This is a genomic window from Pseudomonas sp. NFACC45 (assembly GCF_900113505.1).
GTDB classification, from domain to species: domain Bacteria; phylum Pseudomonadota; class Gammaproteobacteria; order Pseudomonadales; family Pseudomonadaceae; genus Aquipseudomonas; species Aquipseudomonas tehranensis.
On the sequence record NZ_FOPO01000015.1, the window covers coordinates 84980 to 142650 of the forward strand.

Below are 57671 nucleotides of genomic sequence, written 5' to 3' on the forward strand. Positions count from 1 at the left end.
ACCGCATTACTCCTGCAAGAACTCGGTCAACTGTGGGAGCGAGCCTGCTCGCGATAGCGGTGGGTCAGCTTGCAGTGATGTTGAATGTGCAGCCGCCTTCGCGAGCAAGCCCGCTCCCACAGTTGCTCCACAACCCTGGCTTTTGTGGCGAGGGAGCTTGCTCCCGCTGGACTGCGCAGCAGTCCCCCAAAAACAGGGCCGCTGCGCGCCCCAGCGGGAGCAAGCTCCCTCGCCACAACAGCGGTCAGCGGTCCGTGATTCAGCGGGCGATGGCGTGTTTGCGCAGCTTTCGGTAAAGGGTGTTGCGGCTGATGCCCAGTTGTTCGGCGGTGTGGGTCATGTGCCAGCGCTGGCGTTCCAGGACATCAAGCAACGCCAACCGCTCGGCATCGTCCAGCGGGCGCTCAGCCAGCGTTTCAACCGTCGCCTGTGGACTCTGGCGGATCATCGCTGGCAAGTCCTCAAGCCCGATCCGTCCACCGTCGCACAAGGCCGCGAGGGTGCGCAGCACATTGCGCAGTTGCCGCACGTTGCCCGGCCAGTCAAAACTCAGCAATGCCTGACGCGCCGGTTCGTCGATGGACACCGCTTCGGCGCCCGCCTCTTCGGCCAGCAGAAAATCCAGCAACTGGGACTTGTCGCTACGCTCACGCAATGCCGGCAGCGGGATTTCCAGCCCGTTGAGCCGATAGTACAAGTCTTCGCGAAAGCTGCCGTCGCGCACCCGATCAAGCAACTGACGGTGGGTGGCGCTGATGATGCGCACGTTGACCGCTTCAGGTTCGCCGCCGATGGGCACCACCTGGCGATCTTCCAGCACCCGCAACAAACGGGTCTGCAAGGCCAGGGGCATGTCACCGATTTCATCGAGAAACAGCGTGCCGCCGTCGGCCTGTTGCAGCTTGCCGCGCATGCCTTCCTTGCGGGCGCCGGTGAAGCTGCCGCCGCGATAACCGAACAGCTCGCTTTCGATCAGGCTTTCCGGGATGGCCGCACAGTTGAGCGCCACGAAGTTTTTCCCGGCGCGCTGGCTGGCATGATGCACGGCCTTGGCGAAGGCTTCCTTGCCGGAGCCGGTTTCGCCATGGATCAGCAGCGGCACATCGCGCTCGAACACCCGCAGCGCCTTGCGAAAATGCTCCTGCAACGCCGCATCCCCCAGGCAGAGGCCCGGCAACCGGGCGGGCTCGATGGCTTTAAACGCAGGGACGACCGGGACCGGCACGCTGCGCGGCTGTCCCCGCAGTACCGCAAACAAATGCCGCCCGTCACGGGTGCGCAACGGCCAACTGGCGCTGGCCTGGGCGCTGGCCCGGCCGAGCAGCTCATCCAGTGAACAATCGAAAAAGTCTTCCACCCGCTGACCGAGCAAACCACCGCGAATATGCCCCAACAGGTTCAGCGCACTCTGGTTCACGGCGCTGATCCGCCCTTCGCCGTCGAACGCCAGCAGCCCCTCGCTGAACAACCCCACGGACTCGGCCTGCAAATGAAAGCGCAGCAACCATTGATTGTCGAAGCAACGCAGGAAATAGCAGCTCTCGATCATCTTTGCCGAGAGGTTGACCAGCGCCATGGTGTGGAACTGGCTCTGGCGCGACACGTCTGGCCGGGCCGATGACACATCCAGCACCGCGAGCAGTTCACCCTGGGGGTCGAACACCGGGCTGGCCGAGCAGGTCAGGCCCGTGTGGCGGCCGCGAAAGTGTTCTTCCTGGTGAATGGTCAGGGCCTGGCGCTCCACCAGGCAAGTGCCGATGCCGTTGGTGCCCTCGCAGGCTTCGCTCCAGTCGGCGCCGAGCCAGAGGCCGGCGCGCTCGAAAATCTTGCGCTCGCTGGGAGCAGTGACGCAGTTGAGGATCACGCCGCGAGCGTCAGTCAGCAACACCGCGTGGCCGGCGCCGGAGAGTTGTTGATGCAAGCTGGTCATTTCCGTGCCGGCGATCTGCAACACCTGTTGCAGACGCTCGCGGCTTTCCAGCACCCGACCATGCTCGAGCACCGTTGGCGCCAGGTTCTGCGCCGGATCGAGGTGATAGTCCTCAAGACAGCGCAGCCAGGAGCGGGCAATCGACGGATCGCTGCCGGGCCCCTGCAGATGGGCCTTGCCCTGGGTAACCGTCAGGACTTGTTGGGCATGGCGACTCAAGTGGTTGCTGTGCATTTCTTATTATTTCTCCCCGAAGGTTGCGGCCTTACTGTAGGAGCTGCCGAAGGCTGCGATCTTTTGATCTTTTGATCTTTCGCTTGAGATTCAATTGGCAGGGGAAAAATCGCAGCCTCGTTTCACTCGACAGCTCCTACCCGGCCTGCCTGGCATCAACGCCCAGCATCCTCCAGCCCAACCCGCTTTGCAATGCTGGCGCGACCCACCAGTCACAGCTTGTGTCAGATACGGCACAAACTGTCACACCCGCTGTATCGCAATCGTCACGCAGCCCATCCGTTTGTCCGACGAACTCCTCCTAAAGTCTTGATTTCCGGGCCTCGCAAGGCAGTGGCCCGACCTTTGCTCTAGGCTTAATTACCAGCGCTCAATTTTGCGCGGCCTCCCGTATAAGCACAAAAGCCAAGGAGAACTCATCATGCGTTACGCTCACCCCGGTACTGAAGGCGCTATCGTTTCGTTCAAGAGCAAATACGGTAATTACATCGGCGGCGAGTTCGTCGCGCCTGTCAAAGGTCAGTACTTCACCAATACTTCCCCGGTCAATGGCCAGCCCATTGCCGAATTCCCGCGTTCCACGGCCGAAGACATCGAAAAAGCCCTGGACGCCGCCCACGCCGCTGCTGATGCCTGGGGCGCCACGTCCGCCCAGGCCCGTTCGCTGGTTCTGCTGAAAATCGCCGACCGCATCGAACAGAACCTCGAAGTGCTGGCAATCACCGAGTCCTGGGACAACGGCAAGGCTGTGCGTGAAACCCTCAACGCCGACATCCCCCTGGCCGCCGACCACTTCCGCTACTTCGCCGGTTGCCTGCGCGCCCAGGAAGGCAGCGCCGCCGAGATCGACGGCAACACCGTGGCCTATCACATCCATGAACCGCTGGGCGTGGTCGGGCAGATCATCCCGTGGAACTTCCCGCTGCTGATGGCCGCCTGGAAACTCGCGCCGGCCCTGGCCGCCGGCAACTGCGTGGTGCTCAAGCCCGCCGAGCAAACCCCGCTAGGCATTTGCGTGCTGATGGAGCTGATCGGCGACCTGCTGCCACCTGGCGTACTGAACGTGGTGCAAGGCTTCGGCAAGGAAGCCGGTGAAGCCCTGGCCACCAGCAAGCGCATCGCCAAGATTGCCTTCACCGGCTCGACCCCGGTCGGCTCGCACATCATGAAATGCGCGGCTGAGAACATCATCCCGTCCACCGTGGAGCTGGGCGGCAAGTCGCCGAACATCTTCTTCGAAGACATCATGCAGGCCGAGCCAAGCTTCATCGAAAAGGCTGCCGAAGGCCTGGTGCTGGCGTTCTTCAACCAGGGCGAAGTCTGCACCTGCCCTTCCCGCGCCCTGGTGCAGGAGTCGATCTACGACGAGTTCATGAAGGTTGTGATGAACAAAGTCCTGCAGATCAAACGCGGCGACCCGCTGGACACCGACACCATGGTCGGCGCCCAGGCGTCCGAGCAGCAATTCGACAAGATTCTTTCGTACCTGGAAATCGCCAAGGGCGAAGGTGCCGAACTGCTGACTGGCGGCAAGGTGGAAAAACTCGAGGGCAACCTGGCCACGGGTTACTACATCCAGCCAACCCTGCTCAAGGGCACCAACAAGATGCGCGTGTTCCAGGAAGAAATCTTCGGCCCAGTGGTGAGCATCACCACTTTCAAGGATGAAGCCGAAGCCCTGGCGATTGCCAACGACACCGAGTTCGGCCTCGGCGCCGGTCTGTGGACCCGCGACATCAACCGCGCCTACCGCATGGGCCGGGCGATCAAGGCCGGGCGCGTCTGGACCAACTGCTACCACCTCTACCCGGCTCATGCCGCGTTTGGTGGTTACAAGAAGTCCGGCGTGGGTCGTGAAACCCACAAGATGATGCTCGACCACTATCAGCAGACCAAGAACCTGCTGGTGAGCTACGACATCAATCCGTTGGGGTTCTTCTAAGCCATTGGGGCGAGGCAGGTGGTTCTGCTTCGCCCTTTAGATAGCTATCGCGAGCAGGCTCGCTCCCACACAGGATTTGTGGATGACGCTGCAGTTTCGGCTTGCCCACTTCCCCTGTGGGAGCGGGCTTGCTCGCGAAAGCGGTGTGTCAGTCACATAGTTGCTCAAGGTGCCGCCGCCTTCGCGAGCAAGCCCGCTCCCACAGGGTACTGCGCTAATCCGGCGATCAGGCTAGACAAAAAAAACAATAAAAACAGGTAACCCCTATGCCAAGCGAACACGTAAACCCGCAATCGGCACCCTCCTCGGTCGACTTCGAAAAAGTCGGCTCCGAATACTTCCAACAACGCGAACTTAAAAAAGGTGCGGCGGGCTGGGTCCTGCTGGTGGGCCTGGGGGTGGCGTATGTCATTTCCGGGGACTACGCCGGCTGGAACTTCGGCCTGGCCCAAGGCGGTTGGGGCGGGATGTTCCTCGCCACGCTGCTGATGGCCGCGATGTACCTGTGCATGTGCTTCTCCCTGGCCGAGCTGTCCTCGATGATTCCTACCGCCGGCGGCGGCTATGGCTTTGCCCGTAGCGCATTCGGTCCCTGGGGCGGGTTTCTCACGGGCACGGCGATCCTGATCGAGTACGCCATCGCCCCGGCGGCGATTGCGGTGTTCATCGGCGCGTATTGCCAGTCACTGTTCGGCATTGGCGGCTGGATGATCTACCTGGCGTTCTACATCATCTTCATCGCCATCCACATATTCGGCGTGGGTGAAGCGCTCAAGCTGATGTTCATCATCACCGCCGTCGCCGCCCTCGCACTGGGCGTGTTTCTGGTGGCGATGGTGCCGCACTTCGACGTCGCCAACCTGCTGGACATCCCGGTCACCGCGGCTACGGGCGCCAGCCCATTCCTGCCGTTCGGCTATGTCGGCGTGTGGGCAGCCATTCCGTATGCCATCTGGTTTTTCCTGGCCGTGGAAGGCGTACCGCTGGCGGCTGAAGAAACCAAGAACCCCAAGCGCGACCTGCCGCGCGGCCTGATTGGCGCCATGCTGGTGCTGGTGGCGTTTGCCTTGCTGATTCTGGTGATCGGCCCAGGCGGCGCGGGTTCCAATGCGTTGATGGCTTCGGGCAACCCGCTGGTGGAAGCGCTGGCCAAGGCCTACGGCGGCTCGACCTGGATGGGCAACTTCGTCAACCTCGTCGGCCTGGCCGGCCTGATCGCCAGCTTCTTCTCGATCATCTACGCCTACTCGCGGCAGATCTTCGCCTTGTCTCGAGCCGGTTACCTGCCACGCAAGCTCTCCGAAACCAACAAAAGCAAAGCACCGGTATTGGCGCTGATCATCCCCGGCATCATCGGCTTCGGCTTGTCCCTGACCGGCCAGGGCGATCTGCTGATTCTGGTGGCCGTGTTCGGCGCCACCATCTCCTACGTGCTGATGATGGCCGCGCACATCACCCTGCGCATCCGTCGCCCCAAAATGGACCGGCCATACCGCACACCGGGCGGCATCTTCACCTCGGGCGTGGCCCTGGTGCTGGCGTGCATCGCCGTGGTGGCGGGCTTTCTGGTGGATCCACGGGTGGTCATCGGCGCCGCGATCATCTATGGAGTGTTAATTGCTTACTTCGCGTTCTACAGTCGGCATCACTTGGTAGCAGGCACGCCTGAAGAGGAATTCGCGGCGATTCAAAAAGCCGAAGAAGCCTTGCACTGAGTTGTAAAACGCCGAAAACCACGGCGCCGCCCAGCGGCGCCGTCACGGAGAACCTGTATGGCCAGTTTTGCACACACGGTCGGCGCGCAGACCTACCGCTTCGACAGCCTCAAAGACCTGATGGCCAAGGCCAGCCCGGCGCGTTCCGGGGACTTCCTCGCCGAAATCGCCGCGCTCAACGACGGCGAGCGGGTAGCCGCGCAAATGGCCTTGGCCGACCTGCCCCTCAGCCATTTCCTGCAAGAAATGCTGATTCCTTACGAGGACGACGAAGTCACCCGGCTGATCGTCGACACTCACGATAAACAGGCCTTCGCCGCCGTCAGCCACCTCACGGTTGGCGGTTTTCGCGACTGGCTGCTCAGCGATGCGGCCGACGAACACAGCCTGCGAGCCCTGGCCCCGGGCCTGACCCCGGAAATGGTCGCCGCCGTGTCGAAGATCATGCGCGTGCAAGACCTGGTGCTGGTGGCGCAGAAAATCCGCGTGGTGACCAAGTTTCGCGGCACCCTCGGCCTGCGCGGGCGACTGTCCACCCGCCTGCAACCCAACCACCCCACCGACGAACCCGCCGGGATCGCCGCGAGCATCCTCGACGGCCTGCTCTTCGGTAACGGCGACGCCATGATCGGCATCAACCCGGCCACCGACAGCACGGCGTCGATCTGCGCCATGCTGGAAATGCTCGACGCCATCATCCAGCGCTACGACATCCCCACCCAAGGCTGCGTGCTGACCCACGTCACCACCTCCATCGAGGCGGCGAACCGTGGCGTGCCCCTGGACCTGGTGTTCCAGTCCATCGCCGGCACCGAAGCGGCCAACGCCAGTTTCGGCATCAACCTGAACGTATTGCAGGAAGGCTACGACGCCGGGCTAAGCCTGAAGCGCGGCACCTTGGGCAACAACCTGATGTATTTCGAGACCGGCCAGGGCAGCGCGCTGTCAGCCAACGCCCACCACGGCGTCGATCAACAGACCTGCGAAACCCGGGCCTACGCCGTGGCACGCCATTTCAACCCGTTTCTGGTGAATACCGTCGTAGGATTTATCGGCCCGGAATACCTGTACAACGGCAAACAGATCATCCGTGCCGGCCTGGAAGACCACTTCTGCGGCAAGCTGCTGGGCGTGCCGATGGGTTGCGACATTTGCTACACCAACCACGCCGAAGCCGACCAGGACGACATGGACACCCTGCTGACCCTGCTGGGCGTGGCCGGGATCAACTTCATCATGGGTATCCCCGGCTCTGACGACATCATGCTCAACTACCAGACCACCTCGTTCCACGACGCCCTTTACGCCCGCCAGACCCTGGGCCTCAAACCCGCGCCGGAGTTCGAAACGTGGCTGGCGAACATGGGCATCTTCACCCAGGCCGATGGCCGGGTGCGGTTTGGCGACAACCTGCCACCGGCGTTCCGTCACGCCCTCGCGCATTTGGGATGAGTGAACTGCCCATGGATAAAAAACCTGTCGATCCACAAAACCCTTGGCTGAATCTGCGCAACCTCACCCCGGCGCGCATCGCCCTGGGCCGCACCGGCACCAGCCTGCCGACCCAGGCGCAACTGGACTTCCAGTACGCCCACGCCCAGGCCCGCGATGCGGTGCACCTGGCGTTCGACCATGAAGGCATTCGCGCGCAACTGACTGAACGCGGCCGCAACAGCCTGCTGCTGCACAGCGCCGCCAGCGACCGCAACAGCTACCTGCAACGCCCGGACCTGGGCCGGCGGCTCGATGAAGCCTCCGTACAGATCCTGCAGGACCACGTCGCGGCCAATCCCGGCGGCGTCGACCTGGCCATCGTGGTGGCCGACGGTCTGTCGGCGCTGGCGGTGCATCGCCATACTTTGCCGTTCCTGGCGCGGCTGGAAGAACAGACCGCCGCTGAGGGTTGGTCAACCTCGCCAGTGATTCTGGTGGAACAGGGCCGGGTCGCGGTGGCCGATGAAGTGGCGCAGCGGCTCGGGGCCAAAATGTCGGTGATCCTGATCGGTGAACGCCCCGGCCTCAGCTCCCCCGACAGCCTGGGTTTGTATTTCACCTACAACCCCAAGGTCGGCCTGACCGATGCGTATCGCAACTGCATCTCCAACGTTCGCCTCGAAGGCTTGAGCTATGGCATGGCCGCCCATCGCCTGATCTACCTGATGCGCGAGGCCTGCCGCAGACAGCTCTCGGGGGTCAATCTGAAGGACGAAGCCCAGGTTCAAACTCTAGACTCGGAAAATGCCGCCGATATGAAAGGTAACTTCCTACTCATGCCGCCCCGAAGCTGATCCGTTTACACGATTGCGTTTTTGATCCGCTTTCAGGCAGCATCGAAGCACGGCAGAACGCCGTTGTTGTCCGAGTATCTGTCGACCTTTGCAGACGAGACCTACTATGCGGATTATCCAAGCGACCCTGGAACACCTGGACCTGCTGACCCCATTGTTCGTCAAATACCGGGAATTTTATGGCTCACTGCCCTACCCGGATTCGTCCCGAGCCTTCCTCGAAAAACGCCTGCGCCGCAAGGAATCGGTGATCTACCTGGCGTTGCCCGATGACGATGACAACCGGTTGCTGGGCTTCTGCCAGCTCTACCCCAGCTTCTCGTCACTGTCCCTCAAACGCGTGTGGATCCTCAACGACATCTACGTCGCCGAAGACGCCCGCCGCCAACTGGTGGCCGACAACCTGATCCGCACCGCGAAAAAAATGGCCAAGGAAACCAACGCCGTGCGCATGCGCGTCTCCACCAGCAGCAACAACGACGTGGCGCAGAAAACCTACGAGTCCATCGGCTTCAAGGAAGACACCGAGTTCAAGAACTACGTGTTGCCCATCAGCGAAGAGCTCTGAGCCGACAGCAATACCTCCGTGGTGAGGGAACCCTCACCACACCAATATCCCTGACACACCACACCCCCTTGTGGCGAGGGGATTTATCCCCGCTGGGCTGCGAAGCAGCCCCAAAACCTGAGCACGCGGTGTATCAGATTGACCGAGTCGGCTGTATTAGGGCCGCTGCGCGCCCCAGCGGGGATAAATCCCCTCGCCACAAAAGCGGTCCGAGCCGATGCCTCATCCAGCCAGTCGCTCAGAAATCCCCCGCTACAAACTCACCACGCACACCACCCCCGACCTCGTATAATGCCGCTCTTCCCGGCTTGTAAGAAAAAGCTACACACTCTGTAGCCTTACTCGAAGCCCGACCCACAGGCCCCACCCAGTCAGGCCGCGACCACAGGTGCTTTGCATGGATTTCAACCCCCTCGACCTCATTCTGCATCTCGATGTGTACCTCGACCTGCTGGTGACCAACTACGGGCCGTGGATCTACGCCATCCTGTTCCTGGTGATCTTCTGCGAAACCGGCCTGGTGGTGATGCCCTTCCTGCCGGGCGACTCCCTGCTGTTCATCGCCGGTGCAGTCGCGGCCGGCGGCGGCATGGACCCGGTGCTACTCGGCGGCCTGCTGATGCTGGCGGCGATCCTCGGCGACAGCACCAATTACCTCGTCGGCCGCACGGCGGGGGAACGACTGTTCAGTAACCCGAACTCGAAAATCTTCCGCCGCGACTACCTGCAACAAACCCACGACTTCTACGACAAGCACGGTGGCAAAACCGTAACCCTCGCGCGCTTCCTGCCGATCCTGCGCACCTTTGCACCCTTCGTCGCGGGCGTTGCGAAAATGCCTTATCCGCGGTTCTTCGGCTTCAGCGTCTTCGGCACCGTCCTGTGGGTCGGCGGCTTGGTCAGCCTCGGTTTCTTCTTCGGCAACGTGCCGTTCATCAAACAGAACCTGTCGCTGCTGGTGGTGGGCATCATCCTGTTGTCGCTGGTGCCGATGATCATCGGCGTAATCCGCAGCCGCCTGGCCCGCGGCGACTCGAAAACCCAACCGCGCTGATCGCCCATGTGGTCCCTGAGCGGCTGGCGCCGGCGACGCATCCTCGCCAAACATCCCGTCGCCGAGGAAACCTGGCAGCAGGTGCGTCACCAGTTGAGCTTCCTCGACGGCCTCAGCGCCAGCGAGGACCAATGGCTGCGCCAAGCGTGCGTCTTGTTCCTGCATGACAAACACCTGAGCGCCCTGCCCGGCGTCGAACTGCATCAGGAACAACGCCTGCTGCTCGCCGCCCAGGCCCAATTGCCGCTGATGCACCTGGGCGAACTGAACTGGTACCAGGGCTTCCACGAAATCGTGCTTTACCCCGACGACTTCCTCAGCCCCCAGCGCTACCGCGACGCCAGTGGCATCGAGCACGAATGGGACGGCGAGCACAGCGGCGAAGCCTGGCCCCAGGGCCCGATCATCCTGGCCTGGGACGGCGTACTGGCCAGCGGTGGCTGGGACGGCTACAACCTGGTGATCCACGAGCTGGCGCACAAACTCGACATGCTCAACGGCGACGCCAACGGCCTGCCGCCGCTGCACGCCGGCATGCGCGTCAGCGACTGGGCCGAGGCCATGCAACAGGCCTTCGACGACCTCAACCGCCAACTGGACCAAAACCCGGACGCCGACACCGTCATCGATCCCTACGCAGCGGAAAACCCGGCGGAGTTCTTCGCCGTCACCAGCGAATACTTCTTCAGCGCCCCGGACCTGCTGCACCAGGCGTACCCACGGGTCTATGACCAGCTCAAAGCGTTCTACCGCCAGGACCCATTGGCCCGGCTGCGGCAACTTCAGGCCGAAGATCCGGTCTATCAGGCGTCATACTAAGGTCTCTAAGACCCTTGTAACGTGGCATCGACGGCCGAATATGCCTATAATCGCCGCCACTTTTTGGTCAATCCGACCAGTCATTTGGTCAACTAACGGGGGCACCGCCCAATGAGCTACAGCAAGATTCCGGCTGGCAAAGACCTGCCGAACGACATCTACGTCGCGATCGAAATCCCGGCCAACCACGCCCCGATCAAATACGAAATCGACAAAGACAGCGATTGCCTGTTCGTTGACCGTTTCATGGCCACCCCAATGTTCTACCCGGCCAACTACGGTTTCATCCCCAACACCCTGGCCGACGACGGCGACCCCCTCGACGTGCTGGTCGTGACCCCTTACCCAGTCGCCCCAGGCTCGGTCATCCGCGCCCGTCCGGTCGGCATCCTGAACATGACCGACGACGGCGGCGGCGATGCCAAAGTCATCGCCGTACCGCACGACAAACTGTCGCAACTGTACGTCGACGTGAAGGAATACACCGACCTGCCAGCCCTGCTGATCCAGCAGATCGAGCACTTCTTCGAGAACTACAAGGATCTCGAGAAAGGCAAGTGGGTCAAGATCGAAGGCTGGGCCGGTGCTGACGCCGCCCGCGAAGCGATCACCAAGTCGGTTGCCGCCTACAAAGGCTGAGACTGAAGTAAAGAAGAACCCCGGTTTGCACCGGGGTTTTTTTATGTCTTAATAATGATAAATACGAAGTTGTATTAATACCGTTTAAACCCGTTTAGCCCGACCCTTTCAAATCCTGCAAACGGAAAGATCGTCTTATATATTTGCACGACATGTTTATTGCCGAAAACACAGTCGCCCCTAAACTTTCCGTTTATGAAAATACTTTCCAGTGGCGACCGCTTCAGAGCCCTTCTAAAAGAAGCGAATATCCGATCCGCCGACTTCGCGAAGTTATACGGCGTGAAATCCCAGCACATCAACAACTGGTTCAACCGTGGCATCCCGCCAGGACGCATCTACTCCATCGCCAGCCTGCTGACCGTAAGCCCGCAATGGCTCGCCACCGGCGAAGGCCCGCAGACCCCACTGGGCCTGGGCCCCGGCATCACCTATGAAGCCGCCGAAAACGATGGTGTCTACAGCGTGCAAGAAACCACGGACATCGAACTGCCTTTCTACAAGGAAGCCCCCATCGCCCCCGGCGAAACCAAAACCCACATCATCGAAATCCCCGACCAAACCATCCGCCTGCCCCGCAGCCACCTCGAAACCCTCGACATCAACCCCAACGACGCCATCTGCACCACCATGGTCGGCGACAGCATGGCCGAACGCATCGAAGACGGCTCCACCCTCGCCATCGACCGCGGCCTGACCCAAGTCGTCGACGGCCAAATCTACGCCCTCGAACACGACGGCATGCTGCGCATCAAATACCTGCACCGCGTCCCCGGCAACCGACTGCGCCTGCGCAGCCACAACAGCGCGGCCTACCCGGACGAAGTCTTCAGCGCCGAACAGATTGAAGCGCAGAACATTAGAGTCATCGGCTGGGTCTTCTGGTGGTCCACCCTGAACAAACAGAGACCGCCAGTCTTCGACTAACCCACCCGAACGGAAAGACAGCCACTGAAACCCCTAGTGATGAGGAGCTTCAGTGGTTAGAAGCTTCAATGGTGAGCACCTCTGTGGCGAGGGGATTTATCCCCGCTGGGCTGCGAAGCAGCCCCCTGCTTTCCCCCAAGATCACCGATAACCCAATGATTCCACACCACTTACCACTTGGATTCCAAACAAAACCCGCGTACCCTCCGCCCCACATTTGCGAGCCCACGCCTCGCACCGACAAGGCAGATCACTTCTGACCAAGTCCCACAGCCGGCCGCAAGAGCCGGATGTACGTTTTGAAGGCTGGTGAGGTTTGTCAAAAACGAACTGAGTTAGTCAACGAGAAGCCGGCCATAAGCCGGCTTTTTAATGTCTGGAACAACCAAGTCCCGGCGAACTGGTCCAGTTGAAGAACTATAACGCCGTCCTTTCGACGAAAGAAGAGTCAAGTCGCACCCTATTAACTCAGAATAAATTGTAAATATTATATTCTCTAATCGCCTGGAGGGCGCACTATGTTTGATCAGTTGCTTGCTTTGGTTAATCTCGGAGAAAAATTACCGGATGCCGTAGGCTGGCAGTTTATCGGTCCCTACACGCTCTCCATCCCGGAGGAAATACTTGAAGCGCTGGACAAAGAAAAAATAAAAACCGGAAGTAGCTATACCTCTGCTGCACTAGTAATCTTTAACTATTCTGGTACTTCAAAATCGAAAATACGGGTCTTGTACAGCGGAGACTTCGAATTCAAACCAAAAATCACTTATGGACGTCGCGAAGCACCGGTAAAATGGGAGCACGACACTGAAAACAACGAACTAGTTTTCCATGACATACCTCCCAATGAAAAAGTAGAAGTCGAGCTATTTAACGTTTACCAGGGCTTTTCCATAGATCAAATTTTAGTAGACGGCAAACTGGTCACGGAGTTCATGAACAGAAGGGCGCTAGCAAAGGCCTACCCCAGCCCGCTCTGGCTTAAAGCCTTGCCAGTTTGCGCTAGTCTTATTGGCGCAGCAGCCATCGCAATGGCAGCCTCTACTAGCTATACCGTGTACAAAACCAGCAAAGACAATGAATTATTGTATGGTGTTCCCTCAGGCTATTCGAGTTGCATACCCTATTTTTTCGACAACCCACCAGATGACAAGACGAAAGAAACACTTACCCGAAAAATAAAAAAACTAACTCCTTGGATGCATATATTACTTGCCAAAAACAGGGTATCCTCAGAGTCCGAACTTTACGACCTTGACCGTATAATTCTTTGCACTCCCGACACCAATTAATAAAACCATTATGCATACACACAGCCAACCTTAGATAGCAACTTCGTTCACTACCATTATTATGGTGATCACCACAAGACCTCTCAATGCAACGCATATTCGCAGCGATATGCGCTTGCTATGGTGCTGCATTGCTCTTATTAGTTTATTGCATCTCAAATTCGAGGTCGATTTATCTATTCGCCACATCGCAGTCGGCTTGTGAGTACAGTAAGAACCACCAGTAACTACTCAGTTTTTGTTGTCAACGAGCTGAATAAGCATTTTCCGACCTGCGCACGGGCTCACTCCGAGCTACGCCGCTTCAATATTGCCATAGCCCAACGCAACCAAAACTCTATAATGCCTCATCCCTTGTTGAACTGTTTCGCCGAAAATAGCAATGCGCCACCCTGATATTCATTAGACTTGATCGTGCGTTAATACTCTTCAGATGCCAAACAGCAATGCGCACTCAGCTCGTCGGCATGAGGGAGTTCTTGAAAGGTTACCAGCCCGAAAAGCTGAAAAAAGCAAGCGTCGACAACGGTCAACTAGGGCATGGCTTTCATCCCGAAAACGAAGTCATCCTGGGTTGGATTGCCTAAATGACTTGCAAGACGCAAACCTATAACGCTGCGCCCCTCCTGATAAACGCTATGGCGACATCGAAAATAATGAGTGGCGCCCTAACACTGATTCTTGAGCAAACAGGAGGCTCATCGTGCCTCCATGACCTTCTCGCGGGAGACGCTAGACCTATTGATGGCTTTGGGCTATTGTTGGATCCAATCACAAAAGCCGAGCCCTTCCTCCCACAACCTTCTTTATGGAGGAGCCAAAGATGAGAAATTTTCCCACTCAACTAAATATTGAGGGGACGGTGCAATCCTCACGGCGTCATCAATCCTACCGAATGAAGCGGGAGAGTTTCTATGAGCGCCACTTCTGACTTTATAACAACAGATTTTGGGGCTACTTTGTTCCCCCTAAAAACAAATCAACTGATGGTGATAAACCACGAAACCGAAATAAACGAATATATCTACCAGAAAGTTCTTGATGACAAAAACAAATCAGACAACTTTTTATCACAACAACGTGTATATGCCACTAAGCCCCATGGGCATCTTCGCCGCACATCCAAGCTTGATCCAGTAGCCGAATATTTTTTGTACGATATTGCGTATCGTAATCGTGCCATTTTTCGTTCCGAGGTTAGCGAGCAAAGAAGAAGTTTTGGATACCGCTTCAAGAGCGGAACGCAAATTTCGGTTCACACTGCATATACCGAATATAGGCAAAGCCTGTCCGAAAATGGTAAAAAATACAAACACAACCTCCAATTCGACATAGCCTCATATTTTAATAGCTTATATCACCACGACATCTGTCATTGGTTTGCCGCCGCACCGAATGTATCAGACATTGATGCAAATGCACTCGGGCAATTTTTCCGTGAAATAAACGCAGGCAGAAGCGTAGACTTCCTCCCACAAGGAATTTACCCTAGCAAAATGATGGGCAATGAGTTCCTTAAACTAGTAGATTTAGCCGGCCAAATAAAATCAAGCTGCCTAGTTAGATTCATGGATGATTTTACACTTTTCCATGACAGCCCTGAAATTCTGTGGCAAGACTTCACTCGAATTCAACAACTTCTCGGGCAATATGGACTAAACATCAACCCCAGCAAGACGTATTTTGAAAAAAACCTCAGCGGGGTGGAAGAGACACTTACAAAACTCCGTGAATCCCTTATAGAGATCGTTGAAGAGTTCGAAGAAATCCATACAGCCTCATCTGTTGAACTTGTGGAAATCGAAACTGAAATTGAATCAACCCTAACCAACGACCAAGTTAATGCATTGCTCAGCCTATTAAAGGACGAAGCACTTGAAGAGTCTGACGCGGACCTTATACTAAGTTTCTTAAGATCCCATAGCAACAGCATACTTGAGCACATCCCAGATTTGCTACGTCGGTTTCCCAACTTAGCAAAACATATTTACGCTGTTTGCGGAACCATATCTGAAAAAAAAGACCTATCCGCAATACTTCTGGACTACTTAAATCAAGAGACCTTTTTCCTAGAATACCAACTATTTTGGCTGACATGTATAGTTGAAGACCATTTAATGGGACACGGCTACTATGGCGAACTTCTGATCAGACTATACGAGCTTTCACAAGACTTCAAAATCGCACGCGCCAAAATTCTTGAAATCCCAGAACAAGGGTTTGGCTTTAAGCAAATTCGCGGTGATTTTCTGAAAACGGGTCAGTCTGACTGGCTTTCCTGGGCATCAGCCATAGGCAGCAGATCGCTGAAACCAGGGGAAAGAAATTATGCGTTGGATTACTTCTCTAAAGGTTCACCAATGAATTATTTAATTGCAGGTTGCGCAAAAAAACTTTAGGCACTTATCGTCAAACCCCATCAGATAATATCAGAAAATTGTCGAAAGCTAATTGAGGCTCACATGAAAAACCCAAAACATCAGCTTAGAATTTATTTTTCTGACTTCTTTGACGTACTACCTAAGCAGGTAGAAAACTACGGTGCATTTAATATTTCACTCATAAACGACCTACCTTTATTTGTCGACCCGTTCCTGCTTTTTAACAGCGAAGACGATACTTTTAGAAAGCTTCATTCTGAAATAATAAACTATATGCTTTTTTTGAAAAAAAAGTCCGCATTACAACTCCCCTCAGGCTTAATCAAGGCATGGTATTTGTTCCCTGAAGTCAAACAGAATTGGCTTGGATTCAGCAGAACTGGGAACAGTGGCCGCGGACTCGGTCCATCATTTGCTACATCGCTTCAGAACAACTTCAGAGATATTTTTTCAGACTTTGGCAACGAGGCTTCTGGATCCACCCACCTCGGAAAACTGACGCTAGTAAAGCATGGAGTAGGAAAAGATCAAATTAGCGACTTTACTTGCAATTTAATTCATGGCTTTCTCGCTGAGTACACACAAAAGTTCACAATAGAAAATATACCGCCTGAGAAAACTCAAAAGTTCACCATTCCAAAAGCTGAGTTTAACTACCATACGGAGACATGGAGATCGAAGCAATATACGCTACCTAAATATAGGAAAGAATACGTACTATTAACACCAATTGACATACTCACAAAAGATGAAGCATGGATTTCCCACAAAGGATTCCTAGAAGACTTTAGCCATGTAGTCTCGTGCGTCCCTAACGATCAAATCCGAGACCAGATAAACTTATATCTTACAAGAGTCATGCCCGCCGACCCAACGAAAGAAGAGCAAGCAATCGCTTACGAAAAGACGATACATCAGTACCCTAATTTAATGGATGTATACGTAGGAATAAGGGAGTCGCATAAGGAAGCCGCCAGTGCTTCAAGCCTAGAAAAGGTCCTTATCGCTCAGAAACTATTCCAGGAACAACTGCGACAACTTATAGACCTTCTAGATAAAACATCATTTTATGACTCAGAACCGGACAGCTATGAAGCAGGAATGCAAAGAGTTCAGTTTTTAAAGCATGTAATTGAGAAACAAGACGGATATCGCCTTTTTTATGTCAAAGGCATCCCAATTTCAAGAGAAAGCGATCTGCAAATCATGTTCAAACTCACGTGGTTTGCTTCTAAGTTTAGCTCAGACTCCGAAGTTAACAACGGCCGCGGACCCGCCGACTTTTTAGTCTCATACGGCAGCTGCGATAAAACCATAATAGAGTTCAAACTAGCCAAAAACTCACACATGGAAAAAAACATAAGAAATCAAGCAAAAATTTATAGTGATGCTGCGCGATCAAAGAATCCACCAATCATGGCAATCCTATACTTTAATTCTTCTGAAGCAGATAAAGTCAGACGTATATTGATAAAAAACGGGTTATCCAATACCAAACACATAGTTCTAATCGATGCATCTCCTAAAGAATCTGCATCCAAGGTTTCATAGGAGTCTCCATCCTAGGATTGGTGCATGCATTGAAGCTCTTACGAAAAAACCTACCACGATAAGGGAAACATCTTACAATCCGTCTCTACATCTCTGATATGACCGACTGGTCATTTTTCAATTGTCAATCAAGAGGCCAACCTGGTGGACAAGACAGACGGCACATCCCAACAATTAATTGATGTGGCAAATCTTGCAGCATCGCTCCAACGCTTTGCGGATGACCGCGACTGGCAGCAGTTCCACTCGCCCAAGAGCCTTTTGCTGGCCCTGACAGGTGAGGTAGGTGAGCTTTGCGAGGTATTCCAATGGATGAGCGAAGCCGATTCACTGGCTGCCGCTAAGCATCCTAAGACAGCCCAATCCGTGAAGGACGAGTTAGCCGACGTGCTCATGTACCTGGTCCGCCTGAGTAGCGTGCTCGGAGTCGATCTCAACGAAGCAGTCACGAATAAGCTTGCTCTGAACGGCCAGAAATACCCCGTTGATAAAGCCAAAAGCACCAGCAAAAAGTACGACCAACTCTGACCTTCAGTGCCCTAAGGATCTCTTGTGATCGTTTACGCTGCGACCAAACAGCAATTCCTAAAAGACAACGATAACGACGACATTGAAGAAGTGATCCTCAGGCACTTCAAGGAAGCCACAGGCAAGAAGGTTGGCGCATCAGAAATCAGGTCATGGCAGGGATCCCTGACGTACATGGCCAAAGTGCTTCGAGATGATGACCTCCCCAGCAACGCTGGCTTGGCCATCGAGCTTCATATCCCGCAATCATCGAAACGCATCGACTTTTTGCTCACTGGTCGCGATGAAAACCAAGCAAAGAAAGCCGTGTTGATCGAGCTGAAGCAATGGAGCAAGGCGAGCGCAACCACCAAGGACGCGATTGTCAAAACCGCCTTGGGTGGCGGTCTCGTTGAAACCATTCACCCCTCCTACCAAGTATGGTCGTACGCAGCGCTGCTGGAAGGCTTCAATGAAGCGGTATATGACAAAAGCATCGAAATCCGCCCCTGCGCCTATCTGCACAACTATGTCAGTGACGGCGTCATCGATTCTGCTCACTACGAAGCCCATACAAGTAAAGCTCCGTTGTTCCTCAAAGGCCCCGAGGAACTGAGTAAACTACGGACCTTCCTGAAAAAACACATCACTCACGGTGACAACAAGGAGGTTCTTTACGAACTCTCCAACGGAAAAATTCGGCCATCCAAAGCGCTAGCCGAAGCGTTGACCGGGCTTATGGATGGCAAACCTGAGTTTGTGTTGATTGACGATCAGAAAGAAGTCTTCGAGTCAGCACTCGTCGCGGCGAGTGAAGCGTCCATAGCAGCGCCAAAGGTGCTGATCATTGAGGGCGGTCCAGGGACCGGAAAAACTGTTCTGGCGATCAACTTGCTGGTAAGACTCACCGCGTTAAAGCTGCTGAGCAAATACGTCTCGAAAAACGCAGCGCCTCGCAAGGTGTATGAAAGCAAACTCGTTGGTACGATCAAACGCAGCCATTTCTCCAATTTCTTTTCTGGCTCGGGTGCCTTTATCGAAACTGAGCCCAACACGTTCGACGCTCTGATCGTTGACGAAGCTCACCGGCTCAATGAAAAAAGCGGTCTGTATGGAAACCTGGGCGAGAACCAAATCAAGGAACTGATCAACTCTTCGAAATGCTCGATTTTCTTCATCGACGAAGATCAGCGCGTGACCTTGAGCGACATTGGTAGTAAGCAGGCTATTCGTACCTTTGCGAAATCCAAAGGCGCAACCGTGGAGGAATACACACTGTCCTCTCAGTTCCGTTGCAGCGGTTCTGATGGTTATCTAGCGTGGTTGGATGACGTATTGGCTATTCGACCGACCGCCAATCCGCTACTTGATATCAGCGAGTATGAGTTCAAGGTGTTCAACTCCCCTCAGGCGATGCACGCGGCCATTGAGCAGAAAAACCAGGGAAACAAAGCTCGCGTTGTCGCGGGCTACTGCTGGCCTTGGCTCAGCAAAAAAGATTCCAAGGCTTCCGATATCGTGATCGGCGATGACTACGCACGCCAATGGAATCTGGATCAGGACGGCAGCCTATGGATAATCGCGGAAAACTCCATCGAGCAGGTTGGTTGTATCCACACCTGCCAAGGACTGGAAGTCGACTATATAGGAGTGATCATCGGACCGGACTTGATTGTCCGTGACGGGAAAGTGCTGACATCGCCGCACAAGCGAGACAAGTACGACAAATCAATTCGAGGCTGGAAGAAACTGATGAAAGAGCAGCCTGATTTTGCCCAGAAGGAGACGGATCTGATCATCAAGAACACGTATCGGACCCTGATGACCCGAGGGATGAAAGGGTGCTACCTGTACTGTACCGACCAAGAGACGGCCCAATACTTTGAGAGTCGGCTTGCCGATTGTCGTCCACGCTGAGGTCCTGCTGAATTGGACAATTATCCAACAGGTTGTTGGACAATCTGGGCACGCGTCGTTTCTGAGCTCTTTATTGAAAGGTCTTGCCAGGCAAGACCTTTTTTTACGCAAGAATGCAGTTAACGCCCCGCTCTACCTCACCTCAACAATATCCAAAGCCCGATTCGCCAACAGTTCACTCACCTCAATCACCTGCAAAATCCCCATCGCAACACGCCGTCGCGATCCCTCAAGATCAAACGCCAAATCACTGATCATGGCATTCGCCGAAGCCAGGTTTTCACTGAGATTGGCAAGCAGACATTCCGAATCAACATCCGGTGCAATACGGAAGATGGTGTCGGGTTTGTCAGACGTTTCTTTCTTCGGCGTAGGCTTTAGATAAAAATCCAAAGCGCGGGTAGCAGCATCATCAAGCTTCTTGTCACGAGCAGACTGAACACGAGACACGGTTTCGTCTGTAATTGGCGGGTTCGGTGTGATTTTGACCATGGTAAAACTCCTAGAGTCTGTTGGAGCTACCACCCTTCGCTGCGAAACGAAGTATGGGGTGGCAGCTGTACGCGGGTTCGCAGACCGGGACTCTAGGGACCGGCAGACCCGAAGGTCTCCCACGCACAGCCACCTCTGACGAAATCACAGACATGGGCGATCTGCTTTCGAAGGTGACGTTGTGCGCCTATAGAGTCCGGGCTGCGAAACCCGATCACTGATGAGCAGTGACGGATTCAAACTACCGACGTGACCCAAGGCGCACAAGCCGGCGGATTCTGGCGTAGTTGTAGGCAATGGCGCAAGGCGGTGTCGGGTGGGTGTTGGGGTTGTGTCGAGCTGCTGATTGGTCTGTAGGCTGCTGATCTATTTGGCTGCTGCGCCGACATCGCGAGCAGGCTCGCTCCCACAGAGGGACGTGTATGCATATGTCGCTGCTGGCGACATGACGACAGAACGTGTCGCCGAAATCGAAAAATGGCGACACGTCAGGCGTTTCAAAAATAGGGTTGGCGGGAGCGCGACTGGCTGCATCCTTGCAGCCAGTCGCGAAGAGGTATTACTTAAGCGTGACGTCGAGCATCGGCGGGATGTAACCGTAGTCGTACTCAGCCACCACGAACGTCTGCTGCCCTTTTATTTTCATGCCCACCGTGGGTGCCTCAGTGCCGCCCACACGAATCTGCGTGCCGGTTTCGTCGGTCGGTACGCTGTCGATAAAGGAGGTCACCAGGCCGTTTGGCATCACATAGTGCGAGTAGGTCTGGAATGGCTGGGAGGACGGGTTGCCCAGCACCAGGCCGGATCCGTTGAGTGGCACGTAAGGGCCGAACAGCGAGTCCGCGACAAAACCGTACACGCCGTCCGGCCCGGTCACGCCGTCGCCATAGGTGAAGGTGTGGCTGATCGTGAACAGATAGTACTTGCCATCCTGGAACACGAAGTGCGGGCGTTCGGTCTGGTCGTTGACCCCCACGGCGGTCAGCAGGGGTGGCAACATTTCCCAGTCGTCACCGTCCGCGTCGCGGGCTACGGCGATGCCAACACAGGCGGTCTGGTAGCGGGAGTTGCCGACATCTTCATAACCCGGTGGCACATCGCCGATTTCTGCCTCGCCCACTTTGTGCGAGCCGCGCTCACCGGCCACGTTACCTTCGAACAGCATGTACAGCTTGCCGTCGTTCGGGTCGCGGAATGGCCATGGGTCACGAAATCCCCAGAAAGCGTTTTGGGCTTCGGTCTGATACATCTTGCCGTCGGCCTCGAACAGCGGCTTGACCTTCTCGAAGCCGACCATGCTGACACCGTGTTCAGTGGTCACGACCCGGCCGCGCACCTTGACGATGGTCGCGCCCGGGGTGACGGCGGTGTAATACAGGTCCACTTCACCGCGGTCGTTCAACAGAATCGGCGTACCGGCCCATTCGCGGGCGGTCGGCGAAACACCTTCGGCCATCACGCGGCCACCGAATTCCCAGTTCTTGCCGGTGCGAGAAAACCAGTAGTACATCTTTGCCCGACCGTGACGATCGTTCCAATCGCGGAGGATGTCGTAGTTACCGTCCTCGTCGAGGTACTGCGGGTCGTTTGGATGACGATCGGCCGTCAGCGTGAAGATCACCGACCAGCCATCGACGGACGTCACGTTACCGTCCAAGTCGCGCAGGGGCATGGTGTCCCAGATGAACACGTCGTTGTTCAATACCGGGAAATCCGCGCTGACCAGCGGCTGAGTGGTGGTGGGATCGTCCGCCCGGACTTTCAACGCATCAGCGCGGGTCCAAAGGCTGGGTTGATTGGGGGTTACACCAAATTTTTCAGTGTTGGCTTTCATAAGTTACTGCCTCGTCCATGAATGGATTCAAATAAATAATGCTTTAGAAATACTGTATGCGCATACAGTGAAACCACCTTATAGAGGCTCACCTATGCGGGTCAAGCAAAAAAATGCATTTGTGCATATTTTGATTTTTTCTTGGAGCTGATACGTTTCAGCCTTGAACGTTTGCAGAAGTTAGTTCCATGGGAGATCGGCGACGTTGCCTGCACGCTCGGTGCTTTGAATCGCTGATGGGTGGAAGGCGCGCGTAACTGCGCAATGGGAGGGCAATGCATGGAGGGAGCGGATCGCCGTGATCTGCTCGCGAGGTGGTGAATCAGTGGGGCTGATGTTGACTGGTGTATCGCTATCGCGAGCAGGCTCGCTCTCACAGGATTTTCGTAGTTTGATCCTGAATGGACACACCACCAACTGCTCTTGTGACATCGGCCAATGTGGATTCAGTTGAAACACAAATCCTGTGGGAGCGGGCTTACTCGCGAATGCGGTGGGTCAGTCAATATCAATGGTGGCTGGCCCACCGCATTCGCGAGCAAGCCCGCTCCCACAGGGGTTCTTTATCCACCGGTAGATTCGTTGCCAAATGTGCCTACCTGCGCGCATTCTGGAGAATTACCCCTCCAGCCAAACCCCAACTATCGTAATCTCGCAGCTGAACAAGCCCTGCCCCGTAACCGGCCGAGATTCCATTCCCATGCCTTCGATTTACCAGCTCAAACCCGCCTTCCAGAACCTGCTGCGCCCGGTGGTCCAGCGTCTTTACGACAAGGGCGTCACGGCCAATCAGGTCACCTTGCTCGCCGGTATTGTCTCGGTGCTGGTGGGGGCCGTGGTTGCGTGGTTTGCCAGTCATCCTTGGGTGTTCATCCTGGTGCCGATCTGGATGCTTTTGCGCATGGCGTTGAATGCGGTGGATGGCATGTTGGCCCGGGAGTTCGGTCAGCAATCGCATCTGGGCGCCTACCTCAATGAGCTATGCGATATCATCGCCGACGCTGCCTTGATCCTGCCTTTTGCCCTGTTTGCCGATGCCAGTCTGTTGCTGGTGTTGTTGGTCACGCTGTTGGCGTTGTTCAGCGAATACGCCGGTGTGCTGGGGGCGATGGTCGGGGCTTCGCGGCGCTATGACGGGCCGATGGGCAAGAGTGATCGCGCCTTTGTGTTGGGCGTGTTGGCGACCGGGATTGCCCTGGGTTGGCTCGGCGCCGGATGGGTGGATGGTGTGATGGCGGTGGTGGCCGCCCTGCTGGTTTATACCTTGGTCAATCGGGTGCGTCATGGCCTGAATCAAGTGACGGAAAACGCTCCCTCAGCATAAGGAAGTTGCAATGCGTGAAGCCCAGGAACTGACGTTTACCACCTTTGACGGCGTGGACTTGTTTTACCGGCACTGGCCGGCCGTCGCCGCGGCGCCGGGTGAGCCCCGTCAGGCGGTGTTGTTGTTTCATCGCGGCCATGAACACTCCGGGCGCATTGCCCATCTGGTGGATGAACTGGATTTGCCCGGCTTCGACTTTTTTGCCTGGGATGCGCGCGGCCATGGCCAGTCGCCGGGTGCGCGCGGCGACAGTCCAAGCTTTGCCACCAGCGCGCGGGATGTGCAGACCTTTTGCGATCACATCGGCGCAACTCACCAGATCGACGAGCAGAACATCGCCGTGGTGGCGCAGAGTGTCGGGGCGGTGATTGCGTCGACCTGGGTTCACGATTACGCGCCGCGCATTCGCTCGCTGGTGCTGGCGTCGCCGGCGTTCAAGGTCAAGCTTTACGTGCCCTTCGCCCGCCCGGGCCTGGCGCTGATGCGCCGGTTTCGCGGCAACTTTTTCGTCAACAGTTACGTCAAGGCGAAATTCCTCAGCCATGACCCGGAGCGGGTGGCGTCCTACGACAGCGATCCGCTGATCACCAAGGCGATTTCGGTGAATGTGCTGCTGGGTCTGTACGAAGCGGCCGACCGGGTGGTGGCCGATGCCCAGGCGATCCAGGTGCCGACGCAGTTGTTGATTTCCGGTTCCGACTTTGTGGTGCAGCGCAAACCCCAGGAGCAGTTCTTCGAGCGGCTGGGCAGTGTGCACAAGGAGAAACACATTCTGCCGGGGTTCTTCCACGACACCCTCGGCGAGAAGAGCCGCGCGCCGGCCATCGCCAGTGCCCGCCGGTTCATTCTGCAAAACTTTGCCCGCCCGCTGGACCGCCCTTCCCTGCTGGACGCCGATCGCCTGGGCGCGACGTGCGCCGAGTCCGAAGCCTTGGCAATGCCGTTGCCACACAATTCGTTGCGCGATCTGTATTGGCGCATGACCCGCGCCAGCATGCGTTTTGGCAGCAAGTTGTCGGCTGGAGTGAAGCTGGGTTTCGACACCGGCTTCGACTCCGGCAGCACGCTGGATTACGTCTACCGCAATCGCCCCACCGGCACCTCGGCCCTGGGGCGGATGATTGACCAAAACTACCTGAACTCCATCGGCTGGCGCGGGATTCGTCAGCGCAAGTTGCACGTCGAGGAGCTGCTGCGCCTGGCCATGGGCACGTTGCGCGAGCAGGACCGTGAAGTGCGTATTGTCGACATCGCCGCCGGCCATGGCCGTTACATTCTCGAAGCGCTGCAAGGCGTCAGTCCGTTGCCGGAGTCGATCCTGCTGCGCGACTACAGTGATATCAACGTGCGCGATGGCCGTGCGTTGATCCTCGAAAAAGGACTGGGCGATATCGCGCAGTTCGTCAAAGGCGACGCCTTTGATCGCTCGGATCTGGCGGCGCTGGAGCCGAAACCGACGCTTGCGGTGGTGTCCGGTTTGTATGAGTTGTTTGCCGACAATCAGATGGTCGGTGACTCCCTCGCCGGCCTGGCCGAAGCGGTGGAACCCGGCGGGTTCCTGGTCTACACCGGGCAGCCGTGGCACCCGCAACTGGAGCTGATCGCCCGCGCCCTCACCAGCCACCGCGCCGGGCAGGCCTGGGTAATGCGCCGACGCACGCAGGCGGAGATGGATCAACTGGTGGAGGCGGCGGGTTTCCGCAAGATCACCTTGCGGGTCGATGAATGGGGCATCTTCAGCGTTTCGCTGGCTCAGCGCGTGCAGTGATGAGCGCCGTCATCGCCCCCGCTCGCGAGCCCGGCCTGCTGAAACCGGCGGTGCTGTGGCTGCTGTTGTTGGCGCCGTTGTTTTTCAGCACGTATGGCTTCGCCACTTGGGTGACGTCCCAGCGGGATGACGTGGGCAGTCTGGTGTTCGGCTGGGAAAGCCAGATGCCGTTCATGGCGTGGACCATCGTGCCCTATTGGTCGATTGATCTGCTGTACGGCCTGTCGCTGCTGTTGCCCAGCAGCCGCGAAGAACTCAAACGCCACGCCTTGCGCCTGCTCACGGCCCAGGCGATTGCGGTCAGTTGTTTTCTGCTCTGGCCGTTGCGTTTCACCTTCGCCCGGCCGGAAATGGATGGGCTGTTCGGTTGGCTGTTCGACGTGCTGGCAGGGTTCGACAAGCCGTTCAATCAGGCGCCGTCGCTGCACATCGCGCTGTTGGTGGTGCTGTGGGTGTGTTATCAGCGGCATCTGCAAGGGCTCTGGCGTTGGCTGATGCACGGTTGGTTCGCGCTGATTGGTGTGTCGGTGCTGACCACCTATCAACATCACTTTATTGACCTGCCCACCGGTGTGCTGGCCGGGTGGTTGTGTGTCTGGTTGTGGCCGCTGGATCGGCCCAGTCCGCTGAAAACAGCGCGATTGAGCGCAGACCCGGCGCGTCTGCGATTGGCTTTGCGCTATGGTTTAGGGGCTGCGGTGTTTTTCATTCCGGCGTTTGCCTGGGGTGGCGCGTGGCTCTGGTTGATCTGGCCGGCGGTGGCGCTGCTGATGGTGGCACTCAATTACCTGGCATTCGGTGCGAGTGGGTTTCAGAAACGTGAAGATGGCCGGCTGAGCCCGGCGGTGCGCTGGTTGTTGGCGCCTTATCTGGCGGCGGCGTGGATCAATTCGCGATGGTGGACGCGCAAGCATCCGCAGGCGGATCAGGTGGCCGATAACGTCTGGTTGGGGCGCATTCCCACGCCGATGGAATTGAAGGACAGTCCGTTTAACAGCGTGCTCGACCTTTGCGCGGAAATGTCCATGGACAGCACCGGGATCGCCTATCGCACGTTGCCGGTGCTTGACCTGACCGCGCCCAGTGCCGAGCAGTGCCTGGAGGCTGCACGGATGATCGAGAACCTGCGTCAGCATGGGCCGCTGCTGGTCTGCTGCGCCTTGGGTTATTCGCGCAGCGCCAGCGCCGTGGCCGCGTGGTTGTTGCACACTGGCCGGGCCGCCAGCGTCGATGCGGCCATCGTCCAAATCCAGCGGGCCCGCCCGCACGTTGTTTTGCATCCAGCGCACCGTCGGGCGTTGGAACGGTTATCCACAAGCACGAGGAATGACCATGATCAGTGATATGGAACTCCACACCGTGGCGAGCCTGTTGCGCCGGGGTCACTCGCTGGATCAGCTCTCCACCGGGCTGACGCTGCTGGCGGCGCTGCTGGGGCTGGCTCAACTTTTGGTCGGCAGCGTCAATCCGTGGCTGCTGTGCTTTAGCGTCGTGATATTCATGCTTGGCGTGCTGCAGAAGTATTGGGCGCAACGCGTGGCGTTTGATGCCGACCTGTTCCAGCGCATGGCGGACAGCACCCAATCGCTGGCCGAACGAACCTATACATTGGATCAAGCCCTCACCGCCCTCGGCCTGCAACCGGTCGAACGCAGCGGTCGCCTCTGGACCGAGCGCCGGCATGGCGCGTTGTTGCTGCTGCGCCGCCAGTCGTTGTTGCTGGCCACGCAAGTGGTCTTGACGCTGGGCTTGATCCTGGCCAGTCCCTGGTTAGCTTCAGGTATCTAGGGAGGTTTTTGTGGCGAGGGAGCTTGCTCCCGCTGGCCCCTGTAGGAGCTGGCGAAGCCTGCGATCTTTTGATCTTGATCTTCATCTTTTGCTCTCGACTCAATGGGCAGTGGAAAGATCGCAGCCTCGCTTCGCTCGACAGCTCCTACAGGGTCCAGCGGGAGCAGGCGACTTCGCCACAGTTATGTTTATGTTTCTCAGGACAAGGAATCCTCATGTTCGAACCCGTGGTCGCCAGCCTCATCACCTCCGCCGCCCGCATGGTCACGGGGGCTCGCAGCCTGTGGCTCGGTTGCGCGCCGCAACCGGTGCAGCGGATCTACTTCGCCAATCACAGCAGCCACGGCGACTTCGTACTGCTGTGGGCCTCGCTGCCGCCGGCGCTGCGCAAGCTTACCCGGCCAGTGGCGGGCGCCGATTATTGGCAGACCAGCCCGCTGCGCCGCTACATCATCAACCGGGTGTTCAACGGCGTGCTGGTGGACCGCGAGCGCAAGGACCCTTCGTACAATCCGTTGCAGCCGATGCTCGACGCCCTGGAAAACGGTGATTCGCTGATCATCTTCCCCGAAGGCACGCGCAACCCGGAGGACGGCCTGTTGCCCTTCAAAAGCGGGATCTATCACTTGATGAAAAGCCACCCCGAGGTCGAGGTAATTCCGGTGTGGATCGCCAACCTCAACCGCGTCATGCCCAAGGGCCGCGTATTGCCTCTGCCGTTGTTGTGCACCACCAGTTTCGGCGCGCCGTTGTGCATCGAAGAAGATGAAAGCAAAGCGCAATTTCTTGAACGCAGCCGCGCCGCGCTGCTGGCACTGGCCCCGGAGCACGTCTGACATGGATAGACATACCCTGATGTTGTTTGGCGGGATCGGCGCGATTCTGCTGCTGGCCTCGGTGATTGGTTTCATTCTCAAGTTGCGCACCAAAGGCGCGCCGAACTCGGTCATCGACAACCTCAACGCGCGGATCAACGCCTGGTGGGTGATGGTGCTGGTGATCGGCACGGCGTTCTGGCTGGGCAACGCGGCAGTCATCCTGCTGTTCTACGCCGTGTCGTTTTACGCCCTGCGGGAATTCCTGACCCTCACACCAACCCGGCGCAGCGACTATCCGGCCTTGGTGGCGGCGTTTTACCTGGCACTGCCGCTGCAATACTTGCTGATTTATTTTGACTGGTACGGGCTGTTTTCGATCTTTATCCCGGTGTACGTGTTCCTGCTTCTGCCGATCCTCGCGTCCCTGGGCGGCGACAGCACGCACTTTCTGGAGCGCGCTTCCAAGGTCCAGTGGGGGCTGATGATCGCGGTGTTCTGCATCTCGTTCGTGCCGGCGCTGCTGACGTTGGACATCGCCGGTTTTGAAGGGCGCAACCTGCTGCTGATCGCTTACTTGGTGATCGTGGTGCAGCTGTCGGATGTGCTGCAGTACGTGTGCGGCAAGCTGTTCGGCAAACACAAGATCGCCCCAAACCTGTCACCGTCGAAGACCGTCGAGGGTTTTGTCGGCGGCATTCTGCTGGCCTCGTTGATCGGCGGCGCGTTGTGGTGGATCACGCCCTTCAATCCCTGGCAGTCGTTTCTCATTGCCTTGCTGATCAACCTACTGGGGTTTGCCGGCGGGATCGTCATGTCGGCCATCAAACGCGACCGTGGCGTGAAGGATTGGGGGCACATGATCGAAGGCCACGGCGGCATGCTGGATCGGCTGGATTCAGTCTGCTTCGCCGCACCGATTTTCTTCCATCTGGTGCGCTATTGGTGGACCTGAAAACGTCGGGGCACACGCATTAACCTGTGGGAGCGGGCTTGCTCGCGAAGACGGCGGCACCGTCAACATTGATGTCGCTTGATGCACCGCCTTCGCGAGCAAGCCCGCTCCCACAGCCCCCCAGGTTGACATCTTGCTGACGGCGCCTTAGGGGTAACTGAAGCTCTTGACCAACATCAACTCCCCCGCCGTGCGCATCGGCACCACGAAAGTTTCCATCTTCTCGCTTGGCGTGCCCTCTTCGGTGATGACGGTGATCTGCGCCGTGGTCAGGGCTTGTGCCGCTTGTTGCTCGCCGTCCTCGTCACTGCGATAACCGCCGCCGTAGTAGTTCACGTACACCAGGTACTGGCCTTTGATCGGCGCGGGCATGGCGATGATTTCCGGGCCGTAGCCGGTGGTGACGTCGACGTCGAGCGCGGCACCGTTGGGCACGACACGGTCGCCGTACCAGATGTGGGCGCCGTCCGGGGTGACGAGGTGCAGGTCCAGGTCGGTGCCGTCGCTGTCCCAGGTCAGCAAGACCCGCAGCTTGGCCGGGGTGGCGCCGCCGCTGGTGTTAAGGAATTGGGTGCGGTGGCGTTGCTGGCCGTCAGGGCTGCGCACTTCGACGCTGTTGCTGCCGTTGGGGAACGAGAACGGCCGGTCGAAGCGACCTTCCGGGTCGAGTTTCAGCGGCAGGGTCACGCCGTTGATGATGAGTTTGCCCGGCTCGTTGCTGTTCTTGGGCGCGCCTTTGATCTGGCCGCTGATGCGGGCGGTATTGGCTTGGCCCTGGGGCGTGTTGACCGACGAAGCCGGGTAGTTGACGGTCTGGCTGAAGCTCTCGCCTTCACCGCCCGGCGCGCCGCTGCGCCAGCCGCCGACCGGGGTGTCGAGTTTGATGCCTTCGCCGGCAATGGCTGGCGGCAACACGGCCAAAGCGCAGAGCAACAGCAAGGCCTGTGGATAACGGAGTGTCATGGTCTATTCCAGCAAAAGATGACGGGCAAGCCCTTCGATGTAGGTTTCGTCCTGACCGTTGGGGTGAGCTTCAAAGGCCAGGTGCAAGTATTCGTGGGTCAGATCGAGGCGGTCTTGCAGCGACAGCACACCGCGCACGTAGATGCGCCGGCGTTCGCGGTCGACATAGGGCCGGCCAAAGGCGACACGGCAGACGGCGAAAGCGCTGATTTCGTTGTACCCCACCTCACCTGCCAGCCGAGGGCGCCAGCCGCGTCGCTGTTTCAACAGCCAGTCCTGGGCGGCGGGCAGCGCTTCACACGACGCCACCGGATTGTCCCAGCGGCTGAGGCTGGCACGCGGGTAGGCCTGCAGCAGGATGGCGTCGTAGCGCTGGCCTGCGTTGGCTTGCTCTACCGCTTGCGCCCAGGACAGTTTGTCCGGGCCGGCTTGGTCCGAGTGGTAGGTGACGTCGGTGCCGGCCAGCACCAGATCGCTGGTCCAGGCAGCGATGGCACGGGTTTGCGGCGTCGCCGGACGCGGGGCGACGCGCTGGCGATGACTGCTGTCATCGATGCTCAGGCAATCGCCGTTGCGCTGGGCGTTTTGCAGCAGGTAGCTACGGATCGCCACGGCCAGGGCCTTGGCCGCTTCGGCGGGCTCAGCCTTGGCTTCACGCTGCAGGACCCGGGCGACGTACTCTTCGCGATCCAGTCGCGCCACCAACTTGCCGGGCAGCAGGAACAGCTCGCCGTCGCTGTGGATATCCAGTTGGTTGCCGTTGGCGAATTCGACACGATAATCGCCGCGCAACGGACCCGGGGTGGCCGGCCGGTCACCGGCCATCACCCGTTGCAGGGGATACCGGGCGAACAGGTCCACCTCCACGCATCGCCCCGTTTCCGCCGGCCAACGGGACGGCAGTGCCGCCGCCAATCCATCACCGTAGGCCTTCAATATCTGCTCGCTGGTGCCACGCCCACCGGCCCACACCGGCGTGCCGTCGGCCAGCCAACCGGCAAAACCGCCCTGGCGCGATGACGGGTCCTGCTCACCCAGCCAGCTCCAGGTCTTGACCCGCAGACGACTGCCCAATTGGCCGACGAGACGCCCATCCGCTGCGTTGAGCACTACGTCCAGCAGCACCCGGCGAGCCTGATCCTGAGCCGGCAGCATCGCCAGTGCCTTGAGCAGTTCAGCCACGCGAACCTGTTTTTGCGGTTGCAGGCTCGGCAGGTCAAGCAGCCACGACGGCGCTTGGCGGGCCTGCCAGTACTCACGCCAGTTCGAGGCCGAAAGCCCGAGCCGCTGCGGCTCGAAATACAGGCCGCAGGATTTCACCAACGCCTGATCGCGACCGATGCTCTGCCCGGCGCTACAGCAATAAACTTCCTCTTTGGACGCACCGCGACATTCATAAACCGGTTCGCGAGCGCCGGTGTCCACCAGCCACGCGTAGACAAACAGCTTCCACACGCTGCCCAACGGCGCCTGTAAGAACTCGGGCAATGGCTGGCGATCCAGCACCTGGGTCTGGCTCACTCGCAGCAACTGGTCGTCGAAGGCCAGGCGCAACGGCTCCTCCTGCGCTGTAGCCAGCGCAGGGATCAAGCACAACAGCCACCAGACCCAAGGTCTGCGCATGTCAGTTGACCGTGACCTGACCGAGCGCTGGTTTCTGTTCCCGAGCCTGATGCTGTGGCGCATAGACCTGAGTGAAGCGCACCGGCGGCAAGGTGAACTGGCCTTTCTGGGAGAAGCGCACCAGATGCCGCAGGCGCAGCTCGCCACTGAGGGCGTCCAGCGGCACCGCGTAACCCATCTGGCCCGGCTCGAAGCGCGCCTTTTCCAGGGCAGTCGGCTCGCTGCCGGCCTTGCCCAGCAACTGGATGCCCCAGGTGGTGCGCTCCACATCGGCACCCGGCGGCAGCGGCACTTCGAGCATGCCGTAGCGCAGCGGCGTAGACGCCTTGCTGTTGATGATCACTTCATCCAGATAAAGGCTGTCGCTGGACAGCGGCTTGCTGCCCACGGCTTCGAGCTTGAAGGTGAAGGCCTCGTCGCCCGGCACCAGACGAGACAAGCGCCGGGTGATGGTCACCGCCATCGGCGCCACCGGCGCTTGCTGGCTCTGGTAGCTCAATGCCGCCTGCAGCGGGCGCTCCTCGGCACCGCTGAGGGTCAGCAGGGTCGGTAGCTGCGCGCCCTGCCATTGCCAGTAGGTTTCACCGGTGACGCCTTGCCGGGCCTTCCAGCCTTCGCCCGGGGTCAGTGCCACGGCGGGCGCAGCCTGTTCGATGCTGCGTTGCAGCCAGGTCAAGGCCAGGGCCCGCTCAAGGGTGGATTGCTGCGGCAGCAGACGTTCGAGCAAGGCCTTGGCACGCGCCTGATCGAAGCTTTGCAGCGACAGGCTCAAGGCCTCGACGAACGGCTGGGAGCTGACGTCCAGTTGCTGTTGTGCGGCGTCGAGTTGCCGACTGAAGGCCTCCGGCAGCGGCACCTTCACCTGCCTGGCGAGGGAAGCGGTCAACACGCGCGCGCTGGCCAGGCCCAGGGCCGAATCCGGCGCGCTCATGACCAGACTGTCTTCGCCACTGTCCATCACGCTCGAACCGCTGCCCTCGCCGGCTTTCGCCAGATCGTCCATCAAGCCGCTGAGCAAGGTGATCACCGGCAGTTGCATCTGTTTGGCGAACGACAGGATCAGCACACGCTGCAGCAACGGCGTATCGCCGGCCTGTTTGGCGTAGACCTCCAGCACCCGCTGCCAGTGCTCCGGCGGCAGGCTCAGGTCCAGGGCCTGGCTGGCGTGCCAGTCAGCGTAATAGGCATAGGCCGTGAGGAACGCATCCGGTTCGCCCACCTGGCCCCACCAGGTGAAGCCCGCCGCTGGCCCGGCCATTTGTACCAGGCGCAGGCGGCTGTTCTGCATGATCAGCCGCAAGCGATCGCGAACCTGCGGGTTCGCCGCCAGGGTCGGGTAGGCGATGCTCAATGGCAGCAGACGACTGGCGGTTTGTTCGACGCCGCCGTAGGGGTAGCTCAACAAGTCATCCAGGGCCGAACGGAACAGCGCTTGCGGGCTGTCGTCCAGGCGCAGGCTGATATCGCTGGCATCAAGCGGCAGCGTTAGCGGTGTGTCGCCGCTCGCCACGTCAAGGCGCTGGCTCTGGATGACTTGCCAACCGTTGCCAATGGCATTGAGCTGCACGGCCAGGGTGTCCTGGGTTTCACCGTTCACCTGCAACTGCACGTTCAAGTCCCCGTTGCTCAGCTCCAGAGACGGTAGCGCCACGTAGTTGATGCCGTGCTTCAGGTCCGCCACCACGCGCTGTTCAGTACCGGCGTAACGGATCAGCAACTCGGCCTTCAATGGCTGTTCGGACTGGCTGAAAGCGAACAGGCCCATTTGCGGTTTGTCACCGCTGCGGAACCGGGTCGGGCCGCTCCACTTCAGGTACAGCGGTTTCTCTGAACCGATGAATTGCTTTTTCTGCCCCACCTGGCCGTCGTCGGCGATGGCCCGGGCCGTGATACGCCAGCGAGTCAGGGAGTCCGGCATCTTGAAGGTGAAACGGGCCTTGCCGTTAGCGTCGGTGACCAGTTCCGGTTGCCACGCGGCAGTGTCGACGTCTTCCCGACGAGGCCGCTCCAGCACTTTTACACCGCGCTCGCTGCGGTTGGCCTTGCCCGGCGCACCGGGGCTACCCGGCAGGGCCACGTCGTAGCTGATGAACGACAGGCTGGCGCTGGTACGCACGTTGTTGCGACGCGGATGGTAGAAAAACTGATCGATGGTCGGCGCCACTTCCGGTTGCAAGGCGTAGATCATTTCATCCACGACACTGACGGTCAGGTGCGCCGGGATCGCCTTGCCGACGAACTGGGTGCTCAGGTCAACGGTCACCGTGTCGCCAGGCCGATAAGTGGCTTTGTCGGTCACGATGGCGACGTCGATCTGCGGCGCAACCACCTTGATACCGGCGTTCTGGAAGCTGTATTGGCCGCCCTTGGTGTACAGCACCGAGAAGGTCAGGTTTGGCGCAAAAGCGTCCTTCACCGGGATGCGCGCGCGGTATTGAGTGTCGCTGAGCTTTTCCATCTTCAGCCAGTCGCCGCCCTTGGACAGCAGCGCCGTGGCCTCGACCTTGTCTCGCTCAAGCGACAACAGCGCATCGCTGACCGGCTCCGGGAAAGTGATCAGCGCCAGGGCTTCGTCACCGGCCTGGTACTGGGCCTTGTCGAGGACGATCTCGACCGTGCCCGGCACGGCCTTGATGCCTTCGCCGGTCACTGAATGGCCGCTGGCGCCAATCACTCGACCGTGGTCATCCTTGAGCGTCAGGTTGTAAGTGCCCGGGCGCTCGAAGGTCAGGCTGAAGCCTTTGTCCTTGGCCGCCAGTTTGCCTTCGCCAGTGCTCTGGTCTTCCAGCCGCACCCAGGCGTAGCTGCCCGGCGTCACGGCGTTGCTTTGCGCGGTGCCACTCTCGTTGGTGTAACTGAACGAGACGTTCTCGCCGGCGGCGCTGAAACGCTGGGGTGCGCTCAGGCGAAAATTCGCCGCGCCACGGTCGATAAGGATTTCCTTGGTGGTCTTGACCCGATACGCCGCGCCATCGCTGGCAAACACAGTGAGCGTATAGCGGCTCGGTTTGTCGGCGGCCGGCAGTTCGAGGGTAGCGTTGCCCTTGGCATCAGTGGTGACTTCACTGCTGGTCAGCTCCACCGGGAATTGCCCCAGATATTGCAGCTCGTTATCGACCATCGACAGTTGCTGGGCCCGCAGGCTCAGGCTCACCTTGGCGTTGGCCACCGGTTTGCCGTCCGGGTACAGCAGCACGAGAGCGCCCTTGACCGGCTCGCCGGTGCGGTAATCCTGCTTGGCGAGGTTCAGCGCGATTTCGAAGTGCGGCTTGATGTATTCGGCTACGCGAAAGGCACTGCTGTAGAGCTGGTCCTTGTAGCTGAAGCGCAACTCATAACCACCGGCCACGGCGTTTTCCGGCAACTGGAAACGGCCTTGGGCACCGGCCTTGGCGTCCAGTTTCAGCGCCAGGGTTTGCAGCTCGGTGCCGGTGGCATCCAGCACGCTGAGATTGACGTCAGCGGCCGCCGGTTGCACCGAGTCCCGGGCATTCTTGAATTCACGGCCGACGATTTTCAGCGATACCCAGTCCCCCGGCCGATACAGCGGCCGGTCGGTAAAGGCGAACAGCTTGGTGTCGTAGATTTCGCTGTCGTAGTAGAAATTTTCCGAGACGAATACCCCGCCCTCCTCGTCCTCGCCGATGACGAACGAACGCTCCGGGCTGACGTGCTTGAGGCGCAGCAAGCCGTCTTCATCGGTGGCGCCGCTGCTCATCACGCCCAGGCCGTCGGTCCACAGTACGTTGACCTTGGGCACCGAACGACCTTCGTGTTTACGCGCGGCCCAGACCAGCAGTTCGTCCCCGGCGATCTTGCTCACCGCCACGGTGTTGGAGACAAAGACCATGGTGGTAGCCCGGTATTTACCGATCAGCGCTTCGACCAGATACAGCCCCGGTTTCAACTGGCCCAGCGGCACGTAGACGTTGCCTGGCGCGACACTGATGAATTCACTCGACGAACCCGCCAGGTTGACCCCTGCTGGCGGCTGGATCGGCTTGGCCTGCCACAGCGGATAACGGAACTGGCTGACCACCGGCAAACCCGGAATCAAGGCGAACTGTGGTTGCGCATCGTAGGGCGTCGGTGCGGCGATGGCGCTGCCCATTTTCAGTTCCGGCACTTGTTCGGTGACTTGCTGCCGGGACTCGTAGGAAAACGCCCGCTGCATCACCCGACGGGATTTGCGGTACCAGTTGTCCCACAGATACGCCAGGGTGTTCGACAGTCCTTCGCCCTTGAACTGGCCGTCGCTGACCACCCGGTGCAGGTTCTTCTGGCGCTTGAGGAAATCCAGCGGTTTTTCGATGCGATACACGCGGATATCGGCACCGCCGTAAGGCTCCATGCGGAATTTCCGATAGTCGCGACCCGGCGCTTCGAGGCGGACCATGGCTTGCTCGTCACTGGCAAAGCTGCTGTCGGCCAGCAGGAAGAAGCTTTCACCGGCCAACGGTGTGTAGCCGCTGGGCTCAACCGTGTCTTCGGCATGGACGATGGGCGCCAGCAACAAGGCGAACAGCAGGGGCAATTTTGAACACAAGCGCAGCATGCGGGCACCGGTCATTGGGAGAGAAAGTTGAGTCGATAGACGCCGATGAAGTTGGGGTTGGCTGCGTCGGGTATCCATCGGGTGTCCTTCCAGTTCATGAGTTGCTGCAGGCTTGCCGAGCGCATGCCGTTGTCGGTTGGGGTGGTGGTGCCGGTGTGATAGGCGATGTTGCGGCCCATCCAGATCATCAGGTGCTGGTCATCGCCCTGATCGAAGAACATCAGGTCGCCCGGACGGGCCTGGGTGACGTCCCGGCTCACCAGATGGCTGTTGAACTGGATCAGCTTGATGGCGTTGACGTAGGGCCCGACCTTGCCGCCGCCCTGTTGCCATTGCTGGGCCAGACGTCGCTGGGCGTCACTGAGCTCAAGCTCTGGCGGCAGGTAGCGATTGGACAGGCCATTGCTGCGCAACCACTTCTGGTCGTGGACTTTCAGCGCTTCATTGGCCGCAAAGCGCACCAGCCCGGCGCAGTCCTGTTGGTACCAGCGTGGGCTTGGGCCTCTGGTCAGTTGTTCCTGGGCGATACGCACGAACCAGGCGCGAAAGACCTTCGATTGCTGTAAATCCAGCGAGGCTGTCTGAGCGGCAAACGCCGGCCCGCCCAGCAGCAGCGCCAGCATCAACACCCATCCGGGGCGAGGGATCAACCCGATCACAGCGCTTTCCATTCCAGTGGCAACCACTGCCAGTGACCGTCCGGCTCGCTGCCTTCAGGCAATGTCAGAGCGTATTTGCCGTAGCCGCCCAGGGTGCGCAGCTTCGGAATCAGGTAGGTTTGCGCGGCGTTGTAGAACACCGGCTCCATGTCCTGGGGCAAGCTGTCGAGGGTTTCGCGTTGCATCAGTTGCGCCATGGCATCCGGGCCGAAGTAGACCGGCATCAGCAGGTCCTTGGGCACCACGTCGGCCATGGGCGGGAAGCGCTTGTCGAGGGTGCCGAGGGCCTTGTCCACCAGTTTGTCGTCAAGGGAAAACAGCAGGGTCGAACCGTGCCGCGCCAGGCTGACTTGCATGAACGCCTTGCCGGTGATCGCCTCGGGCTGCGCGGCCTCCTTGGCCGGGTAAGGGCCGAAGTTGGAGCTGACCTGACGTTGCCAGCGGTGCATCGGGCCTTCCTGTGTTTCAACAACCGCAAACGCATGTTCGGCGACATTGTTTTCGTAGGCGCCCACCATCGAACCGAACAGGTTGCCCAGGTCGGCATCGAGCTTGCCGCCGTCATCGTTCAGGTTCGCCACCAGCAGTGGCGTGTACAGCCGTGAATCGGCGTACCAGCACAGCCCCGCCGCGCCGGCCATGTGCTCGATCATGGTCTGGGCCGCGCTGTCGTCGGCACCGAGTTTCACCAGCAACGGTTTCTGTTGTTCGGCGGCCAGAGGCAAGGCGACGCAGGCGCTGGCGCCCATGGGCATGGCTTGCCAGATGGGCTTGAAGTCGAAGTCTGGCTGGTCTTCCAGTTCGTCCATGGCCAGGAAGCTGTGCCAGCCGTTGTCGTCCATATCGAAGCGCAACCCGGCGAAGTTCGGGATGAATCGCTGGTAGCCCATGGCGAGCACGCTGGCATTGACCGAGATGCGTTGCTTGACCTCAGGCGCCTTGGGCAGCAGGCCGAAGGCTTCGGGGAAGAGCTTTTCACCGGCCAGCAACGCTTCGAGGGCTTGGGTCGAGACCATGCCGGGTTCGTCGGTGGGGCCACTTCCCAGGTCGTAGAGCCTGGTCGGATTGGACAACACCACCAGCTTGTCGCCATGGGAAGCGAACACCAGGGCTTTGCTGGCGTTATAGGTGAGTTGATAGACCGGCACCACGTCGCCGGCGACTTTCATCTCGCCGAGCTGGCTGAGCTGTGAATCATCCAGCGCCACTTTTGCCAGCGGCTCCAGCACCTTGGCCAGGCCACCGCGATCCATCACCAGCAAAAAATCCTTGAGCCGCCCATCGGCGCCGCGCCATAGCGCTACGTCGGCCGGCTGGTCGAAAAGCTGCTCGATCAGGCTGTCCTGCAGTTTGAGGTCATGCTCGTAGATGATCCGCCGCAGGCTGCCGATCAGCCCGAGGCGGTCGGCATGGGTTTCGTAATAGAAGACGAAATCTTCGGTGAGCGTGGCCTTGAGGAACGGCACCGCCAGCAAGTCCTTGGGCAGTTGGCTCAGGGAATGGGCCTCGAGCAGGCCATCGGGGCGGCTCAGGCCGAGTTTTTCCAGGGCCAGTTCCATCGGCGGCGCCTTGGGCTTGGTCATGAACCAACCCAGTCCGGCAGCGACACCGGCCACCAGGCACAGCCCGATCAGCAGCGCCGGCCAGCGGCGCGCGGGTTTGGCGGCGGGGGCCGGTGCGGTCGGGGAAGCAGTGTTGTCGCTCATATTCACAAGGGCCTGTTCATCCGTGGAGCGTTAGTAGTTGAAAGTCTTGACCAGCAACAGATCGCCGATGGCGCGCAGGGGCACGACAAAGGTTTCGCGTTTTTCATCGACGGTGTTTTCGTTGAGCACCAGGTTGATCTGCGAGGTGATCACCTCGTTCTGGTTGCTGGTTTCTTCGAAGTTGTAGCCACCGTTGCCGTAGTTACCCCAGTAGTTCACGTAGACCAGGTAGGTGCCGTGCATCGGTGCGGTCATGGTGAACATCTCGGGACCAGGGCCATCGACGCCATCGGGGTCGAGCCCGCCGCCGTTGCTCAACGCCGGCCGGCCAAAGAACGCATGCTGACCGTCGGGGGTGACGATGTGCAGGTCCAGTTCGGCCTTGGGATCGTCCCAGCCCAGCACCACGCGGATCTGTGCCGGGGTTCGCTGGTTGTTGGCTTCATAGAACTGCACGCGCTTGAGGGACTGGCCTGCGGAGCTGCGTACTTCGACGCTGTTGGAGCCAGCGCCAAAGGCATACGGCCGGGCGAAACGCCCTTCGTCGTCGGTATAGAGATTCAGTGGATTGCCGTTGACCGCCAGGCTGTGGGGCGCACGGGCTGTGCCCATGGCCTTGAGCCGGCCTTCGATCATCGTGCGATTGCGCTGCACGCCTCGGTCGATGGGCGGTGTGGGATAGGCCACGCGCGGGTTCTCAGTGCGATCGAGCAAGCCGCTGTAGCGCCAGCCGCCCACGGGCTCCGACAGCTCGGCGGCAGGCTCGGCCCACGCCAGCGGCGCGCCCGTCAGCACGATCAACAACGAAAGAAAACGCATGTATGCCTCCTGCCATGCATGACGCAACCCGGCGCCCTTCCTCGGCGCTGCCTGTCATTATTCGGGTTACGTCTGAAGACCCCGCCACAAGAGGCCCGTAGATGCGGGGAAGGTTAGCGATTCGGCGGATTATTCACAATCAGGGAACGCGCGATTCTGTGTGGGAAATCACGTACTGAGGGGGGGCGTGAGCCGAATAGGGAGCTTATTCGGCTCACCATATGAGCCGAATAGAGTTATTATTCGGCTCATCAACCTTTGGACAGGACTTATGACCCCCTACTGGATCTGGCAACAGCCCGACTGGCCCGACTTTCGCTGGCAAGCCGAGGTATTGGCGCCACTGCTGCGCGAATGCGTGCAGGCCCAAGGCCAATTGCTGGGCATGACCAGCGTCGTCACGACCTCGCTCAGTGCTCAGAATGAGCTGGACGCGCTGCTGCAAAACATCGTGACGTCATCGGCCATCGAAGGAGAGCAACTGAATGTGGGGTCGGTGCGCTCATCCCTGGCCCGACGCCTGGGCCTGGAGCAGGTGGGTGACAACCCGGTCAGCCAGCGTAGTGAAGGGTTGGCGAATCTGTTGCTGGACGCGACCCGGCACCTCGATCAACCGCTGACGCTCCAACGCCTGCTGGAATGGCATGAGTGGCTGTTTCCTGATCAGCCAAACGAGCTTGCCCATCAGCAGATCCGTGTAGGCACGTTGCGCGGCGACGAGCCGATGCAAGTGGTTTCGGGCAGACTGGACCGCCCTACCGTGCACTTCGAAGCGCCTCCGCGCAAAGGACTCGAACAACAGCTGCAAGCATTCGTCGACTGGTTCGAAGCCAGCCGTCATCAGGCCGGACTCGATCCTTTGTTGCGTGCCGGTGTCGCTCACTTCTGGTTTGTCACCCTGCATCCATTCGACGATGGCAATGGTCGCCTGACCCGCACCCTCACCGACCTGGCGCTGGCTCAAGGGGAAGCCCAGGCCATTCGTTTCTATGCCATGTCTGCAAGCATTCTGGACGACCGTGCCGGTTACTATCGGATCCTGGAAACCAGTCAGAAAGACACATTGGACATCACCCCCTGGCTGAGCTGGTTTCTGCAGACGCTGCAGCGCAGCCTCCAGCAGGCGATGAAGCGGATTGACCGCGTGTTTTGCAAGGCGAGATTCTGGCAGGTTCATCGCGACAGCGCGCTTACGCCTGAGCAAATCAAGGTTCTCAACCGTATGCTCGACGGCGGTGAGAAAGGCTTCGAAGGCGGCATCAGTGCAGCCCAATACCAAGCGGTGGCGAAAGTTTCCAAGGCTACGGCTACCCGCCACCTGTCGGAACTGCTGGAGAAAGGCTGCCTTGAACGAATGCCCGGTGGTGGACGCAGTACCCGTTACCGGGTTAGTTATCCGATTGGCTGAAGGCAGGCAAAAGCCCACCGTCCCGCTTTGATTTATCCCACCCTGATTTGCCCCAATACCCCATGTCTGCTAGTGTCGCGCCCGTTTAACAGTCAACCGGAATCGCCGCCATGGCCCGCAAAAAAGCTGCACTGGACTTCGAACAATCTCTGGCCGACCTGCAAACGCTGGTCGAGCGGCTGGAGAACGGCGAGTTGTCGCTGGAAGACTCGCTGACCGCCTTCGAGCAGGGTATCGGCTTGACTCGCGACTGCCAGGCGGCGCTGGCCCAGGCCGAGCAAAAGGTTCAATTGCTGCTCGAGCGCGATGGTGAGCTGACCGAAGAGCCGTTCGACGCGGACCAGCCTGAATGATCGGCGCTTATCAGGCCGGCAGCCAGGCCCGGGTCAACGCGGCACTGGATAGCCTGTTCACCGCCCCAAGCCCTGAGCTGGCGCGGTTGTACGAGGCCATGCGCTACAGCGTGATGAACGGCGGCAAGCGCGTGCGGCCGCTGCTGGCCTATGCGGCCTGCGAGGCCTTGGGCGGCGCGCCTGAACAGGCCAACGGCGCGGCCTGCGCAGTGGAGCTGATCCACGCGTACTCGCTGGTCCATGATGATTTGCCGGCCATGGACGACGACGATTTGCGTCGCGGCCAGCCCACCACCCACAAGAAATTCGACGAAGCCTGCGCGATCCTGGCCGGTGACGGCTTGCAGAGCCTGGCCTTCAGCGCCCTGCTGGAGCCGACGCTGAGCGATTGCCCGGCGCAGATTCGCCTGGACATGGTCAGCACCCTGGCGCTGGCGGCCGGTCCCGCCGGAATGGTCGGCGGCCAGGCCATCGACCTTGGTTCGGTGGGCCTCAAGCTCGATCAAAACGCGCTGGAGTACATGCATCGGCACAAGACCGGCGCCTTGATCGAGGCCAGCGTCAAACTCGGCGCCCTGGCCAGCGGTCGAGCCACGCCTGAGCAACTGCAAGCCTTGCAGACCTATGCCCGGGCCATTGGCCTGGCGTTCCAGGTGCAGGACGACATTCTTGACGTCGAAAGCGATACCCAGACCCTGGGCAAACGCCAGGGCGCCGATATCGCTCGCGACAAACCGACCTACCCGGCCCTGCTCGGCCTCGACGCTGCCAAGGCCTATGCCCTGGAGTTGCGCGACCAGGCCCTGAGCGCGCTGCGACCCTTTGACACGGCGGCCGAGCCGTTGCGCGAGCTGGCCCGATATATCGTCGAACGCCGTAGCTGATACGGGGTCAGACTGCGTATCGGCCAAGTTCCGGCCTACGCGTGGGCAGCTTGCGATGCATAAGGTAAACTGCCGCCTCTTTCTATACCTATAACGATTCGCCTGATGCCCACGACGTTTCAAGAGATTCCCCGCAAACGCCCGACCACGCCGCTGCTGGACCGCGCCAACACGCCGGACGGCTTGCGTCGCCTGGGTGAAGCCGAGCTGGAAACCCTGGCCGATGAGTTGCGCCTGGAGCTGCTCTACACGGTCGGCCAGACCGGTGGGCACTTCGGTGCCGGCCTTGGCGTCATCGAGCTGACGATCGCGCTGCATTACGTGTTCGACACCCCGGACGACCGGCTGGTGTGGGACGTCGGTCATCAGGCCTATCCGCATAAAATCCTCACTGGCCGTCGCGAGCGCATGGGCACGCTGCGCCAGAAGGACGGCGTGGCAGCGTTCCCGCGGCGCTCCGAGAGCGAGTACGACACCTTTGGTGTCGGCCATTCCAGCACCTCCATCAGCGCCGCTTTGGGCATGGCGATTGCCGCCCGTCTGCAAAATAGCGAGCGCAAGGCGATTGCCGTGATCGGCGATGGTGCACTGACGGCAGGCATGGCATTCGAGGCGCTGAACCACGCGCCGGAAGTCAACGCCAACATGCTGGTGATCCTCAACGACAACGACATGTCGATTTCGCGCAACGTCGGTGGGTTGTCCAACTACCTGGCGAAGATTCTTTCCAGCCGCACCTACGCCAGCATGCGCGAAGGCAGCAAAAAAGTGCTCTCGCGCCTGCCCGGCGCCTGGGAAATCGCCCGCCGCACCGAGGAATACGCCAAGGGCATGCTGGTCCCCGGTACGCTGTTCGAGGAGCTGGGCTGGAACTACATCGGCCCCATCGACGGCCATGACCTGCCCACACTGATCGCTACCCTGCGCAACATGCGCGATCTCAAAGGCCCGCAGTTCCTGCACGTGGTGACCAAGAAAGGCAAAGGCTTCGCCCCGGCGGAAGTTGACCCGATCGGTTACCACGCCATCACCAAACTTGAGCCGGTGGACGCCCCGGCCGCCGCCCCGAAGAAGGCCAGCGGACCGAAGTATTCCGCTGTGTTTGGCCAATGGCTGTGCGACATGGCCGCCGCTGACCCACGCCTGGTGGGCATTACCCCGGCGATGAAGGAAGGCTCGGACCTGGTGGCCTTCAGCGAACGCTACCCGCAGCGCTACTTCGACGTGGCGATTGCCGAGCAGCACGCCGTCACCCTCGCCGCCGGCATGGCGTGCGAAGGCGCGAAACCGGTGGTGGCGATTTATTCGACCTTCCTGCAGCGCGGCTACGACCAGCTTGTTCATGACGTCGCGGTGCAGAACCTCGATGTACTGTTCGCCATCGACCGCGCAGGTTTGGTGGGCGAAGACGGCCCAACCCACGCCGGCAGTTTCGACCTGTCGTTCCTGCGCTGCATCCCCGGCATGCTGCTGATGACGCCGAGCGATGAAAACGAGTTGCGCAAAATGCTCACCACCGGCCACCTGTTCAATGGCCCGGCGGCGGTACGCTACCCTCGCGGCAGCGGCCCGAACGCGACCCTCTCGACGGATCTCGAACCCATCGAAATCGGCAAGGGCGTGATCCGTCGCCAGGGCAAGCAGACCGCCCTGCTGGTGTTTGGCGTGCAACTGGCCGAGGCCCTGAAGGTCGCCGAAACCCTGGACGCCACCGTGGTGGACATGCGTTTCGTCAAACCGCTGGACGAAACCCTGGTGCGCGAAATGGCCACCAGCCACGAACTGCTGGTGACCGTCGAGGAAAACGCCATCATGGGCGGCGCCGGGGCGGCGGTCAGCGAATTCCTGGCTCGGGAAAATATCCTCAAGTCGGTGCTGCACCTGGGCTTGCCGGACATCTACGTCGAACACGCCAAACCGGCGCAGATGCTGGCCGAATGCGGGCTGGATGAGGCAGGGATCGAAGGGGCGGTGCGCCAGCGGTTACGACTACTGGGTCGGTAAATCTTCAGACCACACAAATCCCTTGTGGGAGCGAGCCTGCTCGCGATGACGTAAGAGCAGTCGACATCTATATCGACTGACGCACCGCTATCGCGAGCAGGCTCGCTCCCACAGGGGGATGAGTGGAGCCATATTTCTCGGAACCCCCATGAAACTGCGCCTCACACTAACCCTCTCCCTGCTACCCAGCACCGACCTGCTGGCCGACACCTTCGAACGCGACCAAGCCCTCAAGCTCCCCGACGTGGTCATCAGCGCCAACCGCCAGGTCGAAGCGCGCAACGACAGTAGCGCTGCCAACACGGTTTTCACCCGAGACGACATCGATCGCCTGCAACCGGCCAGCGTCACGGACCTGCTCAGCCGCGTGCCAGGGGTGCAGGTGGCGCCGCTGGGCGGGCGGGGCAGCCTGCCGGGGATTTACATTCGCGGCACCAAATCGGCTCAGAGCCTGGTGCTGGTGGACGGCCAGCGCATCGGCAACTCCACCTCCGGCGACAGCAACTTGCAACGCCTGAACATCAACCAGATCGAACGGGTGGAAGTGCTGCGCGGCTCGCGCTCAGTGATCTACGGCGCCGACGCGGTGGGCGGGGTGATCCAGATTTTCACCCGCCGCGCTAACGAACAAGGCCTGCAACCGCGCTTGCACCTGGGTTTCGGTAGCCACCAGACCTGGGAGCGCAGCCTGGGTCTGTCCGGTGGCGATGACCAGACACGCTTCAACCTCGGCGCCAGCCTGGATGAAACCGATGGGACCAATCGCACCCATGAATCCTACGCCAGCGACCGGGACGCGGACGCCAACCGTAACCAGTCCTTGAGCCTGAGCGTGAGTCATGAGCTCAACGCTGATCTGGAAGTGGGCCTGAACCTGCTGGATAACCGCGGTAAAAGCGAATACGACAATCCGTTCGGCCGCTTCGACCCGAACACCTTCGAGTCGCTGCCCCAGCAGCCCTACAGTGATTTCGCGGTGAGCAGTTTCAGTACGTATGTCGATGGGCGCATCACCGACGGTTGGAAATCACGCCTGGAACTGGGCCACAGCGAAAACCGCGAAAAAACCTTCGACAAGCTCAGCGATGTCCGGGAAGTGTTCAACACCTACCGCGACTCGCTGACTTGGCAGAACGATGTAACGCTGGATGATCGCAACAGCCTGATCGTTGGCGGTGACTGGTATGAAGACCGGATCAACAGCAGCACGCCGTATGACGAAGACAGCCGCTGGAACCGTGCCGCGTTTATCCAGCACCGCTGGCGCGGCGAAACGTTCTCCACCGAACTGGGCGTGCGCCGCGACCAGAATCAGCAGTTCGGTGCCCGGAATAGCTGGAGCGGCACGCTCACCCTACCGGTGAATCCGGACAATGATGTGCTGCTGACCTACAGTGAAAGCTTCCGCGCACCGACCTTCAACGACCTCTACTACCCGCAATTCAGCAACCCGGACCTGAAACCCGAAACCGCGAAAAGCTACGAACTGCAATGGCGCAGCCAACTGAGCGACAGCGCCCGCCTGGAAACTTCGCTGTACCGCACGGACCTGGAAGACGCGATCATTTTCGGCAGCAACTCCCGCCCACAAAACGTCGCCTCGGCACGGATCAACGGTTTCGAAGCAGCCCTGAGCCAAGAGTTTTTCGGCTGGCAGGGCAATTTGGGCCTGGCCATCATCGACCCACGGGACCGCGACAGCGGCCACACCCTCGCCCGCCGTGCGCGCCGGACCCTGAGCCTGGACCTGGACCGTCAATTCGACCGACTGGGCCTGGGCGCCACCTGGCAAGCCGTGAGCAGCAGCTACGACGATGAGAACAACCGCAATGCCCTGGGCGGTTATGCGCTGCTCGGGTTGCGCGGCAGTTGGGCGTTGAACCGCGAGGTGAAGCTGGAGATGAAGGTGGATAACCTGCTGGACAAGGGCTACAGCCGGGCGCTGTATAGCCATGAAGGTGGGCAGTATGGGTACCGGGAGGAAGGCCGGGCCTGGTTGTTTGGGGTGACTTGGACGCCGGCGCTCTGATCCAGAACTTGTGCTGCCGGGACTGACCTCATCGCGAGCAGGCTCGCTCCCACAGTTGATCTGTTATGAACACAACATCGGTGTTCGCCACAAATCCCATGTGGGAGCGAGCCTGCTCGCGATTGGAGGCGCCGCGGTCTAGCGGTCCGGCGCGATCAACTCACACAACCGCGCCGTCGCCTCGATCATCTGCCCACTAGGCCGCTCCAGCCCCTTGTCACTGACTAACAGCAGCCGCCCCTGCGCCACCGCCGCCAGCTGCGGCCAGGCTTTCCAGGCGTCGAGCTGGGCCTGGTCTGTGGCCAGGATGATCTGCGGATTGCGCTGCAACACTGACTCCACACTCACCTGCGGCGCCGGCAGGGTCAGGTCGGCAAACACATTGCGCGCCCCGCAAACCGCCAGTGCATCGCTGATGATCTGCTCGCCGCCAACGGTGTACAGCGGCCGGTCCCAGACCTGATAGAACACCGGCAACGGCGTGTCGCGCCGGTAGCGCTGACGCAATGCCTCAAGACGCCCGCGCAGCTGCGCCGCTCGTCTCGCACCCCGCTCCGGGCGGCCGAGTTGCGTGGCGATGTCTTCTACTTGGCTGATGAGCTGGTCGAGACTGTGGGGCTCGGTGACATAGACAGGAATCTTCAATCCCTTGAGCTGCCGGCGTTGGGCCTGGCCGACGCTGCCGGGCCAGAGCAGGAGCAGATCGGGCCTGAGACTGAGCAAGCGCTCCATGTCCAATTGCCCATAACGCCCCACAGAAGGCAGGTCTTTCAACGCCAATGGCCGCTCGCCGCCATCCAGCACGCCCACCAGCAGGTCGGCGGAATCCAGTTCAACCACGATTTCAGACAGGGACGGAGCCAGGCTGACCACACGCTGGGCCGCCACCGTCGAGGCGCTGACGGCCAACAGCAGGACCGCCAGGCAGCGGATCATCAACCGAGCTGACGCGGGATGCGATACAGGTAGAACAATACCGTCGTGGACAACGCCAGCAGCATCAACGGCACCGCTTCCAGGCCCACGAACACCGCCAGGGCGCCGATCCAGGCCGGCAGGCCGGCAGCGAGAAAGGCCACACGCCGCCGGGCTGCCAAGGCGATCCAGGCTTGGGGCTCTTCGGGGGTGTCGAGGGCTTTTTGGGTGGCGATCAACGCGTGTTTGTAAGCGCCAAAGAAGCGCAGGCTGACAAACATCGATGCCACGCCAGCGATAAACAGCGGCATTGCCAGCACCGGCAGAATCGCTTCACCCTGGCCGAATACCGCGTTGATCACGAACAGCGGTAGCAAGGCCAGCGCCAGGTATTGCCACCAACTGACGGACAGTCGCCGCCGGACCTGACCGCGCGTCACGCCCGGTCGACCTCGCCCTGGTGCTCGTTACCCATCATGTGGTCGAGCTTGCTGGCCTTGGTCGCCAGGTAAAGTTTGTTGTGGGGGTTGTGCCCGGTGTGCAGTGGCACGCGTTCGGCCACCACGATGCCCATATCGGTCATCGCCTTGACCTTGCGCGGGTTGTTGGTCATCAAGCGCAACGCCTTGACGCCCAGATGTTCGAGCATTGGCAGGCAGATGCTGTAATCCCGCAGGTCGGCGGCAAACCCCAGGCGCTCGTTGGCTTCCACGGTATCGGCGCCGCCATCTTGCAGCTCATAGGCACGAATCTTGTTCAGCAGGCCAATGCCGCGACCTTCCTGGCGCAAGTAAAGCAGCACGCCACGGCCTTCGCGGGCAATGGCCCGCAGCGCGGCCTCAAGTTGCGAGCCGCAATCACAGCGCTGGCTGAACAAGGCATCGCCGGTCAGGCATTCAGAGTGCAGGCGGCCCAGTACCGGGGCACCGTCGGCGAAATCACCCAGGCTCAGCACGACGTGCTCGCGGCCGGTGGCTTCATCGAGAAAACCATGCATGGTGAATTGCGCAAAGGGCGTTGGCAGCTTGGAAGCGGCAACAAAAACGACAGGCACCGGTGTGCTCCTGATCTATTACTGGAGATTCGCAGAGGCGGGCATTGTAACAGCACGTCCCGACCGACGCTCAGGCTGAATTATCGGCCATAACCATCGAAAAGATTGATTACGCCTTCGGTGGCCTGCCGTGGTCGTCGAAGGGATAGGGTTGCTTCCAGCGTTCGAATATCGGCTTCAGTCGACCGTTTTTCACCAGTTCTGCCATGCGCCGGTCAAACAGGTCCCGGAGCACCCGACCGTTTTCGGTGTCGGCGAAGCCCAGGTAAAGCGGCAGGTTGATCAACGGTGAACGCTTGAACTGCTGGGGATTCTCGGCCTTGGCAAGCAAGTTCTCGATTTCCATCAACGCATCGATATAAAAATCGGCGCGGTCATGGACCAGCATCGGCAGGATACCCACCGCGCGGTGAATTTCGTTGAATTTGCGGATACCAGGCAGATAGCTGTCGTATTCGTAGCCACGCATCCACACCAACCGATAGTTGCCGACCGTCTCCAGTGTCGGGGACGGTTTGGAGGCTAGCCCCAAGGCGTAGATGTGATCGATATCGTAGTGCCATTTGGGATAAAGCACCCCCTCCGACTCATCGAGATAAGCACCGACCTGCACGTCGACCTCACCGCGCTGCACCAGCCCGATTGAACGGGTATAGGGCACGCTGCGGGTTTCCAGCCGCACGCCGACGGGCTCGAACACTTCACGCAAGATGTCCCACGCCATACCCTTGCCATCGGCCTGGGAGTAATCCTCCCACTCTTCGCTGGCCGCGCGCACCTTGCCGGGCAGCGTCGTCGCCTCGACCGCCCGCGCACCGAAACAGAGCCCTAGACACAACAACAGAAGCAGCGCACGGCTTACATTCATGCCTGAATCCCTCAGGTAAAACACCACACCAATCCTTGCATAGCCAGCCAGGCGAAAACGCCAGCCAATACATCGTCAAGCATGATGCCGACGCCTCCGTGCACCTTTCGGTCGATCCAGCGAATCGGCCAAGGCTTGAGAATGTCGAAGAAGCGGAACATCAGAAAACCCGCCAGCAGCCAATACCATCCTTCAGGCACCAGCCACAGGGTGATCCACATGCCGACCATTTCGTCCCAGACGATACCCTCATGATCGTGCACCCGCAGGTCATCCGCCACCTTGCCGCACAGCCAGAAGCCGAACAGCATGGTGATGCCGAGCATCAGCCAGTAGCCCCAGTCCGGCAACATCTGCCACAACGGTATGAAGGGTAGCGCAACCAGCGAGCCCCAGGTGCCCGGAGCTTTAGGTAAAGTGCCCGAACCGAAGCCGAACGCCAGGAAATGCCAGGGATTACGCCAGACCGAGGGCGGAACGAACTCCGCCGGGACCTGGTTGGGATGATCTGTCACGGTGTCTCCCGAAAATGTTGATAGCCCCGAATTTGTGGAGTGATGTCGCGTCCATCGCTGTCGAGCAGCGTGACACCTTGCCCGGCCACCACGCGGCCGATCACATGGATTGGCCAGCCCTCGGCCTGCAACGCCACCAGTCGGACAGGCGGCAAGGTGAACAGCAACACGTAATCGTCACCACCGCTCAATGCGGCATGCGCGGCATTCTCTCGGCCCAGGAACGTTACCAAAGCCTTGGACAATGGCAGGTGGTCGCGCTCAACTTGCAAGGCCACACCTGACGCCAGGGCGATATGCCCGCAATCGGCCAGCAGGCCATCGGAGATATCCATCGCCGCGCCAGCCTTGCCCCGCAGTGCCAGACCTAGGTCGATTTGCGGGCGTGGCGACCAATAATGCGCCAGCAACGGCTCAGCGATATCAGGTTCGGCAGTGCGCTGCCCCAGCACGAGCGGCAATGCGCCAGCGCCATTGCCCAGCTCGCCACCGACACATAGCCAATCACCGGGCTGCGCGCCGCCGCGAGTCAGGGCCTGGCCGGATGGCACGCGACCGAACACCGTCAAGGTCATGCTCAGCGGCCCACGCGTCGTGTCACCGCCCACCAGCGCGACATCACACGCTTGGGCCATCAGGTTCAAACCGCGGGCATAGGCTTGCAACCAATCGGCGGTCACCGTCGGCAAAGTCAGGGCCAGGGTAAATGCAAAAGGAGTAGCGCCCATGGCGGCCAGGTCACTGACCGCCACGGCCAGCGAGCGCTGGCCGAGCAGGAACGGGTCGCAAGGGTCTGGAAAATGCACGCCGGCCACCAGGGTATCGGTGGACACCGCCAACTGCTCCCCGGGTGGAACGGCCAGCAAGGCGCAGTCGTCGCCGATCCCGAGCGCAACGCCCTCGCCGCCCTGCGCACAAGACGCGGCGGCGAAGTAATGACGGATCAGCTCAAACTCACCCATTGGGATAACAAGCGCCAATCAGCGCTTGAACGCCTTCACTTCAGCTTCACGCAGACGCGGGGCCAGCTTGTCGAGTACACCGTTGACGAACTTGTGACCATCGGTGGAACCGAAGACTTTCGCCAGCTCGATCCCTTCGTTGATCACTACGCGGTACGGAACATCGACGCGCTGCATCAGTTCCCAGGTGGACAAGCGCAAGACGGCCAGTTCAACCGGGTCCAGCTCTTCGATGGTCAGGTCCAGGCAAGGGGCCAGGGCAATGTCGATCTCGGTCTTGTGGGCCGGGACGCCGTGCAGGATCTCGCGGAAGTACGCGCCATCAACGTCACTGAAATCGTTGTCGACCCGAAACTGCGCTTCGATCTCGTTCAGCGATTGCTTGGCCATGTGCCATTGATACAGCGCCTGGGTCGCGAGCTGACGGGCTTCGCGACGCTTGACGCTCTTCGAAGGCTTGCCGGCATCGGCTGGCTTGGGATCGCGCGGGTTGAAACGATCGCTTTCGTCGCTAATCACTTGGCCTCCAACTGCGCCAGCAGGCTGACCATTTCCAGGGCGGACAGGGCGGCTTCGGCGCCTTTGTTACCGGCCTTGGTGCCGGAACGTTCAATGGCTTGCTCGATGGAATCAACGGTCAGCACGCCGAAGGCGACCGGCACGCCGAACTCCATGGACACCTGGGCCAGGCCCTTGGTGCATTCGCCGGCCACGTATTCGAAGTGCGGAGTACCGCCACGAATGACAGCGCCCAGGGCGATGATCGCCGCATATTCGCCCTTTTGAGCGACTTTCTGCGCAACCAGCGGAATTTCGAAGGCGCCAGGCGCACGGATGATGGTGATGTCGCTTTCGCTCACGCCATGGCGAACCAGGGCATCGACCGCACCGCCAACCAGGCTCTCAACCACGAAGCTGTTGAAACGGCCCACTACCAGAGCGTAGCGGCCTTGAGGGGCGATGAAGGTACCTTCGATGGTCTTCAGGGTCATTCGTCAGATCTCTTAAAGAGCCAGAGCGCGTTCGAATACGCGCTCCTTTGGTGATATTAGCCACGAATACAGGGCCGTAGATCCCGTCATGAGTTCACTTGCACATCTTTTGTGGCGAGGGCACTTGCTCCCCGCCGAGCTGCGTCGTAGGAGCTGTCGAGTGCAACGAGGCTGCGATCTTACCCCAGACAATTGAGTCGAGAGCGAAAGATCAAAATCAAAAGATCGCAGCCTTCGGCAGCTCCTACGTCCAGCGGGAGCAAGCTCCCTCGCCACAATGAATCTAATCAAGCCTTAAGTGAACAATAATGCCGAAATCCGCAGGCCATTATTCGGAGGGCACGTATTCTACAACTTCCAGGTCGAAACCGGATATCGCATTAAATTTCATCGGTGCGCTCATCAGGCGCATTTTTCGTACACCCAGGTCCCGCAGGATCTGCGAACCGGCGCCGACGATGCTGTAGGTGGTCGGTTTTTTCACGATGGTGTTATCGCCGGTTTCACGGATGTGCGCCAGCAGCACGTCGCCATCGAGCGGGTGCCCGAGCAGCAGGACCACGCCGCTGCCGGCCTCGGCCACCGCGGCCATGGCGGCCCGCAGGCTCCAGCGACCGGGCTGTTTGACCATCAGCAGGTCGCGCAGCGGGTCCATGTTATGCACGCGCACCAGGGTCGGTTCTTCGGCACATACGGTGCCCAAGGTCAGCGCCATGTGCACGTCGCCCTCCACCGAGTCACGGTAGGTCACCAGGTTGAACTGGCCCAGTTCGCTGTCCAGCGGCTGCTCGGCAATCCGCTGAACGGTACGTTCGTGGATCATCCGGTAGTGGATCAGGTCGGCGATGGTGCCGATCTTGATGTTGTGTTCGGCGGCAAAAGCTTCGAGTTCCGCGCGACGGGACATGGTGCCGTCGTCGTTCATCACTTCGCAGATCACGCCGCTGGCCTCGAAACCGGCCATGCGCGCCAGGTCGCACGCCGCTTCGGTGTGGCCGGCGCGGGCCAGGGTACCGCCGGCCTGGGCCATCAGCGGGAAAATGTGCCCGGGGCTGACGATGTCTTCGGCCTTGGCTTCTTTCGCGGCGGCGGCCTGCACGGTGCGCGCACGGTCAGCAGCAGAGATGCCGGTGGTCACGCCCTCGGCGGCCTCGATGGACACGGTGAACTTGGTGCCGAAGCCGGAACCGTTGCGCGGCGCCATCAATGGCAGCTTCAAGAGCTCGCAGCGTTCGCGGGTCATGGGCATGCAGATCAGGCCACGGGCGTGCTTGGCCATGAAGTTGATGTGCTCGGCCTTGCAGCACTCGGCGGCCATGATCAGGTCGCCTTCATTCTCGCGGTCTTCGTCATCCATAAGGATGACCATCTTGCCTTGGCGGATGTCTTCAACCAGTTCTTCGATGCTATTGAGCGCCACGCGGCACCCCCTTGGGTCAGGATTTGAGGTAGCCGTTGGCGGCCAGAAAGCTTTCAGTGATGTTACCGGCTGCCGGTGTTGCGGCCTTGTCGCCCAACAGCAGGCGCTCCAGGTAACGGGCCAGCAGGTCAACCTCCAGATTGACCCGGCGACCGGGCCGATACGAAGCCATGATGGTTTCGCTCAATGTATGGGGAATGATGGTCAGCAGGAATTCGGCGCCATCCACCGCATTGACCGTCAGGCTGGTGCCGTCGACGGTGATCGAGCCTTTATGGGCAATGTACTTGGCCAGCTCTTTCGGGGCGCGGATGCGAAACTCCACGGCCCGGGCGTTATCGCTGCGCGCAACCACTTCACCCACGCCATCGACGTGGCCGCTGACTAGGTGCCCGCCCAACCGGGTGGTGGGGGTCAGGGCTTTTTCCAGGTTGACCGGGCTGCCACTCTTGAGATCGTTCATGGCGGTGCAGTCGAGGGTTTCGCGGCTGACGTCCGCCAGGAAACCATTGCCCGGCAGTTCGACGGCGGTCAGGCACACGCCGTTGACCGCGATGCTGTCGCCCAGTTTGACGTCACTCAGATCGAGCTTGCCGGTTTCGACATGGACCCGCACGTCGCCACCCTTGGGGGTCAGTGCACGGATGCTGCCGATGGATTCGATGATGCCGGTGAACATGGAGTCCTCCTCGAGAACGGGCCGCCGCTTGAGCGAAAGCCGGGAATTATACGCTCGCCTGCGCGACGGGAACGGCGGTGACTCGCCAGTCATCGCCCACGGCACGGATTTCGGTGATTTTCAGTTCTGGAGCGTCTTTCATCTGCGCCAGCGGCCAGTCCAACAGTGGCCGCGCCGAAGAACCGAGGAACTTGCCGGCGATGAAAATCTGGAATTCGTCCACCAGCCCTTGCCGGGCGAAAGCCCCTGCCAGGCGCGGACCGGCCTCCACCAGCACTTCATTGACATCCCGGGCCGCCAACGCCACCAGCAACCGACGCAGATCGACCTGACCGTCATCGCCCGCCACGATCATGCATTCGGGACCGTTGGCGTACTGTTCTTCCACCGCCATACAAGTAGCGACCAGCGCCGGGCCAGCCTTGAAGAACGGCGCATCCAGCGGCACCCGCAGGCGACCGTCCACCAGCACCCGCAGCGGCGGACGGCTCATGATCAGCGCGGTCTGCGCGGCATCCAGCCCGAGTTCATCGGCGCGCACGGTCAGCCGGGCGTTGTCGGCCAGCACCGTATCGGCGCCGGTCAGCACCACACTGGCTTGGGCCCGCAAGCGTTGCACCGCCGAACGGGCGGCCGGCCCGGTAATCCATTGGCTTTCGCCACTTTCCATGGCGGTGCGGCCATCGAGGCTCATGGCGAGCTTGACCCGCACGAACGGCAAGCCGTGCTCCATGCGTTTGAGAAAACCCTGGTTGAGCAGGCGCGCTTCGCCTTCCAGCACGCCGCTTTCAGTAGCGATACCGGCCTGGGCCAAGCGTTGCAGACCGCGACCGGCTACATCCGGGTTCGGGTCCTGCATCGCCGCTACCACCCGCGCCACGCCGGCATTGACCAATGCATCGGCACAGGGCGGTGTGCGCCCGTGATGACTGCAGGGTTCGAGGGTTACGTAGGCCGTGGCGCCCCGGGCCTGCTCACCGGCGGCGCGCAGGGCATGGACTTCTGCATGGGGTTCGCCGGCGCGAATGTGCCAGCCTTCGCCGACCACTTGCCCGTCACGCACGATCACACAACCTACCCGGGGATTGGGATGCGTGGTGTAGTGACCGCGCCGCGCCAGTTCCAGGGCGCGGGCCATGTATTGGGCGTCGAGGATGGCCTGTTGCGCCGGGCTGGTCATTCTTTCACCGGTTCGCGGGCCAGGCGGTCGATTTCTTCGCGGAATTCGTTCAGGTCCTGGAAGCGCCGGTACACCGAGGCGAAACGGATGTAGGCGACTTCATCGAGCTTCTGCAGCTCGGCCATCACCAGTTCTCCGACCACCAGGGATTTAACCTCGCGTTCGCCAGTGGCCCGTAGCTTGTGCTTGATGTGCACCAGCGCCGCTTCCAGGCGCTCGACGCTCACCGGGCGTTTTTCCAGGGCGCGCTGCATGCCCGCGCGCAGTTTTTCTTCATCGAACGGCTGGCGACTGCCGTCGGTTTTGATCAGGCGCGGCAACACCAGTTCAGCGGTCTCGAACGTCGTGAAACGTTCGCCGCAGGCCAGGCATTCGCGGCGGCGGCGGACCTGTTCGCCCTCGGCGACCAGTCGCGAGTCGATGACTTTGGTGTCGTTGGCACCGCAGAAGGGACAGTGCATGGTGGCAGGCAACAAAAAAAGGGAGGGCCATGGTAGCGCATCCCACTGGCAAGACAAGCCATAGGGTTTACGGTATACAGACGGGGTTACCGTCAGCCCCCTGGAATTTACCTTGCTGGAGCCACACATGCCGCTACGATCGCTCATTTTGCTCAGTCTATTCAGCCTGCTGATGGCGTGCAGCAGCGACGCCCCCAAACCCGATGCCCCCGCCCCGGCCAAGACCCCTGCGCCGAAACAGGCCCAGGAAAAAGCCCGCCAGGCCGCCGAACTGGGACCGCTGCCGGCGCATCAGCGGGAGTTGAGCGGCACCCTGCAAGGGATACCGGCCGGGGCCGAGGTCGAACTGGCGCTGCTGGTGATCGATGACAAGGACCGGCCGCAACAATTGCTCGCCAGCTCCAGCCTGATCGGCAATAACCAGGCCCTGCCCTTTCGCCTGCGCTTCAACCCCGAAGCCTTCCCGGTTGGCGCTCGCGTGGAACTGCGCGGCCGCGCCAGCCAGTCGGGCCAGTTGATCCTGCATCTGCCGGAGCAACGCATCAGCCAGCCGACCACTCAGGCGCTGGGCTCGCTGCAATTTGTCAAAGCGCCATGAATTCACCGCAAGACCTGCAACACGCATTGGGCCAGTTGCTTGGAGACGCGCACCTGGTGGCTTGCCCGCTGCCTGGCACTGACCTGAAACTGTGGCTGATCGACGGCGATAACATGGACCGCGCGTTCAGCCCGGAAGAAACCCGGCGCATTCTCCACGAGCCACCTTACTGGAGCTTCTGCTGGGCCAGCGGCCTGGCCATGGCACGCTATCTGGTCGAACAGCCGCATTGGGTCGAAGGCAAGCGGGTGCTGGACTTCGGCGCGGGCTCCGGCGTCGCGGGTATCGCGGCGCTCAAGGCCGGGGCGCTGGAAGTGGTGGCCTGTGATCTGGATCCGCTGGCGCTTGCTGCGTGCCAGGCCAACGCCCTGCTAAATGACGTAACGCTTGGGTATTCGGAGGATTTTTTCGCTGAGGATAATCGCTTCGACCTGATCCTGGTCGCGGATGTGCTTTACGACCGTGCCAACCTGCCGTTACTCGACCAGTTCCTCAGCCGTGGCCGCGAGGCTCTGGTGGCCGACTCCCGGGTGCGGGACTTCCAGCATCCGCTGTACCGGCGCATCGAAATGCTCCAGGCCATGACCCTGCCGGATCTGGCCGAGCCCGAGGAGTTTCGGCATGTGAGCCTGTACCACGCGCGGCGTCAGCCTTAAAAGCATCGCGAGCAGGCTCGCTCCCACAGGGTTTCGTGCCGGATACAAAATGTGTGTTCATCACAAATCCCCTGTGGGAGCGAGCCTGCTCGCGATAGCGCCCTATCAGACACCACAAGACTAAAGTCCTGCGCTTTCAGCTCCCCCCACCAAGCCGTATAGTTGCCTCATTCAAAGCGTTCTACGAGATTCCCATGACCCAGGACACCCCATACATCTTCGACGCCACCACCGCCGATTTCGACCAGTCGGTGATCGCCAACTCTTTTCACAAACCGGTGCTGGTGGATTTCTGGGCCGAGTGGTGCGCGCCGTGCAAGGCGCTGATGCCGATGCTGCAGGGCATTGCCGAGAGTTATCAGGGCGAACTGCTGCTGGCCAAGGTCGACTGCGACATCGAGCAGGACATCGTCGCCCGCTTCGGCATTCGCAGCTTGCCTACCGTGGTGCTGTTCAAGGACGGCCAGCCCGTCGACGGTTTCGCCGGGGCCCAGCCGGAGTCCGCCGTGCGGGCGATGCTCGAACCTCATGTACAGATGCCGCCTCCGGCCGCCGCCGACCCGTTTGACCAGGCCCAGGCGCTGTTCGACGAGGGGCGTTTCGCTGATGCCGAGGCCGTACTCACTGCACTGCTGGGGGAAGACAATACCAACGCCAAGGCCCTGATCCTGTATGCCCGTTGCCTGACCGAGCGCGGTGAGTTGACTGAGGCACAAACCGTGCTCGACGCGGTGAAAAGCGATGAGCACAAGGCCGCACTGGCCGGGGCCAAGGCGCAGATTCAGTTCCTCGGCCTGGCCAAGGATCTGCCGGACGCCGCCGATCTCAAGGCCCGCCTGGCGAAAGATCCGCAAGATGACGAAGCGGTGTATCAACTGGCAATCCAGCAATTGGCCCGCCAGCAGTATGAGCCGGCCCTCGATGCGCTGCTCAAGCTGTTTATCCGCAACCGCAGTTACAGCGAAGGCCTGCCCCACAAGACCTTGCTGCAAGTCTTCGAATTGCTGGGCAACGACCATCCGCTGGTGACGACCTATCGCCGCAAGCTGTTCGCGGCGTTGTACTAAATACACCGCACACCCCTGTAGGAGCTGCCGAAGGCTGCGATCTTTTGATCTTTTAATCTTTTGATCTTTCGCTTGGGATTCAAGCGTCAGGGGTAAAGATCGCAGCCTCGCTTCGCTCGTCAGCTCCTACACGGCTCCTATACGGTTTCGTGCCAGCTGTAGAGCGGTGTATCGCCGCCGCTGATGACTTTCACGTCCGGGCTATGGCGCAAGCGCACTAACAGGCGTTTGCCGGCCGGGGCGCTGCCGGTCAGGCCTTCGAGCTGTTCCAGCAGGTCCGGGCCGCTCAACTGCCCGGCCTTGCGCAGCAGCTCCCTGGCGATCTGCCACAAGGCATCGTCCTGACTGGCCGGCCGGCTCGCAGGCGTCGCCGCGTTATCGGGTTTGACCGCTTGCAACTGCGCGCCGAGCTGCGCCCAGTCGCCCTCATCCATGTCGATCGACAAGTCCACCGGCCAATCACCGACGGTTCCGCGTATCCGCAACATTACCGTGCTCCTGAAAATTTCATGTGCCCATGCTCCCATGGGCCTTGCGCGACGCCAAGCAGCCGGTCAAACT

50 protein-coding genes are annotated in these 57671 nt (G+C 59.9%); 28 read left to right on the plus strand and 22 right to left on the minus strand.

Features of this window, described 5'->3' with window-relative positions:
* Nucleotides 1–259: 259 nt before the first annotated feature.
* Nucleotides 260–2164, minus strand: coding sequence for a sigma-54-dependent Fis family transcriptional regulator (locus BM132_RS25025; RefSeq protein ID WP_092459457.1), 1905 nt, complete (start codon nt 2162–2164; stop codon nt 260–262).
* 421 nt (nt 2165–2585) lie between these two features.
* Between BM132_RS25025 and BM132_RS25030 the strand changes: the two genes are divergently transcribed.
* The 14 genes from BM132_RS25030 to BM132_RS25095 all read left to right on the plus strand — a co-directional run bounded on the left by BM132_RS25030 (nt 2586) and on the right by BM132_RS25095 (nt 19764).
* Nucleotides 2586–4106 (plus strand): acetaldehyde dehydrogenase ExaC, encoded by a 1521-nt coding sequence (locus tag BM132_RS25030; RefSeq protein WP_092459459.1) that lies wholly within the window; start codon nt 2586–2588, stop codon nt 4104–4106.
* Between the two features lie 266 nt (nt 4107–4372).
* A complete protein-coding gene (gene eat / locus BM132_RS25035; protein ID WP_092394649.1) occupies nt 4373–5821 on the plus strand; it encodes an ethanolamine permease in 1449 nt (482 codons plus the stop codon).
* 57 nt (nt 5822–5878) lie between these two features.
* Nucleotides 5879–7273, plus strand: a complete 1395-nt coding sequence (locus tag BM132_RS25040; protein WP_092459461.1) for an ethanolamine ammonia-lyase subunit EutB — start codon at nt 5879–5881, stop codon at nt 7271–7273.
* 11 nt (nt 7274–7284) lie between these two features.
* A complete protein-coding gene (gene eutC, locus BM132_RS25045; RefSeq protein WP_092459463.1) occupies nt 7285–8109 on the plus strand; it encodes an ethanolamine ammonia-lyase subunit EutC in 825 nt (274 codons plus the stop codon).
* Nucleotides 8110–8215: 106 nt separating this feature from the next.
* Nucleotides 8216–8677, plus strand: a complete 462-nt coding sequence (locus BM132_RS25050) for a GNAT family N-acetyltransferase (protein WP_092394658.1) — start codon at nt 8216–8218, stop codon at nt 8675–8677.
* 397 nt (nt 8678–9074) lie between these two features.
* Nucleotides 9075–9731: a DedA family protein gene (locus BM132_RS25055; protein ID WP_092459465.1), complete on the plus strand. Its 657-nt coding sequence runs from the start codon at nt 9075–9077 to the stop codon at nt 9729–9731.
* 6 nt (nt 9732–9737) lie between these two features.
* Complete coding sequence (locus tag BM132_RS25060) at nt 9738–10550, plus strand: M90 family metallopeptidase (protein WP_092459467.1); 813 nt, start codon at nt 9738–9740, stop codon at nt 10548–10550.
* A 111-nt stretch (nt 10551–10661) separates the two neighbouring features.
* Nucleotides 10662–11189 carry an inorganic diphosphatase gene (gene ppa / locus BM132_RS25065; protein ID WP_047229468.1) on the plus strand — a complete coding sequence of 176 codons (528 nt, stop codon included), beginning with the start codon at nt 10662–10664 and terminating at the stop codon, nt 11187–11189.
* Nucleotides 11190–11384: 195 nt separating this feature from the next.
* The gene (locus BM132_RS25070) at nt 11385–12116 is read left to right on the plus strand and encodes a LexA family transcriptional regulator (RefSeq protein ID WP_092459469.1); all 732 of its coding nucleotides are present in this window, start codon (nt 11385–11387) and stop codon (nt 12114–12116) included.
* Nucleotides 12117–12634: 518 nt separating this feature from the next.
* Entirely contained in the window at nt 12635–13408 is a 774-nt protein-coding gene (locus tag BM132_RS25075) for a hypothetical protein (RefSeq protein WP_092459471.1), read from the plus strand.
* Nucleotides 13409–14322: 914 nt separating this feature from the next.
* Nucleotides 14323–15807 carry an antiviral reverse transcriptase Drt5 gene (gene drt5 / locus BM132_RS25080; protein ID WP_092459473.1) on the plus strand — a complete coding sequence of 495 codons (1485 nt, stop codon included), beginning with the start codon at nt 14323–14325 and terminating at the stop codon, nt 15805–15807.
* 63 nt (nt 15808–15870) lie between these two features.
* Entirely contained in the window at nt 15871–17340 is a 1470-nt protein-coding gene (locus tag BM132_RS25085; RefSeq protein WP_092459475.1) for a hypothetical protein, read from the plus strand.
* Nucleotides 17341–17484: 144 nt separating this feature from the next.
* Complete coding sequence (locus tag BM132_RS25090; protein WP_092459477.1) at nt 17485–17868, plus strand: nucleotide pyrophosphohydrolase; 384 nt, start codon at nt 17485–17487, stop codon at nt 17866–17868.
* A 24-nt stretch (nt 17869–17892) separates the two neighbouring features.
* Entirely contained in the window at nt 17893–19764 is a 1872-nt protein-coding gene (locus BM132_RS25095; RefSeq protein WP_092459479.1) for a DUF2075 domain-containing protein, read from the plus strand.
* A 132-nt stretch (nt 19765–19896) separates the two neighbouring features.
* On the opposite strand, the gene BM132_RS25100 is transcribed toward BM132_RS25095, so the two are convergent.
* Nucleotides 19897–20256 (minus strand): DUF6124 family protein, encoded by a 360-nt coding sequence (locus BM132_RS25100; RefSeq protein WP_092459481.1) that lies wholly within the window; start codon nt 20254–20256, stop codon nt 19897–19899.
* A 559-nt stretch (nt 20257–20815) separates the two neighbouring features.
* A complete protein-coding gene (locus BM132_RS25105) occupies nt 20816–22090 on the minus strand; it encodes a glycoside hydrolase family 68 protein (RefSeq protein WP_092459483.1) in 1275 nt (424 codons plus the stop codon).
* Between the two features lie 700 nt (nt 22091–22790).
* On the opposite strand from BM132_RS25105, the gene BM132_RS25110 reads away from it, so the two are divergent.
* The 6 genes from BM132_RS25110 to BM132_RS25135 all read left to right on the plus strand — a co-directional run bounded on the left by BM132_RS25110 (nt 22791) and on the right by BM132_RS25135 (nt 28740).
* A complete protein-coding gene (locus BM132_RS25110; RefSeq protein WP_092394712.1) occupies nt 22791–23414 on the plus strand; it encodes a CDP-alcohol phosphatidyltransferase family protein in 624 nt (207 codons plus the stop codon).
* Between the two features lie 10 nt (nt 23415–23424).
* Nucleotides 23425–25182 carry a bifunctional alpha/beta hydrolase/class I SAM-dependent methyltransferase gene (locus tag BM132_RS25115; RefSeq protein ID WP_092459485.1) on the plus strand — a complete coding sequence of 586 codons (1758 nt, stop codon included), beginning with the start codon at nt 23425–23427 and terminating at the stop codon, nt 25180–25182.
* On the plus strand, nt 25182–26525 hold the full coding sequence (locus BM132_RS25120) for a phosphatase PAP2/dual specificity phosphatase family protein (RefSeq protein ID WP_092459487.1): 1344 nt from the start codon (nt 25182–25184) through the stop codon (nt 26523–26525). The genes BM132_RS25115 and BM132_RS25120 overlap by 1 nt, the downstream gene beginning before the upstream one ends.
* On the plus strand, nt 26515–26970 hold the full coding sequence (locus tag BM132_RS25125; RefSeq protein WP_092459489.1) for a hypothetical protein: 456 nt from the start codon (nt 26515–26517) through the stop codon (nt 26968–26970). The genes BM132_RS25120 and BM132_RS25125 overlap by 11 nt, the downstream gene beginning before the upstream one ends.
* 215 nt (nt 26971–27185) lie before the next feature.
* Entirely contained in the window at nt 27186–27806 is a 621-nt protein-coding gene (locus tag BM132_RS25130; RefSeq protein ID WP_092459491.1) for a lysophospholipid acyltransferase family protein, read from the plus strand.
* A gap of 1 nt (nt 27807) precedes the next feature.
* The gene (locus tag BM132_RS25135; protein ID WP_092459493.1) at nt 27808–28740 is read left to right on the plus strand and encodes a phosphatidate cytidylyltransferase; all 933 of its coding nucleotides are present in this window, start codon (nt 27808–27810) and stop codon (nt 28738–28740) included.
* 147 nt (nt 28741–28887) lie between these two features.
* Here BM132_RS25135 and BM132_RS25140 read toward each other — a convergent pair whose 3' ends face one another.
* From BM132_RS25140 to BM132_RS25165, 6 genes are read right to left on the minus strand one after another with little or no spacing between them, the layout of a single operon-like run.
* The gene (locus BM132_RS25140) at nt 28888–29703 is read right to left on the minus strand and encodes a YfaP family protein (protein WP_092459495.1); all 816 of its coding nucleotides are present in this window, start codon (nt 29701–29703) and stop codon (nt 28888–28890) included.
* A 3-nt stretch (nt 29704–29706) separates the two neighbouring features.
* The gene (locus BM132_RS25145; RefSeq protein ID WP_092459497.1) at nt 29707–31326 is read right to left on the minus strand and encodes a DUF2300 domain-containing protein; all 1620 of its coding nucleotides are present in this window, start codon (nt 31324–31326) and stop codon (nt 29707–29709) included.
* Between the two features lies 1 nt (nt 31327).
* Nucleotides 31328–35896: an alpha-2-macroglobulin family protein gene (locus BM132_RS25150; RefSeq protein WP_092459499.1), complete on the minus strand. Its 4569-nt coding sequence runs from the start codon at nt 35894–35896 to the stop codon at nt 31328–31330.
* Nucleotides 35893–36552, minus strand: coding sequence for a DUF1175 domain-containing protein (locus tag BM132_RS25155; protein WP_092459501.1), 660 nt, complete (start codon nt 36550–36552; stop codon nt 35893–35895). The genes BM132_RS25150 and BM132_RS25155 overlap by 4 nt, the downstream gene beginning before the upstream one ends.
* Entirely contained in the window at nt 36537–38246 is a 1710-nt protein-coding gene (locus BM132_RS25160; RefSeq protein ID WP_092459503.1) for a DUF2138 domain-containing protein, read from the minus strand. The genes BM132_RS25155 and BM132_RS25160 overlap by 16 nt, the downstream gene beginning before the upstream one ends.
* A gap of 30 nt (nt 38247–38276) precedes the next feature.
* Nucleotides 38277–39065 (minus strand): YfaP family protein, encoded by a 789-nt coding sequence (locus tag BM132_RS25165; protein WP_092459505.1) that lies wholly within the window; start codon nt 39063–39065, stop codon nt 38277–38279.
* Nucleotides 39066–39336: 271 nt separating this feature from the next.
* Between BM132_RS25165 and BM132_RS25170 the strand changes: the two genes are divergently transcribed.
* From BM132_RS25170 to BM132_RS25190, 5 genes are all read left to right on the plus strand, one after another.
* On the plus strand, nt 39337–40473 hold the full coding sequence (locus tag BM132_RS25170; protein ID WP_092459507.1) for a Fic family protein: 1137 nt from the start codon (nt 39337–39339) through the stop codon (nt 40471–40473).
* Nucleotides 40474–40583: 110 nt separating this feature from the next.
* The gene (locus BM132_RS25175) at nt 40584–40826 is read left to right on the plus strand and encodes an exodeoxyribonuclease VII small subunit (protein ID WP_047229733.1); all 243 of its coding nucleotides are present in this window, start codon (nt 40584–40586) and stop codon (nt 40824–40826) included.
* Nucleotides 40823–41710 carry a (2E,6E)-farnesyl diphosphate synthase gene (gene ispA, locus BM132_RS25180; protein ID WP_092459509.1) on the plus strand — a complete coding sequence of 296 codons (888 nt, stop codon included), beginning with the start codon at nt 40823–40825 and terminating at the stop codon, nt 41708–41710. Before BM132_RS25175 ends, ispA begins: the two co-directional genes overlap by 4 nt.
* 105 nt (nt 41711–41815) lie before the next feature.
* Nucleotides 41816–43714: a 1-deoxy-D-xylulose-5-phosphate synthase gene (dxs, locus tag BM132_RS25185; protein ID WP_092459511.1), complete on the plus strand. Its 1899-nt coding sequence runs from the start codon at nt 41816–41818 to the stop codon at nt 43712–43714.
* 148 nt (nt 43715–43862) lie between these two features.
* Nucleotides 43863–45743, plus strand: a complete 1881-nt coding sequence (locus tag BM132_RS25190) for a TonB-dependent receptor domain-containing protein (RefSeq protein WP_092459513.1) — start codon at nt 43863–43865, stop codon at nt 45741–45743.
* A gap of 138 nt (nt 45744–45881) precedes the next feature.
* Here BM132_RS25190 and BM132_RS25195 read toward each other — a convergent pair whose 3' ends face one another.
* The 12 genes from BM132_RS25195 to nrdR all read right to left on the minus strand — a co-directional run bounded on the left by BM132_RS25195 (nt 45882) and on the right by nrdR (nt 54789).
* Nucleotides 45882–46679: a cobalamin-binding protein gene (locus BM132_RS25195; protein WP_092459515.1), complete on the minus strand. Its 798-nt coding sequence runs from the start codon at nt 46677–46679 to the stop codon at nt 45882–45884.
* Nucleotides 46679–47098 (minus strand): hypothetical protein, encoded by a 420-nt coding sequence (locus tag BM132_RS25200; RefSeq protein WP_047229737.1) that lies wholly within the window; start codon nt 47096–47098, stop codon nt 46679–46681. The genes BM132_RS25195 and BM132_RS25200 overlap by 1 nt, the downstream gene beginning before the upstream one ends.
* Nucleotides 47095–47712 carry a GTP cyclohydrolase II gene (gene ribA / locus BM132_RS25205; protein WP_092459517.1) on the minus strand — a complete coding sequence of 206 codons (618 nt, stop codon included), beginning with the start codon at nt 47710–47712 and terminating at the stop codon, nt 47095–47097. Before ribA ends, BM132_RS25200 begins: the two co-directional genes overlap by 4 nt.
* Nucleotides 47713–47821: 109 nt before the next feature.
* Entirely contained in the window at nt 47822–48580 is a 759-nt protein-coding gene (locus tag BM132_RS25210) for a substrate-binding periplasmic protein (RefSeq protein ID WP_092459519.1), read from the minus strand.
* Nucleotides 48581–48591: 11 nt separating this feature from the next.
* Nucleotides 48592–49095: a phosphatidylglycerophosphatase A family protein gene (locus BM132_RS25215; RefSeq protein ID WP_092394784.1), complete on the minus strand. Its 504-nt coding sequence runs from the start codon at nt 49093–49095 to the stop codon at nt 48592–48594.
* Nucleotides 49092–50057 carry a thiamine-phosphate kinase gene (gene thiL, locus BM132_RS25220; protein WP_092459521.1) on the minus strand — a complete coding sequence of 322 codons (966 nt, stop codon included), beginning with the start codon at nt 50055–50057 and terminating at the stop codon, nt 49092–49094. Before thiL ends, BM132_RS25215 begins: the two co-directional genes overlap by 4 nt.
* Before the next feature lie 18 nt (nt 50058–50075).
* Nucleotides 50076–50576, minus strand: coding sequence for a transcription antitermination factor NusB (gene nusB / locus BM132_RS25225; RefSeq protein WP_047229742.1), 501 nt, complete (start codon nt 50574–50576; stop codon nt 50076–50078).
* Nucleotides 50573–51049, minus strand: coding sequence for a 6,7-dimethyl-8-ribityllumazine synthase (ribE, locus tag BM132_RS25230; RefSeq protein ID WP_047229743.1), 477 nt, complete (start codon nt 51047–51049; stop codon nt 50573–50575). Before ribE ends, nusB begins: the two co-directional genes overlap by 4 nt.
* 328 nt (nt 51050–51377) lie before the next feature.
* Nucleotides 51378–52469, minus strand: coding sequence for a bifunctional 3,4-dihydroxy-2-butanone-4-phosphate synthase/GTP cyclohydrolase II (ribBA, locus tag BM132_RS25235; protein ID WP_092459523.1), 1092 nt, complete (start codon nt 52467–52469; stop codon nt 51378–51380).
* A 16-nt stretch (nt 52470–52485) separates the two neighbouring features.
* Nucleotides 52486–53148 (minus strand): riboflavin synthase, encoded by a 663-nt coding sequence (locus BM132_RS25240; protein ID WP_047229745.1) that lies wholly within the window; start codon nt 53146–53148, stop codon nt 52486–52488.
* A 46-nt stretch (nt 53149–53194) separates the two neighbouring features.
* Nucleotides 53195–54328: a bifunctional diaminohydroxyphosphoribosylaminopyrimidine deaminase/5-amino-6-(5-phosphoribosylamino)uracil reductase RibD gene (gene ribD / locus BM132_RS25245; RefSeq protein WP_092459525.1), complete on the minus strand. Its 1134-nt coding sequence runs from the start codon at nt 54326–54328 to the stop codon at nt 53195–53197.
* Entirely contained in the window at nt 54325–54789 is a 465-nt protein-coding gene (gene nrdR / locus BM132_RS25250; RefSeq protein WP_013694316.1) for a transcriptional regulator NrdR, read from the minus strand. The genes ribD and nrdR overlap by 4 nt, the downstream gene beginning before the upstream one ends.
* A 127-nt stretch (nt 54790–54916) precedes the next feature.
* On the opposite strand from nrdR, the gene BM132_RS25255 reads away from it, so the two are divergent.
* The 3 genes from BM132_RS25255 (at nt 54917) to trxA (ending at nt 57110) form a co-directional block, all read left to right on the plus strand.
* Complete coding sequence (locus tag BM132_RS25255; protein ID WP_092459527.1) at nt 54917–55387, plus strand: YbaY family lipoprotein; 471 nt, start codon at nt 54917–54919, stop codon at nt 55385–55387.
* A complete protein-coding gene (locus BM132_RS25260; RefSeq protein WP_092459529.1) occupies nt 55384–56043 on the plus strand; it encodes a class I SAM-dependent methyltransferase in 660 nt (219 codons plus the stop codon). Before BM132_RS25255 ends, BM132_RS25260 begins: the two co-directional genes overlap by 4 nt.
* 194 nt (nt 56044–56237) lie before the next feature.
* Nucleotides 56238–57110 carry a thioredoxin gene (gene trxA, locus BM132_RS25265; RefSeq protein ID WP_092459531.1) on the plus strand — a complete coding sequence of 291 codons (873 nt, stop codon included), beginning with the start codon at nt 56238–56240 and terminating at the stop codon, nt 57108–57110.
* Nucleotides 57111–57247: 137 nt separating this feature from the next.
* On the opposite strand, the gene BM132_RS25270 is transcribed toward trxA, so the two are convergent.
* Nucleotides 57248–57598: a hypothetical protein gene (locus BM132_RS25270; RefSeq protein ID WP_092459533.1), complete on the minus strand. Its 351-nt coding sequence runs from the start codon at nt 57596–57598 to the stop codon at nt 57248–57250.
* Nucleotides 57599–57671: the final 73 nt, after the last annotated feature.

What these genes read in the sequence shown, in the direction of transcription:
- BM132_RS25025 (WP_092459457.1), bottom strand. Translation starts at nt 2,164, where the DNA reads ATGCACAGCAACCACTTGAGTCGCCATGCCCAACAAGTCCTGACGGTT.
- BM132_RS25030 (WP_092459459.1), top strand. Translation starts at nt 2,586, where the DNA reads ATGCGTTACGCTCACCCCGGTACTGAAGGCGCTATCGTTTCGTTCAAG.
- eat (WP_092394649.1), top strand. Translation starts at nt 4,373, where the DNA reads ATGCCAAGCGAACACGTAAACCCGCAATCGGCACCCTCCTCGGTCGAC.
- BM132_RS25040 (WP_092459461.1), top strand. Translation starts at nt 5,879, where the DNA reads ATGGCCAGTTTTGCACACACGGTCGGCGCGCAGACCTACCGCTTCGAC.
- eutC (WP_092459463.1), top strand. Translation starts at nt 7,285, where the DNA reads ATGGATAAAAAACCTGTCGATCCACAAAACCCTTGGCTGAATCTGCGC.
- BM132_RS25050 (WP_092394658.1), top strand. Translation starts at nt 8,216, where the DNA reads ATGCGGATTATCCAAGCGACCCTGGAACACCTGGACCTGCTGACCCCA.
- BM132_RS25055 (WP_092459465.1), top strand. Translation starts at nt 9,075, where the DNA reads ATGGATTTCAACCCCCTCGACCTCATTCTGCATCTCGATGTGTACCTC.
- BM132_RS25060 (WP_092459467.1), top strand. Translation starts at nt 9,738, where the DNA reads ATGTGGTCCCTGAGCGGCTGGCGCCGGCGACGCATCCTCGCCAAACAT.
- ppa (WP_047229468.1), top strand. Translation starts at nt 10,662, where the DNA reads ATGAGCTACAGCAAGATTCCGGCTGGCAAAGACCTGCCGAACGACATC.
- BM132_RS25070 (WP_092459469.1), top strand. Translation starts at nt 11,385, where the DNA reads ATGAAAATACTTTCCAGTGGCGACCGCTTCAGAGCCCTTCTAAAAGAA.
- BM132_RS25075 (WP_092459471.1), top strand. Translation starts at nt 12,635, where the DNA reads ATGTTTGATCAGTTGCTTGCTTTGGTTAATCTCGGAGAAAAATTACCG.
- drt5 (WP_092459473.1), top strand. Translation starts at nt 14,323, where the DNA reads ATGAGCGCCACTTCTGACTTTATAACAACAGATTTTGGGGCTACTTTG.
- BM132_RS25085 (WP_092459475.1), top strand. Translation starts at nt 15,871, where the DNA reads ATGAAAAACCCAAAACATCAGCTTAGAATTTATTTTTCTGACTTCTTT.
- BM132_RS25100 (WP_092459481.1), bottom strand. Translation starts at nt 20,256, where the DNA reads ATGGTCAAAATCACACCGAACCCGCCAATTACAGACGAAACCGTGTCT.
- BM132_RS25105 (WP_092459483.1), bottom strand. Translation starts at nt 22,090, where the DNA reads ATGAAAGCCAACACTGAAAAATTTGGTGTAACCCCCAATCAACCCAGC.
- BM132_RS25110 (WP_092394712.1), top strand. Translation starts at nt 22,791, where the DNA reads ATGCCTTCGATTTACCAGCTCAAACCCGCCTTCCAGAACCTGCTGCGC.
- BM132_RS25115 (WP_092459485.1), top strand. Translation starts at nt 23,425, where the DNA reads ATGCGTGAAGCCCAGGAACTGACGTTTACCACCTTTGACGGCGTGGAC.
- BM132_RS25120 (WP_092459487.1), top strand. Translation starts at nt 25,182, where the DNA reads ATGAGCGCCGTCATCGCCCCCGCTCGCGAGCCCGGCCTGCTGAAACCG.
- BM132_RS25125 (WP_092459489.1), top strand. Translation starts at nt 26,515, where the DNA reads ATGATCAGTGATATGGAACTCCACACCGTGGCGAGCCTGTTGCGCCGG.
- BM132_RS25130 (WP_092459491.1), top strand. Translation starts at nt 27,186, where the DNA reads ATGTTCGAACCCGTGGTCGCCAGCCTCATCACCTCCGCCGCCCGCATG.
- BM132_RS25135 (WP_092459493.1), top strand. Translation starts at nt 27,808, where the DNA reads ATGGATAGACATACCCTGATGTTGTTTGGCGGGATCGGCGCGATTCTG.
- BM132_RS25140 (WP_092459495.1), bottom strand. Translation starts at nt 29,703, where the DNA reads ATGACACTCCGTTATCCACAGGCCTTGCTGTTGCTCTGCGCTTTGGCC.
- BM132_RS25145 (WP_092459497.1), bottom strand. Translation starts at nt 31,326, where the DNA reads ATGCGCAGACCTTGGGTCTGGTGGCTGTTGTGCTTGATCCCTGCGCTG.
- BM132_RS25150 (WP_092459499.1), bottom strand. Translation starts at nt 35,896, where the DNA reads ATGACCGGTGCCCGCATGCTGCGCTTGTGTTCAAAATTGCCCCTGCTG.
- BM132_RS25155 (WP_092459501.1), bottom strand. Translation starts at nt 36,552, where the DNA reads ATGGAAAGCGCTGTGATCGGGTTGATCCCTCGCCCCGGATGGGTGTTG.
- BM132_RS25160 (WP_092459503.1), bottom strand. Translation starts at nt 38,246, where the DNA reads ATGAGCGACAACACTGCTTCCCCGACCGCACCGGCCCCCGCCGCCAAA.
- BM132_RS25165 (WP_092459505.1), bottom strand. Translation starts at nt 39,065, where the DNA reads ATGCGTTTTCTTTCGTTGTTGATCGTGCTGACGGGCGCGCCGCTGGCG.
- BM132_RS25170 (WP_092459507.1), top strand. Translation starts at nt 39,337, where the DNA reads ATGACCCCCTACTGGATCTGGCAACAGCCCGACTGGCCCGACTTTCGC.
- BM132_RS25175 (WP_047229733.1), top strand. Translation starts at nt 40,584, where the DNA reads ATGGCCCGCAAAAAAGCTGCACTGGACTTCGAACAATCTCTGGCCGAC.
- ispA (WP_092459509.1), top strand. Translation starts at nt 40,823, where the DNA reads ATGATCGGCGCTTATCAGGCCGGCAGCCAGGCCCGGGTCAACGCGGCA.
- dxs (WP_092459511.1), top strand. Translation starts at nt 41,816, where the DNA reads ATGCCCACGACGTTTCAAGAGATTCCCCGCAAACGCCCGACCACGCCG.
- BM132_RS25190 (WP_092459513.1), top strand. Translation starts at nt 43,863, where the DNA reads ATGAAACTGCGCCTCACACTAACCCTCTCCCTGCTACCCAGCACCGAC.
- BM132_RS25195 (WP_092459515.1), bottom strand. Translation starts at nt 46,679, where the DNA reads ATGATCCGCTGCCTGGCGGTCCTGCTGTTGGCCGTCAGCGCCTCGACG.
- BM132_RS25210 (WP_092459519.1), bottom strand. Translation starts at nt 48,580, where the DNA reads ATGAATGTAAGCCGTGCGCTGCTTCTGTTGTTGTGTCTAGGGCTCTGT.
- thiL (WP_092459521.1), bottom strand. Translation starts at nt 50,057, where the DNA reads ATGGGTGAGTTTGAGCTGATCCGTCATTACTTCGCCGCCGCGTCTTGT.
- ribE (WP_047229743.1), bottom strand. Translation starts at nt 51,049, where the DNA reads ATGACCCTGAAGACCATCGAAGGTACCTTCATCGCCCCTCAAGGCCGC.
- BM132_RS25240 (WP_047229745.1), bottom strand. Translation starts at nt 53,148, where the DNA reads ATGTTCACCGGCATCATCGAATCCATCGGCAGCATCCGTGCACTGACC.
- ribD (WP_092459525.1), bottom strand. Translation starts at nt 54,328, where the DNA reads ATGACCAGCCCGGCGCAACAGGCCATCCTCGACGCCCAATACATGGCC.
- nrdR (WP_013694316.1), bottom strand. Translation starts at nt 54,789, where the DNA reads ATGCACTGTCCCTTCTGCGGTGCCAACGACACCAAAGTCATCGACTCG.
- BM132_RS25255 (WP_092459527.1), top strand. Translation starts at nt 54,917, where the DNA reads ATGCCGCTACGATCGCTCATTTTGCTCAGTCTATTCAGCCTGCTGATG.
- BM132_RS25260 (WP_092459529.1), top strand. Translation starts at nt 55,384, where the DNA reads ATGAATTCACCGCAAGACCTGCAACACGCATTGGGCCAGTTGCTTGGA.
- trxA (WP_092459531.1), top strand. Translation starts at nt 56,238, where the DNA reads ATGACCCAGGACACCCCATACATCTTCGACGCCACCACCGCCGATTTC.
- BM132_RS25270 (WP_092459533.1), bottom strand. Translation starts at nt 57,598, where the DNA reads ATGTTGCGGATACGCGGAACCGTCGGTGATTGGCCGGTGGACTTGTCG.